General features: G+C 59.5%; 57 protein-coding genes, 1 pseudogene and 1 riboswitch (2 of these 59 running past the window's edge). Of the genes and pseudogenes, 27 read left to right on the forward strand and 31 right to left on the reverse strand.

Annotated features, from left to right (window positions below; translation table 11 throughout):
- Positions 1-509, reverse strand: the 5' portion of a protein-coding gene (gene rsmI, locus DJ564_RS27210) for a 16S rRNA (cytidine(1402)-2'-O)-methyltransferase (RefSeq protein WP_167362276.1). It extends 397 nt beyond the left edge of the window; only the first 509 of its 906 coding nucleotides appear in the window; it begins with the start codon at positions 507-509; its stop codon lies beyond the left edge, outside the window.
- A 175-nt stretch (positions 510-684) separates the two neighbouring features.
- Between rsmI and DJ564_RS27215 the strand changes: the two genes are divergently transcribed.
- The 4 genes from DJ564_RS27215 (at position 685) to DJ564_RS27230 (ending at position 4,131) form a co-directional block, all read left to right on the forward strand.
- Entirely contained in the window at positions 685-2,496 is a 1,812-nt protein-coding gene (locus DJ564_RS27215; protein WP_109634716.1) for a penicillin-binding protein activator, read from the forward strand.
- On the forward strand, positions 2,496-2,858 hold the full coding sequence (locus DJ564_RS27220; RefSeq protein WP_007904371.1) for a YraN family protein: 363 nt from the start codon (positions 2,496-2,498) through the stop codon (positions 2,856-2,858). Before DJ564_RS27215 ends, DJ564_RS27220 begins: the two co-directional genes overlap by 1 nt.
- 104 nt (positions 2,859-2,962) lie before the next feature.
- A complete protein-coding gene (locus DJ564_RS27225; protein ID WP_008025961.1) occupies positions 2,963-3,556 on the forward strand; it encodes a phosphoheptose isomerase in 594 nt (197 codons plus the stop codon).
- Positions 3,553-4,131 (forward strand): BON domain-containing protein, encoded by a 579-nt coding sequence (locus DJ564_RS27230; RefSeq protein WP_109634717.1) that lies wholly within the window; start codon positions 3,553-3,555, stop codon positions 4,129-4,131. The genes DJ564_RS27225 and DJ564_RS27230 overlap by 4 nt, the downstream gene beginning before the upstream one ends.
- Before the next feature lie 54 nt (positions 4,132-4,185).
- Here DJ564_RS27230 and DJ564_RS27235 read toward each other — a convergent pair whose 3' ends face one another.
- The 7 genes from DJ564_RS27235 to rplM all read right to left on the reverse strand — a co-directional run bounded on the left by DJ564_RS27235 (position 4,186) and on the right by rplM (position 9,073).
- Positions 4,186-4,599 (reverse strand): ClpXP protease specificity-enhancing factor, encoded by a 414-nt coding sequence (locus DJ564_RS27235; protein ID WP_008155980.1) that lies wholly within the window; start codon positions 4,597-4,599, stop codon positions 4,186-4,188.
- A gap of 16 nt (positions 4,600-4,615) precedes the next feature.
- Positions 4,616-5,233 (reverse strand): glutathione S-transferase N-terminal domain-containing protein, encoded by a 618-nt coding sequence (locus DJ564_RS27240; RefSeq protein WP_027922678.1) that lies wholly within the window; start codon positions 5,231-5,233, stop codon positions 4,616-4,618.
- A 150-nt stretch (positions 5,234-5,383) separates the two neighbouring features.
- A complete protein-coding gene (locus DJ564_RS27245) occupies positions 5,384-6,166 on the reverse strand; it encodes a cytochrome c1 (protein ID WP_109634719.1) in 783 nt (260 codons plus the stop codon).
- Entirely contained in the window at positions 6,166-7,377 is a 1,212-nt protein-coding gene (locus tag DJ564_RS27250; protein WP_109634721.1) for a cytochrome bc complex cytochrome b subunit, read from the reverse strand. The genes DJ564_RS27245 and DJ564_RS27250 overlap by 1 nt, the downstream gene beginning before the upstream one ends.
- The gene (gene petA, locus DJ564_RS27255; RefSeq protein WP_008060255.1) at positions 7,377-7,970 is read right to left on the reverse strand and encodes a ubiquinol-cytochrome c reductase iron-sulfur subunit; all 594 of its coding nucleotides are present in this window, start codon (positions 7,968-7,970) and stop codon (positions 7,377-7,379) included. Before petA ends, DJ564_RS27250 begins: the two co-directional genes overlap by 1 nt.
- Before the next feature lie 267 nt (positions 7,971-8,237).
- Positions 8,238-8,630 (reverse strand): 30S ribosomal protein S9, encoded by a 393-nt coding sequence (rpsI, locus tag DJ564_RS27260; protein WP_002555064.1) that lies wholly within the window; start codon positions 8,628-8,630, stop codon positions 8,238-8,240.
- A gap of 14 nt (positions 8,631-8,644) precedes the next feature.
- Positions 8,645-9,073, reverse strand: a complete 429-nt coding sequence (gene rplM, locus DJ564_RS27265) for a 50S ribosomal protein L13 (RefSeq protein ID WP_007905295.1) — start codon at positions 9,071-9,073, stop codon at positions 8,645-8,647.
- 245 nt (positions 9,074-9,318) lie between these two features.
- On the opposite strand from rplM, the gene DJ564_RS27270 reads away from it, so the two are divergent.
- Positions 9,319-10,359, forward strand: a complete 1,041-nt coding sequence (locus DJ564_RS27270) for an NADP(H)-dependent aldo-keto reductase (RefSeq protein ID WP_109634723.1) — start codon at positions 9,319-9,321, stop codon at positions 10,357-10,359.
- Positions 10,360-10,409: 50 nt separating this feature from the next.
- Here the strand turns inward: DJ564_RS27270 and DJ564_RS27275 are convergent, their stop codons facing one another.
- Positions 10,410-11,546: an acyl-CoA dehydrogenase family protein gene (locus DJ564_RS27275; protein ID WP_109634724.1), complete on the reverse strand. Its 1,137-nt coding sequence runs from the start codon at positions 11,544-11,546 to the stop codon at positions 10,410-10,412.
- A gap of 245 nt (positions 11,547-11,791) precedes the next feature.
- Here DJ564_RS27275 and DJ564_RS27280 point away from each other — a divergent pair, with 245 nt between their 5' ends.
- On the forward strand, positions 11,792-12,688 hold the full coding sequence (locus tag DJ564_RS27280) for a GlxA family transcriptional regulator (protein WP_178082360.1): 897 nt from the start codon (positions 11,792-11,794) through the stop codon (positions 12,686-12,688).
- 49 nt (positions 12,689-12,737) lie between these two features.
- Here the strand turns inward: DJ564_RS27280 and zapE are convergent, their stop codons facing one another.
- The 3 genes from zapE to DJ564_RS27295 all read right to left on the reverse strand — a co-directional run bounded on the left by zapE (position 12,738) and on the right by DJ564_RS27295 (position 15,933).
- Positions 12,738-13,832, reverse strand: a complete 1,095-nt coding sequence (zapE, locus tag DJ564_RS27285) for a cell division protein ZapE (protein WP_109634727.1) — start codon at positions 13,830-13,832, stop codon at positions 12,738-12,740.
- Positions 13,833-13,923: 91 nt separating this feature from the next.
- Positions 13,924-15,279, reverse strand: coding sequence for a tryptophan--tRNA ligase (locus DJ564_RS27290; protein ID WP_109634729.1), 1,356 nt, complete (start codon positions 15,277-15,279; stop codon positions 13,924-13,926).
- Positions 15,280-15,303: 24 nt separating this feature from the next.
- The gene (locus DJ564_RS27295; protein ID WP_109634731.1) at positions 15,304-15,933 is read right to left on the reverse strand and encodes an alpha/beta hydrolase; all 630 of its coding nucleotides are present in this window, start codon (positions 15,931-15,933) and stop codon (positions 15,304-15,306) included.
- 144 nt (positions 15,934-16,077) lie between these two features.
- Between DJ564_RS27295 and DJ564_RS27300 the strand changes: the two genes are divergently transcribed.
- Entirely contained in the window at positions 16,078-16,512 is a 435-nt protein-coding gene (locus DJ564_RS27300; protein ID WP_109634733.1) for a YhcB family protein, read from the forward strand.
- Positions 16,513-16,779: 267 nt separating this feature from the next.
- On the opposite strand, the gene DJ564_RS27305 is transcribed toward DJ564_RS27300, so the two are convergent.
- The 7 genes from DJ564_RS27305 to DJ564_RS27335 all read right to left on the reverse strand — a co-directional run bounded on the left by DJ564_RS27305 (position 16,780) and on the right by DJ564_RS27335 (position 27,550).
- A complete protein-coding gene (locus tag DJ564_RS27305) occupies positions 16,780-17,511 on the reverse strand; it encodes an OmpA family protein (protein ID WP_109634734.1) in 732 nt (243 codons plus the stop codon).
- Between the two features lie 101 nt (positions 17,512-17,612).
- Positions 17,613-18,254: an MBL fold metallo-hydrolase gene (locus DJ564_RS27310; RefSeq protein ID WP_109634736.1), complete on the reverse strand. Its 642-nt coding sequence runs from the start codon at positions 18,252-18,254 to the stop codon at positions 17,613-17,615.
- A gap of 88 nt (positions 18,255-18,342) precedes the next feature.
- A complete protein-coding gene (locus tag DJ564_RS27315) occupies positions 18,343-21,081 on the reverse strand; it encodes a LuxR C-terminal-related transcriptional regulator (protein WP_109634737.1) in 2,739 nt (912 codons plus the stop codon).
- Positions 21,082-21,458: 377 nt separating this feature from the next.
- Positions 21,459-22,823 (reverse strand): DUF1329 domain-containing protein, encoded by a 1,365-nt coding sequence (locus DJ564_RS27320; protein WP_109634739.1) that lies wholly within the window; start codon positions 22,821-22,823, stop codon positions 21,459-21,461.
- 28 nt (positions 22,824-22,851) lie between these two features.
- Positions 22,852-24,738, reverse strand: coding sequence for a DUF1302 domain-containing protein (locus DJ564_RS27325; protein WP_109634741.1), 1,887 nt, complete (start codon positions 24,736-24,738; stop codon positions 22,852-22,854).
- 336 nt (positions 24,739-25,074) lie between these two features.
- Positions 25,075-26,757, reverse strand: a complete 1,683-nt coding sequence (locus DJ564_RS27330) for a fatty acid--CoA ligase (RefSeq protein ID WP_109634743.1) — start codon at positions 26,755-26,757, stop codon at positions 25,075-25,077.
- Between the two features lie 163 nt (positions 26,758-26,920).
- Positions 26,921-27,550: a LysE family translocator gene (locus tag DJ564_RS27335; RefSeq protein WP_109634745.1), complete on the reverse strand. Its 630-nt coding sequence runs from the start codon at positions 27,548-27,550 to the stop codon at positions 26,921-26,923.
- A 286-nt stretch (positions 27,551-27,836) separates the two neighbouring features.
- Here DJ564_RS27335 and DJ564_RS27340 point away from each other — a divergent pair, with 286 nt between their 5' ends.
- The 3 genes from DJ564_RS27340 (at position 27,837) to DJ564_RS27350 (ending at position 30,673) form a co-directional block, all read left to right on the forward strand.
- Positions 27,837-28,802 (forward strand): 2-hydroxyacid dehydrogenase, encoded by a 966-nt coding sequence (locus tag DJ564_RS27340; RefSeq protein WP_109634746.1) that lies wholly within the window; start codon positions 27,837-27,839, stop codon positions 28,800-28,802.
- Positions 28,803-28,835: 33 nt separating this feature from the next.
- Positions 28,836-29,834 (forward strand): class I SAM-dependent methyltransferase, encoded by a 999-nt coding sequence (locus tag DJ564_RS27345; RefSeq protein WP_109634748.1) that lies wholly within the window; start codon positions 28,836-28,838, stop codon positions 29,832-29,834.
- Positions 29,835-29,875: 41 nt separating this feature from the next.
- Positions 29,876-29,998, forward strand: a riboswitch (yybP-ykoY riboswitch).
- Between the two features lie 90 nt (positions 29,999-30,088).
- Positions 30,089-30,673, forward strand: coding sequence for a TMEM165/GDT1 family protein (locus DJ564_RS27350; protein ID WP_109634750.1), 585 nt, complete (start codon positions 30,089-30,091; stop codon positions 30,671-30,673).
- 149 nt (positions 30,674-30,822) lie between these two features.
- Here DJ564_RS27350 and DJ564_RS27355 read toward each other — a convergent pair whose 3' ends face one another.
- A complete protein-coding gene (locus tag DJ564_RS27355; protein WP_109634751.1) occupies positions 30,823-31,641 on the reverse strand; it encodes a M48 family metallopeptidase in 819 nt (272 codons plus the stop codon).
- Between the two features lie 1,358 nt (positions 31,642-32,999).
- Here DJ564_RS27355 and DJ564_RS32975 point away from each other — a divergent pair.
- Positions 33,000-33,197, forward strand: a pseudogene (locus tag DJ564_RS32975) (HAMP domain-containing protein); the annotation flags it as partial.
- A 111-nt stretch (positions 33,198-33,308) separates the two neighbouring features.
- A complete protein-coding gene (locus tag DJ564_RS32980; protein ID WP_371916308.1) occupies positions 33,309-34,052 on the forward strand; it encodes a methyl-accepting chemotaxis protein in 744 nt (247 codons plus the stop codon).
- 126 nt (positions 34,053-34,178) lie between these two features.
- Here the strand turns inward: DJ564_RS32980 and DJ564_RS27365 are convergent, their stop codons facing one another.
- From DJ564_RS27365 to DJ564_RS27375, 3 genes are read right to left on the reverse strand one after another with little or no spacing between them, the layout of a single operon-like run.
- Positions 34,179-34,802: an SOS response-associated peptidase gene (locus DJ564_RS27365; protein WP_109634755.1), complete on the reverse strand. Its 624-nt coding sequence runs from the start codon at positions 34,800-34,802 to the stop codon at positions 34,179-34,181.
- Between the two features lie 35 nt (positions 34,803-34,837).
- A complete protein-coding gene (locus DJ564_RS27370; RefSeq protein ID WP_109634756.1) occupies positions 34,838-35,098 on the reverse strand; it encodes a putative signal transducing protein in 261 nt (86 codons plus the stop codon).
- 9 nt (positions 35,099-35,107) lie between these two features.
- Positions 35,108-35,290 (reverse strand): CPXCG motif-containing cysteine-rich protein, encoded by a 183-nt coding sequence (locus tag DJ564_RS27375; RefSeq protein ID WP_109634758.1) that lies wholly within the window; start codon positions 35,288-35,290, stop codon positions 35,108-35,110.
- A gap of 139 nt (positions 35,291-35,429) precedes the next feature.
- Between DJ564_RS27375 and DJ564_RS27380 the strand changes: the two genes are divergently transcribed.
- Complete coding sequence (locus DJ564_RS27380; RefSeq protein ID WP_109634759.1) at positions 35,430-36,596, forward strand: 1-acyl-sn-glycerol-3-phosphate acyltransferase; 1,167 nt, start codon at positions 35,430-35,432, stop codon at positions 36,594-36,596.
- Positions 36,597-36,820: 224 nt separating this feature from the next.
- Here the strand turns inward: DJ564_RS27380 and DJ564_RS27385 are convergent, their stop codons facing one another.
- Positions 36,821-37,099 carry a hypothetical protein gene (locus DJ564_RS27385; RefSeq protein WP_109634761.1) on the reverse strand — a complete coding sequence of 93 codons (279 nt, stop codon included), beginning with the start codon at positions 37,097-37,099 and terminating at the stop codon, positions 36,821-36,823.
- 192 nt (positions 37,100-37,291) lie between these two features.
- Between DJ564_RS27385 and DJ564_RS27390 the strand changes: the two genes are divergently transcribed.
- The gene (locus DJ564_RS27390) at positions 37,292-37,498 is read left to right on the forward strand and encodes a hypothetical protein (RefSeq protein WP_018929592.1); all 207 of its coding nucleotides are present in this window, start codon (positions 37,292-37,294) and stop codon (positions 37,496-37,498) included.
- 155 nt (positions 37,499-37,653) lie between these two features.
- Here the strand turns inward: DJ564_RS27390 and DJ564_RS27395 are convergent, their stop codons facing one another.
- A complete protein-coding gene (locus DJ564_RS27395; RefSeq protein WP_109634763.1) occupies positions 37,654-38,238 on the reverse strand; it encodes a YajG family lipoprotein in 585 nt (194 codons plus the stop codon).
- A gap of 205 nt (positions 38,239-38,443) precedes the next feature.
- Between DJ564_RS27395 and DJ564_RS27400 the strand changes: the two genes are divergently transcribed.
- Together DJ564_RS27400 and mqo are read left to right on the forward strand one after the other, a co-directional pair.
- Positions 38,444-38,677 (forward strand): hypothetical protein, encoded by a 234-nt coding sequence (locus DJ564_RS27400; protein ID WP_010458219.1) that lies wholly within the window; start codon positions 38,444-38,446, stop codon positions 38,675-38,677.
- Between the two features lie 739 nt (positions 38,678-39,416).
- Positions 39,417-40,925 (forward strand): malate dehydrogenase (quinone), encoded by a 1,509-nt coding sequence (gene mqo, locus DJ564_RS27405; RefSeq protein WP_109634764.1) that lies wholly within the window; start codon positions 39,417-39,419, stop codon positions 40,923-40,925.
- A gap of 202 nt (positions 40,926-41,127) precedes the next feature.
- On the opposite strand, the gene DJ564_RS27410 is transcribed toward mqo, so the two are convergent.
- Together DJ564_RS27410 and DJ564_RS27415 are read right to left on the reverse strand one after the other, a co-directional pair.
- Positions 41,128-41,415, reverse strand: coding sequence for a PA4642 family protein (locus tag DJ564_RS27410; protein WP_109634766.1), 288 nt, complete (start codon positions 41,413-41,415; stop codon positions 41,128-41,130).
- A 63-nt stretch (positions 41,416-41,478) separates the two neighbouring features.
- Positions 41,479-41,964 (reverse strand): hypothetical protein, encoded by a 486-nt coding sequence (locus DJ564_RS27415; protein WP_109634767.1) that lies wholly within the window; start codon positions 41,962-41,964, stop codon positions 41,479-41,481.
- 151 nt (positions 41,965-42,115) lie between these two features.
- Here DJ564_RS27415 and dauA point away from each other — a divergent pair, with 151 nt between their 5' ends.
- A complete protein-coding gene (dauA, locus tag DJ564_RS27420) occupies positions 42,116-43,837 on the forward strand; it encodes a C4-dicarboxylic acid transporter DauA (RefSeq protein ID WP_109634769.1) in 1,722 nt (573 codons plus the stop codon).
- Between the two features lie 9 nt (positions 43,838-43,846).
- Here dauA and DJ564_RS27425 read toward each other — a convergent pair whose 3' ends face one another.
- Positions 43,847-44,320 (reverse strand): WbuC family cupin fold metalloprotein, encoded by a 474-nt coding sequence (locus tag DJ564_RS27425; RefSeq protein WP_109634771.1) that lies wholly within the window; start codon positions 44,318-44,320, stop codon positions 43,847-43,849.
- Between the two features lie 4 nt (positions 44,321-44,324).
- Positions 44,325-44,882, reverse strand: coding sequence for a hypoxanthine-guanine phosphoribosyltransferase (locus DJ564_RS27430; RefSeq protein WP_109634772.1), 558 nt, complete (start codon positions 44,880-44,882; stop codon positions 44,325-44,327).
- A 165-nt stretch (positions 44,883-45,047) separates the two neighbouring features.
- Between DJ564_RS27430 and upp the strand changes: the two genes are divergently transcribed.
- A complete protein-coding gene (gene upp / locus DJ564_RS27435) occupies positions 45,048-45,686 on the forward strand; it encodes a uracil phosphoribosyltransferase (protein ID WP_010458234.1) in 639 nt (212 codons plus the stop codon).
- 2 nt (positions 45,687-45,688) lie between these two features.
- Positions 45,689-46,963, forward strand: coding sequence for a uracil-xanthine permease family protein (locus DJ564_RS27440; RefSeq protein WP_109634774.1), 1,275 nt, complete (start codon positions 45,689-45,691; stop codon positions 46,961-46,963).
- Positions 46,964-47,095: 132 nt separating this feature from the next.
- Here the strand turns inward: DJ564_RS27440 and hemH are convergent, their stop codons facing one another.
- Positions 47,096-48,121 (reverse strand): ferrochelatase, encoded by a 1,026-nt coding sequence (hemH, locus tag DJ564_RS27445; RefSeq protein WP_109634775.1) that lies wholly within the window; start codon positions 48,119-48,121, stop codon positions 47,096-47,098.
- A 13-nt stretch (positions 48,122-48,134) separates the two neighbouring features.
- On the reverse strand, positions 48,135-49,037 hold the full coding sequence (locus tag DJ564_RS27450) for a TIGR01777 family oxidoreductase (protein WP_109634777.1): 903 nt from the start codon (positions 49,035-49,037) through the stop codon (positions 48,135-48,137).
- A gap of 196 nt (positions 49,038-49,233) precedes the next feature.
- On the opposite strand from DJ564_RS27450, the gene DJ564_RS27455 reads away from it, so the two are divergent.
- From DJ564_RS27455 to DJ564_RS27490, 8 genes are all read left to right on the forward strand, one after another.
- The gene (locus DJ564_RS27455) at positions 49,234-50,220 is read left to right on the forward strand and encodes an NAD(P)/FAD-dependent oxidoreductase (RefSeq protein ID WP_109634779.1); all 987 of its coding nucleotides are present in this window, start codon (positions 49,234-49,236) and stop codon (positions 50,218-50,220) included.
- On the forward strand, positions 50,217-50,432 hold the full coding sequence (locus DJ564_RS27460) for a TIGR02450 family Trp-rich protein (protein WP_109634780.1): 216 nt from the start codon (positions 50,217-50,219) through the stop codon (positions 50,430-50,432). Before DJ564_RS27455 ends, DJ564_RS27460 begins: the two co-directional genes overlap by 4 nt.
- 220 nt (positions 50,433-50,652) lie before the next feature.
- Positions 50,653-51,615: a DUF523 and DUF1722 domain-containing protein gene (locus DJ564_RS27465; protein WP_109634782.1), complete on the forward strand. Its 963-nt coding sequence runs from the start codon at positions 50,653-50,655 to the stop codon at positions 51,613-51,615.
- Complete coding sequence (locus DJ564_RS27470; protein ID WP_109634784.1) at positions 51,615-52,556, forward strand: MerR family transcriptional regulator; 942 nt, start codon at positions 51,615-51,617, stop codon at positions 52,554-52,556. The genes DJ564_RS27465 and DJ564_RS27470 overlap by 1 nt, the downstream gene beginning before the upstream one ends.
- A gap of 11 nt (positions 52,557-52,567) precedes the next feature.
- Positions 52,568-54,013 (forward strand): deoxyribodipyrimidine photo-lyase, encoded by a 1,446-nt coding sequence (phrB, locus tag DJ564_RS27475; RefSeq protein WP_109636222.1) that lies wholly within the window; start codon positions 52,568-52,570, stop codon positions 54,011-54,013.
- Positions 54,006-54,428: a nuclear transport factor 2 family protein gene (locus DJ564_RS27480; RefSeq protein WP_109634785.1), complete on the forward strand. Its 423-nt coding sequence runs from the start codon at positions 54,006-54,008 to the stop codon at positions 54,426-54,428. The genes phrB and DJ564_RS27480 overlap by 8 nt, the downstream gene beginning before the upstream one ends.
- Positions 54,425-55,207 (forward strand): SDR family oxidoreductase, encoded by a 783-nt coding sequence (locus DJ564_RS27485; protein WP_109634787.1) that lies wholly within the window; start codon positions 54,425-54,427, stop codon positions 55,205-55,207. Before DJ564_RS27480 ends, DJ564_RS27485 begins: the two co-directional genes overlap by 4 nt.
- Positions 55,204-55,620: the beginning of an NAD(P)/FAD-dependent oxidoreductase gene (locus DJ564_RS27490; RefSeq protein ID WP_109634789.1), read on the forward strand. 831 nt of this gene lie beyond the right edge of the window; 417 of the gene's 1,248 nt are visible here — the first part of the coding sequence; the start codon lies at positions 55,204-55,206; the stop codon falls past the right edge of the window. The genes DJ564_RS27485 and DJ564_RS27490 overlap by 4 nt, the downstream gene beginning before the upstream one ends.

A 55,620-nucleotide genomic window follows, 5' to 3' on the forward strand; every position in this document is an offset into this window, starting at 1 on the left:
ACCAGCTCGAGGCGAGCACGGCGACCGACAGCCTTGGCCGGCAGGAAACCTTCGAAAATGAAGCGGTCCGACGGTAGGCCCGCCGCCGACAACGCTGCGATCAATGCACAGGCCCCCGGGACCGGCACCACATTGATCCCGGCAGCACGGGCCTGACGCACCAGGTGATAACCCGGATCGGAAATCAACGGCGTGCCAGCATCGGAGATCAGCGCCACATCGTCGCCCGCCAGCAATCGCGTGATAAAGCGGCTACCTTCATCTCGCTCGTTGTGCTCATGACAGGCTGCCAGCGGCGTCGGAATGCCGAAATGCTGCATCAAGCGCTGGGAGTGACGGGTGTCTTCGGCGGCGATCAACGCGACGTCGCGCAGGATTTTCAGCGCACGCGCACTGATGTCGTCCAGGTTGCCGATGGGCGTCGCCACCACATAAAGCGAGCCAGCAGCGGAATTCAAAGCACCTGGAGCAGTCAAAGCGCACACCTCATGATCGGTAAAAGGCGACATTGTAGCGCGTAGCGGCGCTTGCGATCGCCCCGCCCTCCTCGGGTTTTTCAGGCGTTTGTGCAGCGCTGCAACATTTGTACGAGCTAAATTGATCGATTCACGCCAGTAACATCGCGCCCCGGCCAGTGCTTGGGTACAATTCCACGCTAATTTGATCGAGTATCAGGAACACTACATGATCGCTTGCCTGCGGCTGTTCACTGCCCTCTGCCTCGCTGCCTTGCTGGCGGCTTGCGCCAGCTCGCCCTCCTCCAGCCTTGGCGAACTTCCACGGACCCCGGACGCCAGTATCGAGCAACTGCTCGAACAGGCTGCTCAAAGCAAGGACCCGGAAAAAGCCGCGCTGTTGCGCCTGAGCGCGGCCGACCTGGCTTATCGTCAGGGCAATGCCGGCCAGTCCGCGCAAATCCTGCAACAGGTTCCGGTGGAACAACTCAAGCCCGGCCAACAAGTCTTCGCCAGCACCCTGGCGGCTGAACTGGCCATGGCGCGCAACCAGCCGAAGGCGGCGCTGACTGCGCTGAGCCATCCGAGCCTGCAACGCCTGAGCGAATTGCCGGTCGAGCAACAGGTTCGCACCGGCACCGTTCATGCTCGCGCCCTTGAGGCCGATGGCCAGACACTGCCGGCTGCACGGGAGCGCATCTTCATTGCGCCAATGCTCGAAGGTGAAGCGGCCGCTAAAAACCACGAAGCGATCTGGACTCTGATCGCCTCGCTGCCAACCGATCAACTGCAACCCACCACCAATGATGATCTCGGTGGCTGGATGGGCCTGGCACTGGCGGTAAAAACCGCCGGCACCCTGGAACAGCAGCAAGCCGCGATCGACAACTGGCGCGCCCAGAACCCCAAGCACCCGGCCGCCATTCAGTTGCCGCTGCCACTGACCAAGCTCAAGGAACTGGCCAGCCAGCCGTTGAGCAAGATCGCCCTGCTGCTGCCGCAAGACGGCCCGCTGGCCTCGGTCGGCAAAGCACTGCGCGAGGGCTTCATGGCCGCTCACTACCAAGCTCAACAAGCCGGGCAGAAGCCGCCAGCCATCGAGTTCTATGACAGCTCGAAACTGACCTCGATGGACGAGTTCTACCGCAAGGCCCAGGCCGACGGCGTGCAACTGGTAGTCGGTCCGCTGGAAAAACCGCTGGTCAAACAGCTCAGCGCTCGCCCGCAACTGCCGATCACGACCCTGGCGCTGAACTACAGCGAAGGCGAACAAGGTCCGGCCCAGCTGTTCCAGTTTGGCCTGGCCGCTGAAGACGAAGCCCGTGAAGTGTCTCGTCGTGCCCGCGCCGACGGCCTGCATCGCGCCGCGATCATGGTGCCGAAAGGCGAATGGGGCGATCGCGTGTTGCGCGCCTTCAGCCAGGACTGGCAAGCCAACGGTGGCAGCATCGTTGCGACCGAACGCGTTGACCAACCAGTGCAACTGGCCCAGCAGATTGCCGACATGTTCCAGCTGCGTCAGAGCGAAGGTCGCGCCAAAAGCTTGCAAAGCACCGTTGGTTCGCAGGTAGCGGCCCAGCCTTCGCGCCGTCAGGACATCGAGTTCATCTTCCTGGCCGCGACCCCGCAACAGGCCCAGCAGATAAAACCGACCCTGAACTTCCAGTACGCGGGTGATGTGCCGGTTTACGCCACGTCACACGTATTCAGTGCCAGCGGCGATGTGAATCAGTACAACGACATGAACGGTATTCGCTTCTGCGAAACCCCATGGTTGCTGGACGCCAATGATCCGCTGCGCAAACAGGTCACCGCACAATGGCCACAAGCCGCCGGCAGCCTCGGCCGCCTGTACGCAATGGGCGTGGATGCGTATCGCCTGGCGCCGCGACTGGGCCAACTCAAGGCGCTGCCGGACAGCCGCATTGAAGGCCAGTCGGGCAGCCTGGGCATGACCCAGAACCAGCGCGTGGTGCGCCAGTTGCCGTGGGCACAGTTCGTCAGCGGCCAGGTTCAACGCCTGCCGGATACCCCGCGCTGATGCCTGACAGGTCACGCCAGCAAAGCGGTAAAGATGCCGAGCGCCACGCGCTCGAGCATCTTCAACAACAGGGTCTGCGCCTGCTGGCGCAGAACTGGTTGTGCAAACGCGGCGAGCTTGATCTGGTCATGCTTGATGGCGATACAGTAGTATTCGTTGAAGTCCGCTACAGAAAAAACACCCAGTGGGGTGGAGCGCTCGACAGCATCGATGGGCGCAAACGGCAGAAACTGATTTTCGCCGCGCAGTATTTTCTTCAGCGCGAGTCGCGTTGGGCCAATTCCCCCTGCCGCTTCGACGTGGTTGCCATCGACAGCAACCTCGATCAGTTGAACTGGTTGCAGAATGCCTTTGACAGCTGATCACGCTCGACCCGAAGCGGACACCTTTACCCAACACTTTTGCTCTTTGCTTTGCGGGCTGCACATTCATGTGCCAAGTAGCCGCGCTAATTAAGGTCACACAGATGGACATGCAATCCCGAATTCGCCAGCTTTTTCAGGCCAGTATCGACACCAAGCAAATGGCGATGGACGTACTTGCACCGCACATCGAGCAAGCCAGCCAGGTGATGGTCAACGCCCTGCTCAACGAGGGCAAAATGCTTTCGTGCGGCAACGGCGGCTCCGCCGGTGACGCCCAGCACTTCTCATCCGAGCTGCTCAACCGCTTCGAGCGCGAACGCCCGAGCCTGCCAGCCATTGCGCTGACCACCGACAGCTCGACGATCACCTCGATCGCCAACGATTACAGCTACAACGAAATCTTCTCCAAACAGATCCGCGCCCTCGGCCAGCCAGGTGACGTATTGCTGGCAATTTCCACCAGCGGCAACTCGGCGAACATAATTCAAGCGATCCAGGCCGCACATGATCGCGAAATGATTGTCGTAGCATTGACCGGTCGTGATGGCGGCGGCATGGCGTCGCTGCTATTGCCCGAGGACGTCGAGATTCGCGTACCGGCCAACGTCACCGCACGTATTCAGGAAGTCCACCTGCTGGCGATCCATTGCCTTTGCGATTTGATCGACAGCCAACTGTTCGGGAGTGAAGAATGACCCCTAATCGCCTAGGCCTTCTGGCCTTGACCCTGTGCCTCGGCATCAGCGGCTGCACTTCGGTGGTTAAAGCCAGCCGTGAAGCGCCAATTGAAGATGACCGCGGAACGCGCACCTTCGGCAGCAAGATCGACGACTCCCTGATCGACACAAAAGTCGGCGTGAACGTCGCCAAGGCCGATCCGGCCCTGGACAACGATTCGCACATCGTCGTCACCAGCTTCAACGGTGTCGTGCTGCTCGCCGGGCAAACACCGACCGCAGACCTCAAGGCCAAGGCCGAACAGGCTGCCGCTGCGGTTCAGCGGGTGAAGAAGGTGCATAACGAACTGCAAGTGCTGCCGCCATCAGGCTTCCTTGCCCGCCAGAACGACACCTGGCTGACCTCCAAGATCAAGACCCAGATGCTCACCGACCCGAACATCCCGGGTTCGCGCATCAAGGTCGTCACCGAGAACGGCATCGTTTATCTGCTGGGTCTGCTGACCAAGCAGGAAGCGGCGCAGGCCACCAACCTGGTGCAGAGCGTTTCCGGTGTGCAGAAGATTGTGAAGTTGTTTGAGTACATCGACTGACCCCTTGGGGGGAGCAGGCACAAAAAAGGCGATCCATCCGGATCGCCTTTTTTATTACTTCACCACTTTCAAACTGGGTCGACCGCTGGGACGCGGCGGCTCACTGTCGGGCGGCGGAATATCATCATCCGGCTCGATCTCTTCCTCGTCTTCCATAGGCGATTCCAGATCGAACACCATGCCCTGGCCATTCTCCCGGGCGTAAATACCCAGGATCGATGCGATAGGCACGTACAGGGTGTGCGGTACGCCACCGAAGCGCCCTTCGAAGCTGACCGCCTCGTTGTCCATGTGCAGATGACGCACGGCAGCCGGTGATACGTTCAGGACAATCTGTCCGTCACTGGCAAAACCCTGAGGCACCTGCACCGACGGATACTCGGAATTGACCAGCATGTGCGGGGTGCAATCGTTGTCCACAATCCACTCGTAGAGCGCGCGGACCAGATAAGGTCGACTGGAGTTCATAGCGGCTCCTTAAGCCTTAGCGCATATCGCGTTCGACACCAGACAGACTCGCCTGGAAAGCCTCACGCGCAAACGAGCGCTCCATGTAATCAAGCAACGGCTTGGCAGGCCGCGGCAGTTCAATACCCAAAATCGGCAAACGCCAGAGTATTGGCAATAGGCAGCAATCCACCAGACTTTGTTCCTCACTGAGGAAAAACGGCTTGTCGGCGAACAACGGCGACACGCCAGTCAGGCTTTCACGCAACTCTTTACGAGCCACGACGCGGGCGGCTTCCTTGGTCTTCGAATCCAGGATCAGATCCACCAGACCACACCAGTCACGCTGAATACGATGAATCAGCAGACGGCTATTGGCACGCGCCACAGGATAAACCGGCAGCAAGGGCGGGTGCGGGTAACGCTCATCCAGATATTCCATCACCACGGTCGACTCCCACAACGCCAGGTCACGATCGACCAGGGTGGGCAGACTTCCGTAAGGGTTCACTTCAATCAGTTTAGGCGGCTGGCGACCAGCTTCCACGTAAATGATCTCTGCGCTGACACCCTTCTCTGCAAGTACGATGCGCACTCGGTGGGAATAGTGGTCGGCGGGGTCGGAGTAACAGGCCAACCGATTGGTCACGCCCATGGCGGTCCTCCTCGCTTGTTGAAATTATCGGAAGCGGAAAAACGCACGCGCCCAGAAGACGCCTCCCGTAACGTCTGGCTTACCAGACTCGTTACACCTTCAGAGACGCCCCTGGGCGCGTGCGATTAACAGCAATTGCTTACAGCTTTATCAATGGACGTCTTTCCAGTATTCACGCTTGAGCAAGTAAGCGAATACGAAGAAGAACGCCAGGTACAGCAACACATAGGTACCGATGCGCTGATGCTGCAGCTTCACCGGGTTGGCCGAGTAGGCCAGGAAGGTCACCAGATTCTTGACCTTCTCGTCGAACTGCTCTGCGTTCAGCGTGCCGGTTTTCGGCAGCACGGTCAGCTGGTCACACGCCTCATGAGTCAGAGCCGTACCGGTCAGCGGATCGTATTGCTTCTTGCCGTCTTCGACGATTTGAACTTGTTTGCAGCCTACCACCTGACGACCCTGCAGGCCGACCAGAACGTTAGGCATCCCGACGTTCGGGAAAACTTTGTTGTTCACGCCCCAAGGACGCGACGGGTCTTCATAGAATGAACGCAGGTAATTGTAAAGCCAGTCAGTGCCACGAACGCGAGCGACCAGGGTCAGATCGGGCGGCGCCGCACCGAACCAGGTCTTGGCGTCTGCCGGCTGCATGCCGATGCTCATGTGGTCGCCAATCTTGGCGCCGGTGAACACCAGCTTCGAGAGCATCAGGTCGTGCGGAATGCCCAAGTCATCGGCAACACGCTCGTAGCGCTGGAACTTGGCGCTGTGGCAGCCCATACAATAGTTGGCGAACGTACGTGCGCCATCCTGCATGGCAGCCTGATCGGAAACGTCAATGTCGACCTTTTCCAATTCAGGAGCACCGGCTGTCGACGCGAACGAGAACACAGGCATGGCAGCAAGAATCAGTACAGCAAATAGCTTTTTCATCAGCCAGTCACCCTTTCCGGAACCGGTTTGGTCTTCTCGAGCCTGGTGTAGAACGGCATCAGAATGAAGTAGGCGAAGTACAGGAAGGTACAGACCTGCGACAGCAATGTACGGCCTGGAGTCGGAGCCAGAACACCCAGCACACCCAGAATCACGAACGAAACGCAGAACACCACCAGCCAGATCTTGCTCAGCCAGCCTTTGTAGCGCATCGACTTGACCGGACTGCGGTCCAGCCATGGCAGGACGAACAGCACCGCAATGGCCGCACCCATGGCAATAACGCCAAGGAGCTTGTCCGGCACCGCTCGCAAAATCGCGTAGAACGGTGTGAAGTACCAGACCGGAGCAATGTGCTCTGGGGTCTTGAAGGCGTTCGCCACTTCAAAGTTCGGCTTCTCGAGGAAGTAGCCGCCCATTTCCGGGAAGAAGAACACGATCGAGCAGAAGATGAACAGGAACACCACCACGCCGACGATATCTTTCACGGTGTAGTACGGATGAAAAGCAATACCATCCAGCGGTACGCCGTTTTCGTCCTTGTGTTTCTTGATGTCCACGCCGTCCGGGTTGTTCGACCCGACTTCGTGCAACGCCAGGACGTGCAGCACCACCAGGCCGAGAATCACTATCGGCAAAGCCACGACATGCAACGCGAAGAAGCGGTTCAGGGTAATACCGGAAATCAGGTAGTCACCACGGATCCACTGGGTCAGGTCGTTACCGATGACCGGGATCGCACCGAACAGCGAGATGATCACCTGGGCACCCCAGTAGGACATCTGGCCCCAGGGCAGCAGGTAACCCATGAAGGCTTCAGCCATCAGCGCCAGGTAGATCAGCATACCGAAGACCCATACCAGCTCACGCGGCTTCTGGTAAGAACCGTAAAGCAAGCCACGGAACATGTGCAGGTAGACCACGATGAAGAACATCGAAGCGCCGACCGCGTGCAGCAGACGCAGGATCGAGCCGTACTCAACGTCGCGCATGATGTATTCGACGGACGCAAACGCTTCTTCCGCCGACGGGGTGTAGCTCATGGTCAGCCAGACACCGGTTACGATCTGGTTGACCAGAACGAGCAGTGCCAGGGAGCCAAAGAAATAGAAGAAGTTGAAGTTCTTCGGGGCGTAGTACTTGCTGAGATGGTCTTCCCACATTTTGGTCGCGGGAAAGCGCGCATCAACCCAATCCATGAACTTGCTCATCACGCTTTCTCCGTATCGACGCCAACGACAATAATGTCATCAGTCTCATAGGAATGCGGGGGAACTGGCAGGTTCAAAGGCGCAGGTTGCGACTTGTAGACGCGGCCAGCCAGATCGTAGTGGGAACCATGGCAAGGGCAGAAATAACCACCTACCCAGTCCTTGCCCAGATCCGCAGGTGCCACTTCTGGACGGAAGGTCGGCGAGCAACCCAGGTGCGTGCAGATACCGATCAGCAGCAGAACTTCTGGCTTGATCGAACGCGTTTCCGGGTCGACATAGGTCGGTTGTGTCGAGTTCTTGGAGGTCGGGTCAGACAACTGGCCCTCGATCTTTTTCAGATTCCCCAGGATTTCCTCGGTACGGCGGACAATGAACACCGGCTGACCGCGCCACTCAGCAATCATCTGCTGGCCTGGCTCGATTTTGCTGACATTCACTTTCACCGGTGCACCTGCGGCTTTCGCCTTGGCACTGGGAAACCATGACCCCACGAACGGGACCGCAGCCCCCACCGCTCCTGCAGCACCCACCACGGATGTGGCTGCTACCAAGAAGCGACGCCGGCCTGCATTCACGCCGTCATTGCTCATTCAGTCCTCTCCCATCAGCTTTGTGGCCTGTTAAATCAGGCGTCTACTAAGTAAATCTGTGTACTTATAAAAATTTTGCCGAATGGTAATGAAAAGCCCCAATTCTGACAAGGTAATTACCGAGGGGCTCCACTGCCAAGCCTTGCAGTATAGGGCTTCTACGGCTGTGGCAAGTTGTCACAGCGCAATTCTTTGATAAATCGCGCCCATAAAAAAACGCCCAGCTTCGCGAGGAAACTGGGCGTTCTTTTTGAACGCGAAAGCGAATTAACGCTTCGAGTACTGCGGACGCTTACGCGCTTTACGCAGACCAACTTTCTTACGTTCAACTTCACGAGCATCGCGAGTAACGAAGCCAGCTTTGCGCAGAGCGCCACGCAGGGTTTCGTCGTACTGCATCAGTGCGCGAGTGATACCGTGGCGGATTGCGCCAGCTTGACCACTTACACCACCGCCGATCACGGTGACGTAGATGTCGAACTTCTCGACAGTCTCAGTCAATTCCAGCGGCTGACGAACTACCATGCGGGCAGTTTCGCGGCCGAAGAAATTATCCAGCGAACGGTTGTTGATGGAGATGTTACCAGTACCCGGACGCAGGAAAACGCGTGCGGTTGCGGTCTTGCGACGGCCAGTGCCGTAATTTTGAGTCGCCGACATAATGAACTATTCCGTTAAAACTTCAGTTCTTGGGGCTGCTGAGCAGTATGAGGGTGTACAGCGCCCGCATAGACTTTCAGCTTACGATACATGTCGCGACCCAGCGGGTTCTTAGGCAGCATGCCTTTGACCGCAGTCTCGATCACGCGCTCAGGGGCTTTAGCGATCAGCTTTTCGAAGTTGATCGACTTGATGCCGCCCGGGAAACCGGAGTGGGAGTAGTAGATTTTGTCGGTGGTTTTAGCACCGGTTACACGAATCTGCTCGGCATTGATAACGACGATGTAATCGCCGGTGTCAACGTGAGGAGTGTACTCAGCTTTATGCTTGCCACGCAGACGGCTCGCGATTTCGGTGGCCAGACGACCCAGGGTCTGACCTGCAGCGTCGACGACAAACCAGTCGCGCTGTACTGTTTCCGGTTTAGCAGTAAAAGTTTTCATTCTTTATAGCCTCAGGGGCCGCCCTGTAAATTAGACGGCGGATCTTACTGAATAGTGCGTACTTTGACAAGTCAAAGGCAGCCGGATACAGACGCTTTCGGGGGCTCGGGTCGGCGCGTCCGTTCAACGGCAAGATTCTTCGGCGGCGGCGCATCACTTCCACTGCAGAAAGAGGTGCGCAATTATGCAGATTGCGAAAAATATTTCAACCTGCTTTTATGATTGTTTTGCCCAAGGAGCACCCGATGGACTATCGCCAGCTAGGCCGAACCAATCTGAACGTGAGTGCCATCTGCCTCGGAACCATGACCTGGGGCGAGCAAAACACTGAAGCTGAAGCCTTCGCCCAGATCGAACGGGCCAAGGAAGCCGGGATCAATTTCATCGACACCGCCGAGATGTACCCGGTGCCGCCTAAGGCCGAAACCTACGCCACCACCGAGCGTTACATCGGCAATTACTTCAAAAGCCGCGGTGATCGCGCCGACTGGATCCTCGCCAGCAAGATCGCCGGCCCCGGCAACACCATCGATTACATCCGCGACAAAAACCTGCGACACAACCGCCAGCACATCACTGAAGCCGTGGACGCCAGCCTCAAGCGCCTGCAAACCGATTACATCGATCTCTATCAGTTGCACTGGCCGGAACGCAGCACCAACTTCTTCGGCCAGCTGGGTTACAAACACAAGATCGAAGCCAACCTGACGCCGCTCGAGGACACCCTCGAAGCGCTGGACGAGCAGGTCAAAGCCGGCAAGATCCGCCACATCGGCCTGTCCAACGAAACGCCGTGGGGCACCATGCGTTTCCTGGCGCTGGCCGAAGCCCGTGGCTGGCCGCGTGCGGTGTCGATCCAGAACCCGTACAACCTGCTCAACCGCAGCTTCGAGGTCGGTCTGGCGGAAATCGCCATCCGCGAACAATGCGGCCTGCTTGCCTATTCGCCGCTGGCGTTCGGTTTCCTGTCGGGCAAGTACGAAGGGGGCGCGCGTCCGCCGAAAGGTCGCCTGAGCCTCTACAGTCGCTTCAGCCGCTATTTCAACCCGCAATCGGAAGCTGCATGCAGCCGTTATGTGGCGCTGGCCCGTGAACACGGCCTGGACCCGGCGCAGATGGCGTTGGCATTTGTTACCCAGCAGCCGTTCGTGACCAGCAACATCATTGGCGCCACGACCATGGAGCAGCTTGAAAGCAATTTAGCGAGCTTCGAGCTGAAACTTTCCGATGAAGTGCTGGAGGGGATTGAGGCGATTCACAAGGATCACCCGAATCCTGCACCGTAACTTACGACGACGATCGTTCCCACCAGAGCGTGGGAACGATCAACGCTGCATTACAGCGACCGCGCAATAATCTCCTTCATGATTTCATTGGTCCCCGCATAAATCCGCTGCACCCGCGCATCCGCCCACGCCCGGGCGATCGGGTATTCCCACATGAACCCGTAGCCGCCATGCAGTTGCACGCATTCGTCGAGCACCTTGCATTGCAAGTCCGTGCCCCAGTACTTGGCCATCGCGGCCGTCGGCACATCCAGCTTGCCTTGCAGATGCAGCTCCAGACAGCGGTCAACAAAAACCCGGCCGATCTGAATTTCAGTGGCCATCTCCGCCAGCTTGAAGCGCGTGTTCTGGAAATCGGCAATCGCCTTGCCGAACGCCTTGCGCTCGCGGGTGTAATCCAGCGTCCATTTCAACGCGGCCTCGGCCGAAGCCAGTCCACCGATGGCCACAGTGAGACGCTCCTGAGGCAATTCCTGCATCAAGTAGGCGAAGCCCATGCCGGCCTGCCCTAACAGGTTTTCCTTGGGTACTCGCACGTCCTGGAAGAACAGCTCCGAGGTGTCCTGAGCCTTCATGCCGACTTTTTCCAGGCGCTTGCCCTTGTCGAAACCCGGGGTGTTGGCCTCGACCAGAAACAGACTGGTGCCCTTCGCGCCGGCCTTCGGATCGGTCTTGGCCACGACAATCACCAAGTCGGCCAGAAAGCCGTTGGTGATAAAGGTCTTCGAACCGTTGATCACGTATTCGTCGCCATCGAGCACGGCAGTGGTTTTCACCCCTTGCAGGTCGGAACCGGCACCCGGCTCGGTCATGGCAATCGCGGTGACCATCTCGCCAGACACCAGTTTTGGCAGGTATTTGTGCTTCAGCGCCTCACTGCCGTAATGCAGGATATAAGGCGCGACAATGTCCGAATGCAGCGAAAAACCGATGCCGGTCAGGCCGAGGCGACCGACCTCTTCGATCACCACTGCACTGTAGAGAAAGTCCGCCCCCAGCCCGCCGTATTCTTCCGGCAGATGCGAGCACAACATCCCCGCCTCTCCCGCCTTATTCCAGAGTTTACGGTCGATGTAGCCTTGTTTTTCCCATTGCCCATGGAACGGCACGGCCTCCTTTTCGAGGAACGTTCGCACGCTGTCGCGAAACAATTCGTGCTCGGAACTGAACAAGGTTCTGGGGATCATGCGGCACCTGTCGTTAATTGTTAGAAGGAATTGACCTTCAGAGACTAAGCCCCGCATCCGATACAGGACACTGGACACATCAGACAAAAAATAAGACGATCCAGCCGTCTGGTGACCACTTTCCCCTATAAGAATAAAGTTGAATTATGTCTAACCAAGTCTCCACGCCCTTGCGGCGCGTCAGCATCCTGGCTATCGACCGGGTTTTCGCTTCCACCCTCATGCAAGCCAAGGATTTCTTCCACCTGGCCAGCCTGCGCTATGGCAAACAACTGGGGCAGGGCCTGACTCCAGCGTTCGAAACGCGATTGGTCAGCCCCGACGGCAAACCGGTGAACAGCTTCAGTGATGTGATCATGCCGGTGGACGGCGGTCTGGAAAATGCCGACGTCATCATCCTTCCGGCCTTCTGGGACGATTTCGATACCCTTTGCCAACGTTATCCTCAGGTCCTGCCATGGCTGCGTCAGCAACACGCTCGCGGCGCCGTGCTGTGCGGTGAGGCGACCGGAGTGTTCTGGCTGGCCGAGGCCGGGCTGCTCAATGGCAAGGAAGCAACCACGTACTGGCGCTTTTTCAATGCCTTTGCCGAACGCTTTCCACAGGTTCAGCTCAATCAGGACAAACACCTGACCGACGCCGACAACCTGTATTGCGCAGGCGGCACTACTTCGGCGTGCGATCTCTACATCTACCTGATCGAACGCTTCTGCGGTGCCAACGTATCGCAAGCCGTGGCGCGGGACATTCTCTACGAAGTGCAACGCAGCTATTCCCCAGGACGCATCGGCTTCGGCGGGCAGAAGTTGCACCAGGACGTGATCATCCTGCAGATTCAGCACTGGCTTGAAGAACACTTTGCCGACAAATTCCGCTTCGAAGACGTCGCCCGCGAACACGGCATGAGCATCCGCAACTTCATGCGCCGCTTCCAGACCGCCACCGGTGACAAGCCACTGCATTACCTGCAACGGCTGCGTATCGAGACAGCCAAGGGCTTGTTGTCGGGAAGCCGCAAGAGCATCAAGACCATCAGTTATGAAGTCGGTTACGACGATGCGAGCTTCTTCGCGCGGTTGTTCCGCCAGCACACGGAATTGTCGCCGAACCAGTATCGACAGCAGTTTCAGCAAGCTGCATAAACAAAAAAAGGGCCTGCAATGCAGGCCCTTTTTCATTTCCCGAAATGTCCTACGGCTTGTGCGCCCGGGACAGGAATTCGTGCGACTGCATCTCCAGCAAGCGGCTAAGCGTGCGCTGGAACTCGAAGTTCAAGCGACCGCCGGTGTAGAGGTCTTTGAGCTCGACTTCAGCCGAGATGATCAGCTTGACGTTACGGTCGTAGAACTCGTCGACCATGTTGATAAAACGTCGGGCGATGTCGTCGGTGGTGACGCTCATTTGCTCGACACCGCTGAGCAGCACGGCGTGGAAGATCTTGCCCAGTTCGATGTAATCGTTCTGGCTACGCGGGCCGTCGCACAGTTCGCGGAAGTCGAACCAGGCCACATCATCACAGGTACGCACCGCACGAATCTCACGATTCTCGATCATCAGCACGTCATTCTCGATGGCGGCCGTGCATTCCGGTGTCAGGGCGCGGAAGCTTTTGCGCAAGCTTTCCTGGGCGGCTTCGTCCAGCGGGAAGTGGAACAGCTCGGCTTGCTCAAGGTGACGCAGACGATAATCGACGCCGCTGTCGACGTTGACGATGTCGGTGTTCTGCTTGATCAGCGCAATGGCCGGCAAGAAGCGCGCACGTTGCAGGCCATCCTTGTACAGACCGTCCGGCACGATGTTCGAGGTGGCGACCAGGGTCACGCCGTTTTTGAACAGCTCTTCCATCAGCGTGCCTAGGATCATCGCGTCGGTGATGTCGGACACGAAGAATTCATCGAAACAGATCACCCGGGCTTCGTCGGAGAAGCGCTTGGCGATGATGGTCAGCGGGTTTTTCTCGCCGCCAAGGGTCTTCATCTCTTCGTGCACACGCTTCATGAAGCGGTGAAAGTGAGTACGGACCTTTTCCTTGAACGGCAGCGCTTCGAAGAAGGTGTCGACCAGGTAAGTCTTGCCACGACCTACGCCACCCCAGAAATACAGACCTTTGACCGGTGCCTGGTCTTTCTTGCCAAACAGTTTGCCGAGCAGACCCGGCTTGTTGTTCGACGCAGCGACCAGATCGTCGTACAGGCGCTGCAAATGGCGCACGGCAGTTTCCTGCGCGGCGTCATGGAAGAATTCCGGGCGTTTCAGATCAGCTTGATATCGTTCTAGGGGCGTCATAATTCGTTAGCAAGGCAACAAAAACGGGCCGTCACTGTAGCGACGGCCCGTGGGAATGGCAATCGGCCCTTGGTCGGACCGAGCCGTTGATTTATTCCTGAACCGGCGTCAGCGCAACCCGCAGGGCGTCGATGGCGACGTCGCGAGCGGCGTTGTCAGCAAATGTCGGGCTGTCGCCAATGCATTCGCCTTCCAGCCAGACGCTGAAGCTGCGGTCTTCACTGCGCACATCCAACGGCAGGCCAGATTGCAGCTGCTTGGTCACCTGGCCTGCGGTTTTGCCGTCAGCGAAGTTGCGCGACAGCAGCAGTTGCTCGCCATCGGCCGCCAACAGACGGAAGCGGAAACTGCTGTCTTCTTCGCGAAAGCTGACAAAACGCGCGGCCTTCGCGGCTTTCTTCTTGGTCGTCGCAGCGACCTGGGTTTGGGCGACGAAAGAACGCAAGCCGACCGCTTCGCGCAGTTCGTGGAGGAACGGTGTCGCCACCGAACGGGCCTTTTTGGCGCCGACCTGCAAGATGTCTTCCAAGTCTGCCGGGCGCTCGATCAACTGGTGATAACGCTCGCGGGATTCGCCCAGCTCGCTGCCCAGCAACTGGAACAGACGATTCTTCGCTTCGCCCCAACCCAGGCCCTGCAACAGTTCGCTGCGGAATTCATCGGCCTGCGCCGGCGTGGCAAACGCCTGGAACAGAGTGAACAGATGCGAATTATCCGGATCCTTGGCTTCGCCCGGCGCGCGGGAGTCGGTGACGATCCGCGAGATCGCGTCCTTCATTTCCTTGGCGCTGCTGAACAACGGAATGGTGTTGTCGTAGCTCTTCGACATCTTGCGACCGTCGAGGCCTGGCAGCGTGGCGACGCTTTCTTCGATCAGCGCCTCGGGCATGGTGAAGAATTCTTTGCCCTGGCCGAACAGGTGGTTGAAGCGCTGGCCGATGTCACGGGCCATTTCCACGTGCTGAATCTGGTCACGACCGACCGGCACCTTGTGCGCGTTGAACATCAGGATGTCCGCGGCCATCAGCACCGGGTAGCTGTACAAGCCCATGGTGATGCCGGCATCCGGGTCTTCGCCGGTCTCGACGTTCTTGTCCACCGAAGCCTTGTAGGCGTGGGCGCGGTTGAGCAGGCCCTTGGCAGCGACGCAGGTCAGCAGCCAGGTCAGCTCGGGAATTTCCGGGATGTCGGACTGGCGATAGAACGTCACACGGTCTACATCCAGGCCACCGGCCAGCCAGGTCGCGGCGATTTCCAGACGCGAGCGCTGGATGCGCAGCGGGTCATCGCATTTGATCAGGGCGTGGTAGTCGGCCAGGAAGTAGAACGAATCGGCATTGCTGTCACGGCTGGCGAGGATCGCCGGGCGGATGGCACCGGCGTAGTTGCCCAGGTGCGGCGTGCCGGTGGTGGTGATGCCGGTGAGGATACGGGTACGAGTCGTCATGGGTAATCGCTTGTCAGACTGCAATCAATTCGAGAGACGCGGCAGGATCAGATCCTTGAGATCGGTCAGCTTGCCATGAAAAAAGTGTCCGCATTCTGCCACTTTCAGCAGCTCATGGGGACGTTCGAGCTTGTCGGACCACTCGTAGACGAGTTGTGGATCGATAACTTCGTCGGTTTCCGGCTGGATCAGGGTCAATTCGCCCTGATGCGGCAGTTGATCCTGATCGCCCAGGCGCATGACGGCTGGCGCCACCATGAACACATGCTTGAGCTGCTCGCCCTTGGCTTCCAGGCGTCCGCCGAGACTTGCTGCAACAAAACCACCGAAGGAGAAACCGAACAGGGTCAGCGGCAAGTCAGGATGTTTGGTCCGCAACCATTCGGCGGCGGCCTGAGCATCATCGACCTCACCGGTGCCCATGTCGTGAGTGCCTTCGCTGGCACCGACGCCACGGTAGTTGAAACGCAACGTGATCAAACCGGCGTCGCGCGCGGTGCGCTGCAAGGTCGAGACCACTTTATTGAGCATGGTCCCACCCTGCACCGGGTTCGGATGGCAGATCAGCGCCAGGCCGCGCGGCTGCTCATTATCAAGATAAAGGGCTTCCAGTTGGCCCGCCGGGCCATCAATCACTACAGGGGTTTCGCGCATAAGCAAGGAAGGAACTCCGTGACCTCGAATCGGGTCGACTCGTCTAGCAAATTGTCTGTGCCAATCTATTGCGAGTGAATCGCGGTATACAGCGCAGGTTCGAGCCGTTAACGTAAAGCAAAGCCGTTTATAGAGGAAGGACTCGTGGAACACTCGCTCTTAGTTTGGTTGTTGCCGACTCTTGCCCTGGTTGTGGGTGTCGCCATTGGTTTCCTGATCGCTCGCCTGGTGCCGAATGCCGCGCCGAGCAGCACACAACGTCAGCTGGATGACATTCAGGAACGTTTCGACAGTTATCAGAACGAGGTGGTCACTCACTTCAACAGCACTGCAAACCTGGTCAAGAAGCTGACTGCCAGCTATCAGGAAGTGCAGGATCACCTCGCCGAGGGTGCCAACCGCCTGGCCCTGGACGAGCAGACTCGTCAACGCTTGCTGGCCGCCCTGCACGCCGACGCGGCGCAGGCTCCACGGGAACGCCTGACGCCACCGCGCAATCAGGAGCCGCCTCGTGATTACGCACCGAAAGCCCCGAACGCGCCGGGCATGCTCGATGAACATTACGGCCTGAAGAAGTAATCAGGTTTTGCGCGACATGAAAAAGCCCCCGGATGAGTAATTGTCCGGGGGCTTTTTTAATTTTGAAGTTTTCATCGCCTGTTCTGTCCCCTTCGCGAGCAAGCCCGCTCCCACAGGGGATTTGTGCTTTGCCACATTGTTGTGATCGACACAGAACACTGTGGGAGCGGGCTTGCTCGCGAAGGGGCCGGAACTGGCGACAAAAAAAACCGCCCGATCTGCTGAGAATCGGGCGGGCTTTTTTACGCCTGGGGTTCAATCAGACAATTACGGATACTGCTGAACCGTACCCGGCTGCTGCTGACCACCATACTGCTGACCCGGAATCGCCTTCAGGTTGACCTCGACACGACGGTTCTGCGCCCGGCCATTTGTATCACCGTTGCTGGCAATCGGGTTATCCGGCCCGGCACCGCGAGCCGACAGGTTCGCACCGCTGACGCCTTGCGAGGTCAGGTAAGTCGCTACGCTCTGCGCTCGACGCTGGGACAGGTCCATGTTGTGCTGGCGACTGCCGGTGCTGTCGGTATAACCGACGATTTCGATCTGGTTCTGGCTGAACTCCTTGAGCGAGCCAGCCAGATTGTTCAGCGGCTGATAGAAGCTGGAAGCGATATTCGCCGAATCGGTAGCGAACGTGATGTTGCCCGGCATGATCAACTTGATCTGGTCACCCTGACGCTGCACCTCGACGCCAGTGTTGGCCATGCTGGCACGCAACTTTTTCTCTTGCTGGTCAGCGTAGTAGCCGTAACCGGCAGCGGAAGCACCCACGACGGCTGCGCCGATCAGCGCGCCCTTGCCACGGTTATCGTGACCGATGGCGGCACCAGCCAAGGCGCCAGCCAGAGCGCCGAGGCCACCGTATTTAGCGGTTTTGCTCATGCCCGTGGAGCCACTGTCAGCCTGGCCCTGATTGTCATAAGGGTTAGGCGAGGCGCAGCCAGACAGCAAGGCCACAGCCGTAGCGACAATAATCAAACGCTGCTTGGTGAACATGAAGAGCTCCTACTTTTGCATTCTGGGGTGCAACGGACAAAGGCATTGGACCTTTGCGGGTGTTGGATCATTTTGCCCGGCGAAAATTCCATCGGTTACATTCAAGCCCGCACAAACGGGTTCTCGCGCATTTCATCGCCCAGGCGCGTGTCCGGACCATGCCCGGTCACCACCGTCGCTTCTTCGTCGAGCGTATAAAGCCGCTGCTTGATCGACCGCACGATGGTCGCCTGATCGCCACCCCACAAATCCGTGCGCCCTACCCCGCGACGAAACAGCGTGTCGCCGGCAATCAGCAGCTTGGCCTCGGCAAACCAAAAACTCATCGAACCCGGCGTATGACCCGGCGTGTGCAACGCCACGCCGCACCCGCAAGCCAGTTCTTCATCGTCGGCCAACCAGCGATCCGGCGACGGCACCGGCGTGTAAGGCACACCGAACATCTGGCACTGCATCTCCAGATTGTCCCAGAGGAACTGATCTTCTTTATGCAGGTGCAGGGTTGCGCCGGTTTTCTCCTTGAGTTGTCCGGAGGCCAGAAAGTGATCCAGGTGCGCATGGGTGTGGATGATGCTCACCACCTTCAAGCCCAGGGCATCGAGGCGCGCCAGGATCAACTCATGATTGCCGCCCGGGTCGACCACGATGGCTTTTTTGGTGATCGGGTCACCGATGATGGTGCAGTTGCACTGCAAAGGGCCGACGGGGAAGGTTTCGCGAATCAGGGTGGGCTGCTGGGACATCTGGGCATGCTCGGAAAACAGGGATGGGCAATTTTGGCACAAAACCGTAGCAAGTCTTTTTGTGGACCCTGTAGATCTTGAAAATGCGCTACCCCAACACGCCCAACTCTTTAGCTCGCGCCACCGCCTGCGTGCGCCGCTCAACACCAAGCTTGCTGTTGATGTGGCTGGCGTGGGTCTTGACCGTGTGCAGCGAGATGAACAGTTGATCGCTGATTTCCTGGTTGGAGCAACCTTGGGCGATCAGGCGCAGGACGGCCAGCTCACGGGCGCTGAGCTGTTCCGCCCCGGGGGATGCCTCCAATACCGCGCGAGGGGCCATGACCGGAAGTTTTTCGGCCAGGTTCTGCGACACCACTGTCGGGGCACAGAGCTGCAGTTGCCCACGCAGCCAGTCCGGGTGTTCGGTCAGCAACGCGTCGAACGGTTGCAGGACGCCCCCGTCAGCCGCTTCCAGCGCCTGAACCAGCGCCTTGCGGGCTTCGGGTTCACGGCCGCACGCCAGCAACAGGGTGATTTTCTGAGTCAGCGCCATCACGCTGAGCATTTGCCGTCCCGATTTCTGTCCATGCTCAAGCAGCGCGTTCAAACGCCCCTCGGCCAGCATCGGTTGCCCCTGAATCACCTCCAGCAAGGCTTGCTGCAATTCGATGTGCAGCGGCAGCTGTGGATGAAATTCCGGCGGCGCGGCCGCATGGTCGCCGTTGTAGGTCTGGCCCAGTCGTGCCAGCCAGGCTTCGGCCAGATCGGTACGCCCCTGGGCCAGCCAGAGTTCGCATTTGACCAAAGTGATCATCGCCAAGTAATAGATCGGCGGCACGTCCCAGATGTGCATCAAGCGTTCGGCTTCGGCAAGTTCGGCGAAGGCTTTGGCGAACTCGCCGCTGCTGCCCTCAAGCCGGGCGATCACGCAGTGACCGATCAACACGCTGATATCGCGACAGGCTCGGGCTTCACTCAACCCGGCTTGCAGACGTGCCCGCGCGGCTTGTGGTTGCAAGCGAACGGCCAGCAAAAAGCCCTCGTACAAGGTCAGCCGTGCACGCACGGCGTAAAGCCGTTGCGGGGATAACCCTTGCAAGCGTTGCAGCCCCTGACGGACTTCTTGCAGTGAACGCAGGATTTCCCCACGCGCCTGCAACACACGTGCGCGGTCGTAATGGGCCAGCGCTTCGAACAGCGGGTTGCCGACCCGTTGCGCCAATTCCAGCGATTCGCGGTTCAAGCTGCGGGCACGCCACAGGTCGCCGTCGGCGATCGCCAGGTTGGACAAGGTCGAAAGGCACATCAGCCGTTGCCCGTAGCGCTTGGCCGGCAGGCTCTCCAGCGCTTCGGTGCAGTAAAGTTGCGTGAGCGCGCGATGGCCTCGCCCCCGGGCGATGATACCGCTCAGGGCCAGCCATTGCGCCAGCATGGACTTCTGCGCGGTGGCCGACGGGGCTGGCAGGAAGCGGCTCAAATGGGCCGCAAGCTCCTCGGCAGCGTCCAGCTGACAGGCCAGCCCCAACGCCCAGCTGTAGAGCACGATCAGCCGCGGTGTACTGATCAGCAGGCTGTCAGGCAAATCCATTTTCCAGCGCAGCAGCATGCCGACGTTCTGTTCGGCGAGCAGTTGTTCTTCAGAGAGGTTTTGCACCAGGTTCGCCGCAACGTCCAGGTGCCCGGCGCGTAACGCCTGCTCCACCGCCTCGTCGAGCAACCCTTGTGCATTGAACCAGCGACAGGCGCGCAGGTGCAGGCTGGCGGCCGGCACGATCGACTGGGTAGTGGGCCGGGTACGCAGCAGATCGGAAAACAGGTGGTGATAGCGATACCAGCGGCCGTGCTCGTCCAGCGGTACCAGGAACACTTGGTGCGCCTGGAGGAAACGCAGGATTTCGGCACTGTCATGGGCCTCGCGAACCGCGTCGCAGAGCTCGCTGCAAAAACGCTCCTGAGGCGCGGTGTCGTAAAGGAATGACTGCACTTCGGCGGGCAGACAATCAATGACTTCTTCAAGCAGGTAGTCGCGAATCAGCCCTTCCCCACCATGCAACGACTGCGACAACGCACCGTCGGTGCCTGCCTCGGAGGCCGCCAGCAACCAGAAACGCAAGCCGGCGACCCAGCCTTCACTGCGCTGGATCAGGTTTTCCAGCGCCTCGCCTCGCAATGAACTGCTGTGTCGATCGAGCAGTGTGAGGGCCTCATCGTGGGTCAGCCGGAGGTCCTGCTCATGCAATTCGAGCAGTTGCCGCGACAGGCGCAAACGCGCCAGGTGCCAGTCCGGACGCTGTCGACTGGTCACCATGACCAGCAGGCCATCGGGTAAATGATTGAGGAAAAACTGCAGGCAGCGATCGAGCACCGGCCCCTGGGCCAGATGATAGTCATCCAGCACCAGCAGCAAAGGCGTCATCGGCGAAAGGTGGATGGCCAACTCATCCAGCAATCCGTCGAGCCATTCTTCGAAGGCGAATGGTTGATGGCGCTGGCGCATTTTCAGCAGGCCCAGCGCCTGGCTGCCGAGCTTCGGAAAGTAGTCCTGAAGACCGTCGAGCAAACGTTCGAGGAAACGTCCCGGATCACTGTCCCGAGGACTCAGACCCAGCCATAGACTTTGCCAATGGGCCGGCAGCCCCTGGCAGAACTCCACCGCCAATGAACTCTTGCCGAACCCGGCGGGTGCGCTGACCAGCAACAGCCTGCCACCGAGGCCGGCACTCAAGCGCTCGCACAGACGAGGCCGCAGCACATGGCCGTCAGGCAACGGGGGCCGAAAAAAGCGCCCGTCCAGTGCCGCGACGGCAACGCTTGCAGGGCCCGGGAGTGGGGACAGATCAGTCATGGCCGGCTCTTGTTTGAATTGCGGGTGGCGGCGTTGCAGATGTCCGCAGACTATCGGTAAACGAAGAGGGAATGAAGGTTATTGCTACAAATGGCTACAAAAAGAATACAAGCAGAAGTGTCGAGCAAACCCGACAGTCACACCGCCCTCGTAGCAGCTGTCGAGCCTGCGAAGCTGCGTTCGGCTGCGAAGCAGTCGTAAAACCATGCAACGCGGTCTGCCAGACAAACCGCGTGCACCGAATTTACGAGGACTTCGTCCTCGAACGCAGCCTCGCAAGCTCGACAGCTGCTACAACGATCATTATGAAATTCAAAAAAAAACGCCCCGAACCAGTCGGGGCGTTTTTCGAGGATGCGGCCTCTGTTCAGTGCAGGTTAACGAACCCCGTCCTGACGCAATGCAGCGGGGGTGAAATCGCTGGTGGTCGCGGTGAAGCCGAAGTCATACGCCGACTTCTCTTCGTTTTTCATGCCCAGTGCCAGGTAACGGCCCGATTGCAGGTCGTACAAGGTTTCCAGGGTGTACCAAGGCACTTGAACGTTGTAGTAGTTCTGGGAGTGAGCTTCCGCCACACGCCACAGCTGATTACGACCGTCGTAGTGGTCGATCACCGCCGCTTGCCAGGTGTCTTCGTCGATGTAGAAGTCACGTTTGGCGTAGATGTGACGCTGACCTTCCTTCAAGGTAGCAACCACATGCCAGACCCGGCGCAGCTCGTAGCGAGCCAGGTCCTGGTTGATGTGACCGGCCTTGATGATGTCGTCGTACTTGAGTTGTGGCGAGTCGAGCTTGTAGCTGTCGGAGGCGATGTACATCTCTTTCTTGCCTTCGAGTTTCCAGTCGTAGCGATCCGGCGCACCGTTGTACATGTCCAGGTTGTCGGAGGTCCGCAGGCCGTCAGCCGCAGTACCCGGCCCGTCATAGGACACTTGCGGCGCACGACGCACACGACGTTGACCGGCGTTGTAGACCCACGCCGAACGTGGCTCTTTGACCTGGTCGAGGGTTTCGTGCACCAGCAGCACACCACCGGCCAGACGTGCCGGCGCGGTCACTTTCTGCTTGAAGTAGAACAGGATGTTGCCCGGGTTCGCCGGATCGTAATCCTTCATCTTGTCGCGGAACACGAACTGATCCTGGAAGTACACGAGGCTGTACGAGCCATTCGGCTGCGGCGTGGCCTGGGTCACCAGACGGGTCACGCTGCCACCGCGATAGCGGGTGATGTGGTTCCAGATGACTTCGACGCCGGTCTTCGGAATCGGGAACGGCACGGCCGTTTCGAAGTTCTCCAGACCGTTGCCGCCAGACACCAGATTGGTGCTGGTGGCGTTTTTCTTGATCGAGGCAAACACGGCATCCGGCACGGTCGCGCCGCGATGGGACGGGTAAACCGGCATCTTGAAGGTTTCCGGGTAGCGCTTGAACATCGCGTACTGGCCCGGAGCGAGTTTGTCCTTGTACTGGTCGACGTTCTGCGCCGTGATGGTGAACAGCGGTTTTTCACTGGCGAACGGGTCAGACAGGAAGCCTTTGCCGTCGACGGTGCCGGCGTTTTTCGCCATCGGTTTCCAGGCCGGGATCGAGCCGTCGGCGTTGCCCGCCATCTCGGCGCCCATCGGCGTCAGGCTCTTGCCCAGTTTGTCCGCTTCGGCGGCAGGCACGGCTGCCATGACGCTGGTCGCCAGCAGCGAAAGCCCCAGAACTCCGGCGTGGAACAGACTCTTTGTTATTTTCATATGTGTGTTCGTCCTGAAAAAACAGTGCTTAGAAGTTCACGCCGAAGCTGAGCGCAACGAAGTCGCGGTCATCGACGGTGGTGTACTTGCCATCAAAGAAGTTGGTGTAGGCCAGGCTCGCGGTGTAGGTGTTCTGGTACTCGGCGTCGACGCCCAGGCTCACCGCTTTGCGACCTTCCTCGAAGTTGCCGCCAGGGCCAGGCGAATAACCGTCTACGTCATGGGACCAGGCCACGTTCGGCTTGAGGTTCACACCGGCAAACACGTCGTTGTATTCCCAGATGGCGCGACCACGGTAGCCCCACGAAGTCGACGTGGTGAAGCCGTCGCTGTTGCAGTTGCGGCTGCGGTTGTTGGTTGGAGTGCCCGGGCCGGCGCCGTTGATGGTGCTGGTGTTGAGCGCCACGCAAGTGTTGACAGCGCCAGTGGCTGGCAAGGCACCCGGGCCGTAGACCGGATCGCGGCCATAACGGACGTCGGAGGTGCTTTCCAGGCCGCCGACGTGAGTCACGCCCACTTCGCCCACCAGGGTCAAACGGCTCGCGCCCATGACCTGGTCAAAGAAGTGCGTCAGGGTGGTCTGGAACTGGGTGATTTCCTTGCGACGATAGCCATGCAGGTCTTGACCCGGGCCGGCAGAGAGCAACGAAGCGTTACCCAGTGCGCCGCCCAGAGGACGTACACCGGCGAACAGAATGTCGGTGGAGTTGAGTTGCACCGGCGCGTTCGGACGGTAGCTCAGTTCACCGCTCCACGCCGTACCGGTAGGCAGGGTGGTGGAGAAGCTCAGGCCGTAGAGGCGAATGTCTTCCGGGTACTCGATGAAGTATTTCGAGTTACCTGCCACCAGCAGCGGCGCGAGTGCAGCGAACGGACCTGGCAGAGACGCCGCGGTGTTATAGACCGACTGCGGCGCACCCGTGGCGCTGAAGATCGGCGCACGGCTGTGGTAGTTCATGAAGTAGGCACCGAACTCGGTGTCCAGCGGCTCGAACATGTACTTGAGGGACGCGCCCCACTGGCCGCTGTCGCGAGCATCACGATCGCCGCCACGCTGGACCAGCACACCTTCCTCGTTGACATTGACGCCGTTGGCGGCCAATGGACCCAACGCAACGGCTGGAATCTGCGAGCGCTTGTTCAGCACACGCAGGTTGGTGTCGCAACCGTCAGCGACGATATCCGGCTGCGAGAAGAACGTGCCGCAGTTATCGACAACGGTCTGGTCCCATTCCAGCTGATAGAACGCTTCGGCCGACAGGTTTTCGGTCAGGCTCTGGGACACATAGAACATGTTGACCGGGATCAGGCCTTCCTTGATCTCGGCACCCGGACGACGGAACGCGGACACGTCGATCGGGTTGATCGAGTTGATGCCGCCGCCGATGAAGGTACTTTCACCCCAGCTCACCACCTGCTTGCCCAGACGCACGGAACCCGGCTGATCGGCAACGGAGTAGTTGTGGTAGACGAAGGCGTCGAGGATTTGCCCGCCAGAGGACTTGGCGCCTTCCTTGCGGTTGCTGTCGCTGATGTCCTTGAACGGACGGCTTTCGTCCTTCAGTTCAAAGTCGTACCAGTATTTGCCACGGACGAAAACGCCGGTATCGCCATATTTCAGTTCAAGGTCATGGATGCCCTTGAAGATCTTCGAGAAGGTTTTACCGCTCTCGAAGTTCAAGTGACCGTCATCGGAGGTCTGGGACAGGCCACTGCCACCGTTGTTCACGCCGATGAGGTTCTTGTTGGCACTCTCGGTAGACCAGCTCGCACCGATCGAGAGGGAGGAATCGAACTGACCTTCGATTTCACCAACGTTGAAACTGACGCCGAATGCAGGCCCGGCGAGCGAAGAGGCGAGACTGACCGCCAGGGGCAATTTCGCCCGGCGCCAGAACGTGTTTACTGATGTCATCGACGCTACTCCATGTGCATTATTGTTATGGCAGTTAGCACTTCTAAAAACGTTGTGGATGACAGGGAGCAAAGGTGTCCCGAAGTCATTCCAAATTGCATCGCCCCGTTTTGTGCGTGCGCTCCGTTCTTAAAAATCCTTGAGCGGACTATAGCCAGCAGGTAGTAGAGCTTGATCCCTCTAAAGTGTGATTTGCAGCTGCCGGCCACTCTGGAACAGTCCTTTCGCCAGTCCGACACATGTCGGCACGGCAAGGATGGCTGAAAATTTGGATTTCACAAGCCAAGCGCTTGCTTGGTGGGGCTGGCGTGCCTTTTCAGGCACGCCAGAAGGCGCTTAAAGCGTCGAGAGGAAGGTGCTGTTGTTGGCCTGCCATTCAGTGATGTCGAGGCGGATTCGCTTCTTGTCGAGCTTGCCGACACTGGTCTTGGGAATTTCAGTAACAAGGGCGATCTGGCTCGGGATTGCCCACTTGCTCAGGTGGCCCAATTCCACGAATGGCTTGAGGTGTTCCTTGAGCTCCTTAGCCCCTATCTCATGCCCTTCGCGGATCACCAGCAGCGCAAACGGGCGCTCGCCCCACTGTGGATCGGCGATGCCCACCACTGCTACTTCGCGTACCGCCACGTGGCGGCTGATCAGGTCTTCGAGGTCCAGGGACGAGATCCACTCACCGCCGGTCTTGATCACGTCTTTGATCCGGTCGCGGATGTCGATCACGCCCATGCTGTCCAGCGTCGCCACGTCGCCGGTGTGCAGCCAGCCCCCGGCCCAAAGCTCGGCGCCCTTCTGCGGCTCGTTGAAGTAACCCTCGGTGAGCCACGGCGCACGCAGCACCAGTTCGCCCTGAGTCTCGCCATCGGCAGGCAGGAAGTTGCCGTTGGTGTCGACGATCGCCGCCTCCACCAAAGGCCCCGGTACGCCGGCCTTGATGCGATACGTGGTGCGTTCGTCTTCGGTGCCGGCCATCAACTCATCGTTGAGGTGAGCACAGGACACCAATGGCCCGGTTTCCGACATGCCGTACGCGGCGGTCAATTGAATGCCCTTGGCCTTGGCCGCGTCATACAACGCACGGTTCAGCGCACTGCCGCCGATGACGATTTTCCAGCCGCCGAAATCGGTGGCTTGCGCCGCCTTGGAATTGAGGACCATCTGCAGGATGGTCGGCACGCAATGGGAAAAGGTGACCTTCTCCTTGCGCCACAGCTCCACCAGGTATTCCGGGTCGTAACGACCGGGGTAAACCTGCTTGAGCCCGAGCATGGTCGCCACATACGGCAAGCCCCAGGCATGCACGTGGAACATCGGCGTAATCGGCATGTACACGTCGTTGGTGCCCAGCAGGCGCACGCTGTCGATTGCGCCCATGATGGTCGACACACCCATGGTGTGCAGCACCAGTTGCCGATGGGTGAAGTACACGCCTTTAGGGTTGCCGGTGGTGCCCGTGGTGTAGAACGTGGTCGCGACCGAGTTCTCGTCGAAATCCTGGAAGTCGTACTGCGTGCTCGCAGCCGCCAGTAACTGCTCGTATTCGCCCACCAGATTCGGCAGATCGGCGGTTTTTTCCGGCAGATCGGTCAGCAGCAGGGTTTTCTCGACCGTGGTCAGGTGCCCGGCAATCGCCTGGTACAGCCCGACGAACTCGCTGTTGACCAGCACGAAGCGGTCCTCGGCGTGGTTCATGGTGTAGAGGATCTGTTCCGGTGACAGGCGCACGTTGATGGTGTGAATCACCGCGCCGATCATCGGGATGGCGAACATGCATTCCAGATACCGATGGCTATCCCAGTCCATCACCGCCACGGTATCGCCGGCCTTGACGCCAGCTTCCGTGAGCACGTTGGCCAGCCGCGCGACCCGCTCGATCAGGGTCGGGTAGCTGTAGCGCAACTGGTCGCGGTAAATGATCTCGCGGGTTTTCTCGTAACGAGCGCCGGACATCAGCAGCCGTTTGATCAGCAACGGATACTGGTAAGCGCCTTCGGCTGGGGGGATAACGCGAGTCTGCAACATAAGAATCCCTTTTCTGACTGCACGGTGTTGGCTTTTAGAGGCAACCACTCTAGAACCCTTATACGCCGGCCAAATCAGCCAAAGGAATGATTTGCAGAGCCGTACAAATGCTAGCTTTGCGCCAGCATTTGCAGGAAATCGCTATCCGTCGGGTATTGCGCGATCAATGCATCTCGGTGAAGGCGAGTTTCACGCCGATGGCGATCAGCACTACGCCCATGGTCCGGTCGAACCAATGGCCCATGCGAGCGAAACCGGCGCGCACGCGTTGCTGGCTGAACAGCCGCGCCACCAGGCAGAACCATACGGCCGTCGCCGCGGCGAGATAGAGCCCGTAGCCAGCCTGTACCGCCAGCGGCGTGTGCGGGTTGATCACCACGGTGAACAGCGACAGGAAGAACAGCGTGGCTTTCGGGTTCAGGCCATTAGTCACGAAACCCGAGGTGAAGGCACCGCGAGGCGTGCGCTCGCCGGCCTCTTTGTGCAGATCGTCGCCGACTACTTTGGCCGGCTGCGCGCGCAGGGCTTTGTAGCCGATGTACAGCAAATAGGCGGCAGCCGCCCATTTCAAGGCGTTGAACAGCACGATGGACTGCGACACGATCAGGCCGATACCGAGCAACGAATAACCGACGTGCAGGAAAATCGCTGTGCCGACCCCCAGCGCTGTCCAGGTCCCGGCGCGGCGACCGTGAGTCACGCTCTCACGCACCACCACGGCGAAATCCGGGCCGGGGCTGGCAACGGCGAGCAAGTGAATCAGGGCAACGGTCAAGAACTCTGTCCAGTACATGGGGGCTCCTTTAGGGCGGATCGGTTTGATTGATCAATTCTGAAGCGAACTCAATCTCTGTGGCGAGGGAGCTTGCTCCCGTTCGACTGCGAAGCAGTCGTTAAAAAGGATGATGCGGTACTCCTGACAAACCACGCCCACATGGGTTGGAGCTGCTACGCAGCCCAGCGGTAGCAAGCTCCCTCGCCACAGGTTGTGTGTCAATCCAGCTATTGGGTAACCATTTGTTTCATCTGGTAGGCTCGGCAGATTACGCCTTCAGTTCACCGCACAAAAGGTACAGTTGATGACGAACTCTCTCCGCGCCGTTTTCCTCGACCACCCGTCCCTGGACCTGGGCGATCTCGACCTCAGCCCGTTGCGCGCCTGCTTTGACGATTTGCAGCTGTTCGCACAGACCACGCCGGACCAGGTGATCGAACGCCTCAAGGGCGCCACCGTGGCCATCAGCAACAAGATCCTGATCGATGCCGCCGCCATTGCCGCCAGCCCCGAACTGAAGCTGATCCTGATCACCGCCACCGGCACCAACAATGTCGACCTCGCGGCCGCTCGCGCCCACGGCATCACGGTCTGCAACTGCCAGGGTTACGGCACGCCATCGGTGGCGCAGCACACGATCATGTTGCTGCTCAACCTGGCCACGCGCCTGGCCGATTATCAGAAGGCCGTCGGCGAAGGTCGCTGGCAACAGGCGAAACAGTTCTGCCTGCTGGATTACCCGATCGTCGAACTGGAAGGCAAAACCCTCGGCCTGCTCGGCCATGGCGAACTGGGTGGCGCGGTTGCGCGGCTGGCCGAAGCGTTCGGTATGCGCGTGTTGCTGGGGCAGATTCCGGGGCGCCCTGCCCGGCCGGATCGCTTGCCGCTGGAAGAACTGCTGCCGCAAATCGATGCCCTCACCCTGCATTGCCCGCTCAACGAACACACTCGCCACTTCATTGGCGCCCGCGAATTGGCCTCGATGAAACCCGGCGCTTTCGTGGTCAACACCGCGCGCGGTGGCTTGATCGATGAACAGGCACTGGCCGATGCCTTGCGCAACGGTCATCTGGGCGGCGCGGCGACTGATGTGCTGAGCGTCGAGCCACCGACTGCCGGCAATCCGCTGCTGGCCCATGACATCCCACGGTTGATCGTCACGCCGCACAACGCCTGGGGAAGTCGTGAGGCACGGCAGCGGATCGTCGGTCAGTTGACCGAAAACGCACAGGGATTTTTCAGCGGTAAAGCGCTGCGGGTCGTCAGTTGATAGACTGCGGCACTTTTTTTCACAGGAGCAGTTATGGATCCGCGCAGTGAAGTACTGCTTCGTCAGGCCGAGTTATTTCAGGGTTCGGTGCTGCTGGCCGGTTTGCCCGCCGACGATTTGCTGGGCCGTCTGCCCGACGCCCACGGCTGGTGCTGGCATGCCGGCGATCAAGCGGCGCTGGACGCGCGTTTTGCCGAGCGCAGCCATTTTGGCGTGAACGCACCCGAGCGCGAGTTCGAGACGGCGGTGGTGTTCTTGCCCAAGTCCAAGGACCTGACCGACTACATCCTCAACGCCCTCGCTTCGCGCCTGGCCGGTCGCGAGTTGTACCTGGTGGGTGAAAAACGCAGCGGCATCGAAGGCGCGGCCAAGCAATTGAACCCGTTCGGCAAGCCACGCAAGCTCGACAGCGCGCGGCATTGCCAGCTCTGGCTGGTCACCGTGGCCAACGCGCCAGCAGCCAAGTCGCTGGAAAGCCTGGCCCAGACTTATGAATTGCCGCTGGCCGAAGGTCCGTTGAAAGTCATCAGCCTGCCGGGTGTGTTCAGCCACGGTCGGCTGGATCGGGGCAGCGCGTTGCTGCTGGAGCATCTGGACAAGTTGCCAAGCGGCCACCTGCTCGACTTCGGTTGCGGCGCGGGTGTGTTGGGCGCTGCGGTGAAACGTCGTTATCCACACAATCAGGTCACCTTGCTCGACGTCGACGCGTTTGCTGCCGCCAGCAGTCGTTTGACGCTGGCGGCCAATGGCCTGGAAGCGGACGTGATTACCGGTGATGGCATTGATGCGGCACCGATGGGTTTGAGTGCCATTCTGAGCAATCCGCCGTTCCATGTCGGCGTTCATACCGATTACTTCGCCACCGAGAACTTGCTGCGAAAAGCAGCCAAACATCTGAAAAACGGCGGCGAACTGCGTTTGGTCGCCAACAGCTTCCTGAAGTATCAACCGCTGATCGAAGAGCACTTGGGCGTGTGTGCGATCAAGGCCGAAGGACAAGGTTTCAGAATTTATCGGGCCAAACGAGGCTGAAAAATAAGTGCTTGCCTAACGGGTTTCGCCTAGGCAGAATCCGCTCCGTCCTAGGGGAGTAGTCTCCCACGAGCGCCATGCTCGTCCGGCATACGTCAACATACTTGGTCAACAGACCATGGCGTATGCGACCCAAGCGTCCGCATCAGACGGATCGCAGGGTTTGACAAGACCTATGACACGAACACCTTACCCGGGGCGGGAAGGCTGTACGTGTCATAGCCGTGTCGACCCGCCCCTTAGGAAAATCCCTGATGCTGGACTCTTTGCTCGTTCCCACCGCAATCGTTGCCTTGGCCGAAATCGGCGACAAGACGCAACTGCTCGCGCTCATTCTCGCTGCCCGCTTTCGCAAACCCTGGCCGATCATCGCCGGCATCGTCGCCGCGACCCTGGCCAACCATGCGGCGGCCGGCGCGGTAGGCGCCTGGTTCGGGAGTTTCTTCTCGGACGCGGTGTTGCACTGGATCCTGGCCGCGAGCTTCGCCGCGACCGCGCTGTGGACCCTGGTGCCGGACAAAATGGATGACGATAAAGCCAGCACCGCCCGCAAGTTCGGGCCATTCCTGACTACGCTGATCGCGTTCTTTCTGGCCGAAATGGGCGACAAGACTCAAGTGGCTACCGTGATGCTCGCCGCGCAATACCCGGAACTGTGGCTGGTGATCATCGGTACCACCGCCGGGATGTTGATTGCCAACGTGCCGGTGGTGTTGGCGGGTAACTTTGCGGCAGACAAATTGCCGCTCACCCTGATCCGTCGCCTGGCGGCGGCGGCGTTCCTTATCCTGGCGATTGTGGCGGTGTATAAGGCGATGCAGAGTAGTGGGTGGGTTTGACGTGGTAGGTCGATAGACCGCGTTATCGTTCTTCGCGGGCAAGCCACGCTCCCACAGGTTTTTGGTCGATTACATAATTTGCGTACGACACAAAACCTGTGGGAGCGTGGCTTGCCCGCGAAAGCGTCAGTGGCATCAACGCCTGGCTATCAGGACTTCGGCGCTTTCTCGTACAACGGCATCACCTTGGGAATCGCTGCCTGCAACGAAGCAATACGACTGGTCGAAGCCGGGTGCGTGCTCAAGAACTCCGGTGGCGCGCCTTCCGAGGCTTTGCTCATTTTGTTCCACAACGTGATCGCGGCATTCGGGTTGTAACCGGCGCGGGCCGCCAGTTCGAGGCCGATCAGGTCCGCCTCGTTTTCATTGCCACGGCTGTTGGGCAAGGTCATACCGTATTTCGCCACGGTGTCCGCCAGGGCCAGGCTGTCCTGACCCAGGCCGAGCAACGCGCCAGCACCCTGCTTGGCCATCTCGACGCCGTAGGCCTTGGACATCGCTTCACGACCATGTTCGCGCAGGGCATGGGCGATTTCATGGCCCATGATCGCGGCGATTTCATCGTCGGTGAGTTGCAGTTTGTCGATCAGCCCCGTGTAGAAAATGATCTTGCCGCCAGGCCCGCAGTTGGCGTTGAGCTCGTCGCTCTTGATCAGGTTGACTTCCCATTTCCACTGGGCCGAATCCGGACGGAAAACCGGCGCCTGGGCAATCAGCCGGTCGGCGATCGCCTGCACGCGTTTGGCGTCGTTGCTGGTCTTGTCCAGCACACCTTTGGTGTTCGCCTCTCCGACCGTCTTTTGATAAGACTGAGCGTACATCTGGTTGACTTCGTCGGTGGATAACATGCTGAACATGTACTGCTTACGCTCAACGCCCACGGCACCGCCGCTGGTGGTGTTGACCGACTGACAACCAGCAAGCAACAAACCTGCGCTCAGCGCACACACAACCAATGTCTTGTTCATCAAAAACTCCCTGGAAACATGGCGCGTATCCTGGGCGGGAATGTATCGACGCCAGTTACGCAGATGAGTAGACGTCTATTTCAGTCAAAACTCTCATGACCGTAGGAAAAAATTCACATACCGACGCCGGCCACGGCCGACAACGGCCCGCAATGATTCATTTGCGACATCCAACACTCCAAAATAGCCATTTCGCCCGACCCCGCTCATGACCCTCCGGGCGCCTGCCGATACACCACCGCAGACGTCCTCTTGCGTGCGGAGCACCCATGAAATTCAAGTCGATCCAGTTTTCCGTGGCCGCCCTCGCTGGCGCCATCGTTCTTAGCGTAGTCGCCGCGCTGGTGCTGTACGCACTGTTTTCCGGCGCCCGGACGCAAGACATGGTCCAGGAGCGGACCCAGGCGCAATTCGAGCAAGTCATCGAGCAGCGCCTGACCTCCCTGGCGCAAACCCAGGTCAGCCAAATCCAGCGTGAGCTCGAAGCACCGCTGCTGATCGCAGGCGGCCTGGTGCGGGTCAACGCGCTGATCGGCACACCGGGCGCCGATGGTCAGCCGCAGCTGAGCCTGAGCCGTGAACAGTTGATCAGCCTGACCAAGGAAAACGTGGCCAGGAACCCGAAAATTCTCGGCACTTATATCGGCTGGGAAAAAGATGCCCTCGACCACAACGACGCGGCCTATGTCGACACCAAAGTGGTCGGCATCGATGCCAGCAACGGGCGCTTCCTGCCGTGGTGGTTCCGCAACGAGGACGGCACCCTGGGCCTGGACAAACTGGTGGACGTCGACGACCAGAAAACCCTGTCCACCGGGGTCCGCGCCAGCGAGTACTACCTGTGCTCGAAAGAAACCAAAAAGTCCTGCGTGATCGATCCGGCGCCTTACAAGGTCGGTGACAAAATCGTCATGCTCGCCTCCTTTATTGAACCGATCATGCTCAACGGCACCTTTCAGGGCATCGTCGGCGCCGACTTATCGGTGAACTTCATCCAGGAAATGTTGCTGGGCGCGAATCAGAAACTGTACAGCGGCGCAGGGGAAATGGCGCTGATCGGCGGTAATGGCCGGATCGTGGCCTACACCAAGGACCCGAGCAAATTCGGCGAGAAGGTCAGCGACATTCTCGACAGCAAGCAGATCGCCAACATGGCCAACCTCAAGCGCGGCGAAGTGACTTACACCGTCGACAAGGCCCAGGGTCGGATCGAGCTGTACTTGCCGTTCGGTATCGGCCAGACCGATGCACGCTGGACCTTGATGCTGCAGTTGCCGTTGAACGCAGTGATGGCCGACCTGCAAAAGCTGCAGGGTGATCTGGACGTTCAACGCAAATCCGACACCTTCGGCATGGCCATGGTCGGTTTGTTGATCGCCGGTATCGGCTTGCTGGTGATCTGGTTGGTGGGCCATGGCATTGCCCGCCCGCTCAAGCAAATGGTGGCGATGCTCGACGATATCGCCAAAGGCGAAGGCGACCTGACGCGCCGCCTGACCAGCGACCGCGCCGACGAACTGGGCTCGATTGCCAAAGGCTTCAACACGTTCCTGGCCAAGTTGCAGGCAATGATCACCCAGGTCGTGACCTCGGTGCAGAGTGTCAGCGATTCGTCGGAACACACTGCCGACATCGCCATCCGCACTAACATCGGTGTGCAGAAACAAATGGCCGAGATCGATCAAGTGGCCACGGCGGTGCATGAAATGACCGCCACCGCCCAGGACGTGGCGCGCAACGCGACCCAGGCGGCGCAAGCCGCCAGCCATGCCGATCAGGCCGCGGCCCAGGGCATGCAGATCGTGCGCGATACGTCGAACTCGATTGGCGTGTTGGCCGTGGAAATCGGCAAGGCTGTCGGCGTGGTGCAAACCCTGGCCAAGGACAGCGAAAACATCAACGCGATCCTGACCGCCATTCGCGGGATCGCCGAACAAACCAATCTGCTGGCCTTGAACGCGGCCATCGAAGCCGCCCGCGCGGGCGAACAGGGCCGTGGTTTTGCGGTGGTGGCCGATGAAGTGCGCAACCTGGCGCAGAAAACCCAGAAGGCCACGGAAGAAATCCAGACCATGATCCAGCAACTGCAACAAGGCACCCGCGATGTGGTGCGGGTCATGGAGGACAGCCAGAACCGCACCGACGAAAGCGTGCAGCATGCGGCAAAAGCGGCCGAGGCGCTGGAGACGATTACTCAGGCGGTGTCGGTCATCAACGACATGAACACGCAGATTGCCAGTGCGGCCGAGGAGCAGAGCGCGGTGGCCGATGACATCAACCGTAACGTGATCAACATCGGGCAAGTGGCCAATGAAGTGGCGGGCGGGGCGGATGAGTCGAGTGCTGCGAGTGCGGACCTGACCAAACTGGCTGAGCAGCAGCGGCGGTTGATCAATCAGTTCAAGGTTTGATCCAAAGGCCCCATCGCTAGCAGGCTAGCTCCCACAGTTGATCTTCAGTGAACACACAATTTGTGTACAGCACAGATCCAATGTGGGAGCTAGCCTGCTAGCGATGGGGCCAGCAGAGACACCCCATCAGCCGGGGGTAAGACACTCCGGCCCATTCAACTTCGGATCATTCACCAGATTCGCCAGCACCCGCTCGCGCAACGCTGCGGGCTCACTGGCGAGCAACGCCTGCAAGGCATGCAATGGCGTTTCGGGATCGAGCCAGGCCTCTTGCCCCGCCGCGTCGAGAATCAACGGCCGACGCTGACTCGCGGCTGGTTGGGTGATCACGGCCGTGCTCAGCCACACCTGCTCCTGCACCGGATACGCTTCCCAGATTGCCGCGAAAAATAAAGTAGAGCCCTCCCCCGGCGTTAGCCAATACGGCCGCTTGCGGGTGGTGCCGCGCCATTCGTAAAAACCGTTGGCCGGCAGGAGGCAACGGCGCTCGCGCAAAGCCTGGCGAAACATCGGTTGTTCGGCAACGGTTTCGGCCCGGGCATGGGCCGGGGTGCGGGAAAGGTCAGTCAGCCACGGCGGCGTCAAACCCCAACGCGCTCGGGCCAACTCACGCTGGCCGTCGACACCGGCACGCAGCATCAGCACCGAATCGTTGGGGGAAATATTCCACTGGGCCTGCTGATCGGCGGGGAAGCCAGGCAGGGCCGCGAAGGCGGGGTTCCAGCGAAACAGGGCATAACGTCCACACATGGGGCAACACGACTCTCAATAAAACGAACGCCAGCCTAACAGACCAGCGTGCCGGGAAAACTGTCCGGTTCATCACCGGGCAGTGGCAGCGCGGCATTGTACGCGGTGATCAGCTCCCGGGCGTATTCGGCCTGGTCGTTGTCCACCGACAAGCCCAGCAGGCCATAAATCGGCAATTCACCGGCCCCGCCGATCAAATCGCGGCCCGCCAGATGCGCCTCGATGCCCTCGCTGGCCAGCATGCCTTGCAGCAACTCCCCTTCCATCAGGTTTTCCGGCTCGTAGATTCGCTGCATAGACGCCCCTTACTCGTTTTCACTGAACACTTCGAGATGCCATTCCTCTCCTTCCACCTGCAACACAAACGTTATCGGCCGACAGCACACCTGACAGTCCTCGATATAGGTCTGATCGCCACCGGACAGGTCCACCGCCGTCTCAACCTCCTCACCACAATACGGACATTCATACAGCGCAGTTTCCAGCATCGCGGTCTCCCAGGTGACTTGTGCGTATAATCGCCGGTCTATTTGCAGGGCTATTTTTGTCTGGCTAACTTTTCAGACCGTGCCCCGTTGGTTTTCGATCAAAACCTTTACTTACCCTAGCCGTTTCTAACAAGAGAGCATGATGGGCGAATTCGATGCCATCCGACCTTACGACGACAGCGAAGTCCCAGCGGTGCTGGACCGACTGCTCGGCGACAAGGCGTTTCTAGATATCCTCATCCACTTCCGCTTCCCGCGCTTTGCCGGTGCTTTCGGCTGGGCGCTCAAACCTCTTATAGCTCATCGGCTGCGCCGTGAGTTCGCCGGCGTCACGTCGGTGGCCACGCTGCAGGATAAAGTCGAGATGTATGTCGACCACACCATCGAGCGAGCCACGGACGGTGTAACGTACACCGGCGTCGAGCAGTTCAAGTCCGGCAGCGCCTACCTGTTCATCGCCAACCACCGCGACATCGTGATGGACCCGGCCTTCGTCAACTACGCCGTGTACCACGCCGGCCTGCCGACCCCGCGCATCGCGATCGGTGACAACCTGCTGCAAAAGCCATTTGTCAGCGATCTGATGCGCCTGAACAAGAGCTTCATCGTGCACCGATCGATCACCGGGCGTCGCGAGAAGATGGCGGCGTATCAGCTGCTGTCGGCCTACATCAACCACTCGATCCGCAACGATTGCGCCTCCATCTGGATCGCCCAGGCCGAAGGCCGGGCCAAGGATGGCGACGACCGCACAGAGTCGGCGATCCTGAAAATGTTCCACATGAGCCGCAAGGACGAACCTTTCGGTGAAGTCATCCGCTCGCTGAACGTGAGCCCGGTGTCGATCAGCTACGAATACGACCCGTGCGACCAGGCCAAGGCCCGCGAGCTGTTCATCCGCGCCACCACCGGCAGCTACACCAAAGTGCCGGGTGAAGACGACGTCAGCATCGCCAAGGGCATCACCGGCTACAAGGGCCGGGTGCACGTGAACTTCGCCGCGCCGATCACTGAACTGTTCGACGACACCAAGCAATTGGCGATCGAAATGGACCGGCAGATTCTCGGCGGCTACCGGTTGTTCCCGGTGCACTACCTGGCCTACGCCCAGTGGAAAGATGCCGATCCGCAACTGCAAGTGCCGAAGGCTGCCGAGGTGTTTGCGGCGGACGAACTGGCCAAGGCACAGGAAGAATGGCAACGTCGCCTGGAAGCTTGTCCCGAGGAGCATCGTCCGTATCTGGTGCTGCAATATGCGACACCGGTGCGGAATCAGTACCGGGTCAAGGCTGGTTTACCGCTGTAATTGCCCGGATACAACAACGGCGCCCTGTGGCGAGGGGATTTATCCCCGTTGGGCTGCGCAGCAGCCCCAACACCTGCAATCACAGTTTTCAGACAGGCCGTGGGCGCCGATTTACGACTGCTGCGCAGCCGAACGGGGATAAATCCCCTCGCCACAGAGTCCCCTCAACACGGCAGTCTCTTCACCACAGCAGCTCCCTCACCACAGGGGTCTGCGCAAGAGATTCAGAACCGTGTGCTGATCCACGACACCAGCAGCGCCAGCCCCAGGCAGGCGAAACCGAAGCGGTAGAAGAACCGGTTCATGCGCAAGGTCGCCCAATCCAGGGTGGGCTCTTTGTTCGGGCGGCTCTGGCGTTGGGCGACAAGGCTCGCCATGGCGCGTTGTTCACGGCGGCGAGTGGCATGCAGCAGCCAACCGCCCGGGAACGCCAACAGCAGCGCAAGCAGGTTGATCAACTTGGCGGGATGGTGGGTGAACAGCGAAATCAAATGCAACGACATCACGGACCTCGGCAGAACAGGTGTGGCAAACGCCGAACCGACGATCGCGGCGCGGATTCTACCGAAAGCCCGCCCACCTGCCCCGCCTTTCCGACAAATAACGAAGCATCTGACCAAATGCTGCCCTGTGTCACGGCGCCGTCATCTGAATAGGCCAGTCTGGCGGCCCTCGAAACCGACACGGAAACCGTCATGCTGCACGCCGAAAACCAGGACCGCCTCTACCTCATCGCCCAGAGCGACGAACAACAAACCCTAGTAGGAAGCCTCGCCTTTAACGTTCAGGACCGGCACTGGCTGGTTTATTGCGCGTTGGGTGGGCATCAACATGCGGATTTGCCGGAGACGGATTTGCTGACGGGCGTGAGTGTGCTGGATTTTTATTCGCAAGCTGCCTGAACTGTATGACCAATGTCGATGCCACACCGCCGACCCAATGTGGGAGCGGGCTTGCTCGCTCCCACATTTGTTCGGGGGGAATTCACGAAAATCAGCAGCCATGAAAAAGCCCGGGGCCATTGCTGGCACCCGGGCTTTTTTGCATCTCGCGAACGTTATTCGCTGAGAATCTGACCAATCGTCGGGTCCTTGAACAGACGCGTCAACGCATCGCTCAATACATCACTGACCAGCTTGGTGTTGGTTTCCTGATTCGGCGCCATACCGAAACGCTGATCCAGGGACGCACCGTAACGACCGCTGTAGCGACGGTTGGCGTTCTGCACATCAGAGCGGAACGTCGCGCCAATAGTCGCCTCGGTCACGTACATGCCTTCTTTGGGCGACTGATACTTCAGTTCGGCCAGCGTCACCGTCAACTGCGGAGCATTCAGCGCATTCGACGTCGGGGTAAAGCCCAGCAACCGCACGGCCGCCTCGGCCTGAGCCTGCAACTTCGGCAGAATCTGCGCGCCCTGCACGGTGATCGCGCTGGTCTCAGGGTACAGGCCTCCACGAGTGCCCAGGGTCGGCGACGGACGACCGTCCACCACACGCACCACCACCGGCTGACCACGGCCGACCGGCGCCAGCTGAGTCGTCAGCTTGGGTTCAGGGTTCAGTTGTTGCGGGCTGTGGGCGCAGCCGACGAGGGTCAAACTGGTCACAGTGATCAAACCGAACAACAGGCGTTGCAACATGCTCTTCTCTCCAGAATCAGGCACAAACAGGCCCGCAGTATAGCGGTGGGCCACTGCGGGTAACTAGCACCTCACAGTGAATACTGAAATGTCTGACAAACCCGTGGGAAACCGGTTCCTGTCACAGATCTGTCATCGCCCATACACTTGCACGTCACGGCTTGCTGGCAACCTTCACTACAGGTCACCCACAAGGTACTTCGCCATGCGTTATCTCATCTCGCTGTTCGCACCACGCCCGCTGCACCGCAGCTTTGCCCTGCTCGACCGCAACGGTCACTGCCAGGCGTTCAAGCAGTGCAGCCTCCAGCCGATGGGCGATGGCTGGGTCGAAATCGAAGAAATCCGCCTCAACTGGCTGCACCATCCGCTGCCGCCTAGCGCCCGTGTCAGCCAGCGTCGGCCACGTGCACGGGTGCAACATCTGTTGACCACCTGACCAGACGCCTAATAAAAGTCATTAAACACGTCCATTTCCCTGCGTTTCTTAGATACAATCTCCCCCCGATTATAAGGACGTCTCCTGATCGGGCCTCGCAGCATCGTCAATGCTTCGGTATTGGCACCCCGCACCGCCCACAGAGAGCCGCCCACACAGATCGAGTGAAGCTGGCGCGCTTGCTGTTCCTTGAGCAAAAACCCCACTTTTCGCGAATCTGCAGAGCTGTCATTACGCTCGGTTACTGAGCTGTTTGCCCGTTTTGCCTGTCATGTACCCCATGACGGCAATCCATCCGGGCACGGTGCCAGGCTGGGACAGCCCTTTTTTGAGGTTCACGTCTTCAAAAGAGCGTGAAAAAAACGGGTTTTCACAACTTCACAAGAGTGTGGCGAGCAAATGAATAGTTTTGCGTCTGAACATGCACCATTAGCGTCTGAAACAGCCCAACGACACAGGACCGAGTACTCCTCGAACACCGGAGCCTGAAGCCTGTCCGCTACGGATTTGGTTGCACAAACGGATGTCTCGACCATAAGTCGAATTGCCAGCCGCGCGCCGAGATGAGTTCATGTAACTCTTTAGGCCCGGCCGCATGCATCCGTCGAAGTTGCGAAAAATTGCGAAGATTCGGACATGGCGACACTGGCCATGGTTACCTGGGGCATCACTGACACGCCCCTGAACACCTGGCCGCCATGCCGACAATTTGGTGCTGCAGATTTTGGAGACGCGTTAAATGGCGCATAACGAAGCAGTCGACGTAGTACTGGTTGGGGCCGGCATCATGAGTGCCACCCTTGCCGTACTGCTCAAAGAACTCGACCCCGCGATCAAGCTGGAAGTCGTCGAGCTGATGGATTCCGGTGCCGCGGAGAGTTCGAACCCGTGGAACAACGCCGGTACCGGTCACGCCGGGCTGTGTGAGCTTAATTACACGCCACAGGCCGCCGATGGTAGCGTCGACATCAAGAAAGCCGTGCACATCAACACTCAGTTTGAGGTGTCGAAGCAGTTCTGGTCCTACCTGACCAAGAAAGGCACGTTCGGCTCGTGCAAGACGTTCATCAGCCCGGTGCCGCACCTGAGCTTCGTGCAGGGCAATGACGGCGTTTCCTTCCTCAAGGAACGCTTCAAGACCCTGAGCAAGCACCACGCCTTCTCGGACATGGAATACACCGAAGACAAGACCACCATGTCCGAGTGGATGCCATTGATGATGCCGGGCCGGCCAGCCGATGAAGTCGTCGCGGCCACCCGCGTGATGAACGGCACCGACGTCAACTTCGGCGCCCTGACCAATCAACTGCTCAAGCACCTGACCAGCGCACCCGATGCCCAGGTCAAGTACTGCAAGCGCGTGACTGGCCTCAAGCGCAACGGCAGTGGCTGGACCGTCAGCATCAAGGACGTCAACAGCGGCAACACCCGTGAAGTCGACGCCAGGTTCGTCTTCCTCGGCGCGGGCGGCGCGGCACTGCCGTTGTTGCAGGCCTCGGGCATCGAAGAAAGCAAAGGCTTCGGCGGCTTCCCGATCAGTGGCCAGTGGCTGCGTTGCGATAATCCGGAAGTGGTCAAGCATCACCAGGCCAAGGTCTACAGCCAGGCTGCAGTGGGTTCGCCACCGATGTCGGTGCCGCACCTGGACACCCGCGTAGTCGATGGCAAGAAGTCCCTGCTGTTCGGACCTTACGCCGGTTTCACCACCAAGTTCCTCAAGCATGGCTCGTTCATGGACCTGCCGATGTCGGTTCGCGCCGGCAACATCGGCCCGATGCTGGCCGTGGCGAAAAACAACATGGACCTGACCAAGTACCTGGTCAGCGAAGTGATGCAGTCGATGGAGCAGCGCCTGGAATCCCTGCGTCGCTTCTACCCTGAAGCGAAAGCCGAAGACTGGCGCCTGGAAGTGGCCGGCCAACGGGTGCAAATCATCAAGAAAGACCCGAAAAAGGGCGGCGTTCTGCAGTTCGGTACCGAACTGGTCGCGGCCAAGGACGGTTCCCTTGCCGCCCTGCTTGGCGCCTCCCCAGGCGCTTCGGTGACAGTTTCGATCATGCTTGAGCTGATCGAAAAATGCTTCCCGAACAAGGCTTCCGGTGAATGGGCTGCCAAATTGGCGGAAATCTTCCCGGCCCGGGAAAAGGTTCTGGAAACCGACGCTGCGCTGTATCGCAAGATCAATACGCACAACAACGTCGCACTGGAACTGGTTGAAGCCAGTAACGAGACCGAAAGCTACGCTTGATTCGGCCGCATAAAAAACGCCCCGTTCTCAGTGAGAGCGGGGCGTTTTTTTTAGGGCGCTGAAATTATCTTTGTGGCGAGGGAGCTTGCTCCCGCTGGGCTGCGAAGCGGCCCCAAAGCTCTGCGAACGGCATATATTTTGTGAGCGCTGCGCACTCAAGCGGGAGCAAGCTCCCTCGCCACAGATTCCGGTGTATCCGGGATCAGCCGCGCGCCTTGGCGATCAACTCGATGTACTCGGCCGCATTGCGCTGGTCCTTGAGCAGGGCAACGAAGTCATTGCCCTGCTCATCCTTGCCATCCAGGTCCAGGCCAGCTTCGACGAAGAACGTCAGAAAACGCTCGAAGTCATCGATGCGCAGGCCACGGTAGGCCTTGATCAGTTTGTGCAGGGACGGCGAAGTGGCGTCGACCGGTTCGAAATCGAGAAACAACTTGATCTGCTCATCGCCGATCTCGTCACCAATCACTTGTTTCTTATCTTTACGCATTGCCGACTCCAGCTCGCAGACATTTCACGGGGCGGGCAGTTTACCCCTGCCCGGGCAAAAGGCTCAACGCGGACGAACAGCCCCGGTGTGCAGATCTGCCCAGACATGGCCGTTGGCGTAGCTGAGGAACTGGCAATACACCGTGTCATTACGCAACAAATCGATCACCACCCGGTACTGCGCCATCGGGTAAAACAGCGTCAGGGTTTTGCTTTTTTCGTCGTAGATCGGCTTTTTCAGGCTTTTACTTTCGCCGTCGAAATTGACCAGCACCTGATTGATGGTCGCTCCCTTGTTCAAGGACTTGCCCTTGAGGCGGATCAGCAAGGGGGAAGTAACAGGAATCGGCTGCTGATTGGACTGACGCTGGCTGCCGACCACCACCGAATACTCGGTGACCTGTAACAGTTGCTGCTGTTCAGGTTCAGCGTCACGCAGGGTCAGGTCATCCGGCGGCAGAAACTGCGCGTGCATCGGTGCCGGGGCAGCCGCCAGAGGCAGGCTTAGGGTCAGCAACAGGGCGGCGCAGCTGCGGATCAAAAGGCTCATGACGGGCTCCGAAGGCGAGGCCAAGCACTCTAGCATGAGGATCAACCGCGCGAATTGGCGATATAGGTCAATACTTCGCAGTACGAGGCTGGCGATGCTGGACGAGCTTTCAGCCGTCGTTCAACAGTGCATCGTCTTCTAGGGAGTGCTCATGACGTTCTCCGTCCCCCCGTTGTTCGCGGCCTGGCGTCAGACCTGGCGCGCCGGCTACACCCTCAGGCGCTTACGCGGCGACATCAGTGCCGGGGTAACGGTAGGGATTATCGCCATCCCGTTGGCCATGGCACTGGCGATTGCCGTAGGTGTACCGCCCCAGCAAGGGTTGTATACGGTACTGATCGCCGCGCCCCTGATCGCCCTGACAGGCGGTTCGCGTTTCAATGTCAGTGGGCCGACCGCCGCGTTCGTAGTCATTCTGCTGCCCATCACCCAACAATATGGCCTGGGCGGCCTGCTGCTTTGCACCATGCTTGCCGGCGTCATCCTCATTGCCCTGGGGCTGATTCGAGCCGGGCGGTTGATTCAGTACATTCCGTACCCGGTCACCCTGGGCTTTACCGCCGGGATCGGCATTGTCATAGCCACCCTGCAATTGAAGGATTTGCTGGGCCTGAACACCGCCGGCCAGGCAGAACACTACATCGAACAGCTGGGCGTTTTGATTCTGGCGTTGCCCAGCGCCCGGCTAGGGGACGGGATCATCGGCCTCACCTGCCTGGCCGTTCTGATTGTCTGGCCACGGTGGGTGCCGAGGATTCCGGGGCATCTGGTAGCGCTTACCATCGGCGCGTTCCTGGGGTTGGCGCTGGAGCACGGTGGGCTGGCGGTGGCGACATTGGGTGAGCGTTTCAGCTACATGGTCGAGGGCGTCAGCCATCCCGGTATTCCGCCGTTCCTGCCAAGCTTTGATTGGCCGTGGAATCTGCCCGGTCCCGACGGCCAACCTCTGCACCTGTCGTATGACTTGATCCGTCAATTAATGGCGCCGGCGTTCGCCATCGCCATGCTCGGCGCCATCGAATCCTTGTTGTGTGCGGTGGTGGCGGATGGCATGACCGGCAGCAAACACGATCCCAACGCAGAACTGCTGGGCCAGGGCCTGGGCAACCTGATCGCACCGTTGTTCGGCGGCATTACCGCCACGGCGGCCATTGCCCGAAGTGCCACCAACGTGCGCAGCGGAGCCTTTTCGCCACTGGCCGCCATTATTCATAGCGCAGTGGTGCTGATGGCAATACTCGTCCTCGCACCGCTTTTCAGCTACTTGCCGATGGCTGCACTGGCAGCATTGCTGATCATGGTGGCGTGGAACATGAGCGAGGCCCGGCACGTGCTGCATACCTTGCGCATCGCACCTCGCAGCGATGTGCTGGTCTTGCTGACCTGCCTGAGCCTGACGGTATTGTTCGACATGGTGATGGCCGTCGCCGTCGGCCTGCTGCTGGCCGCCGGGTTGTTTATCAAACGCATGAGCGATCTCACCGACACCGCTGAACTACCCCGCGCCTTCCATCAAGCCTTGCAGGACATGCCGGAACATGTTCGTTGCTATGCGATACGCGGGCCGCTGTTCTTCGGCGCAGCTGAAAAAGCCTTGGGAGTGCTACGCAAATTCAGTCCGGAGGTCAAAGTGGTGATCGTCGAGATGAGCGCCGTGCCGATGCTGGACATGACGGCGCTGGCGGCCTTCGACAATATCCTGAGGGATTACCGCACGGACGGCATCGGCCTGATTCTGGTGGCGACCGCTCCAAGGGTGCGCCTGAAGCTCAGGCGCGCGGGCATCCATCGGGAACAGCGTCAGTTGGCCTACGTGAACAACCTGGAACAGGCTCGTCGCAAAAGCGAACGCTGGCTGGCCGGGGAAAATTGAGCGCACGGCTCAATCAAACTGCGCGCGCATCCACGCCTGATACTCGGCCACACCCGGCTCGCCTTCACGTGGCGCCCACGGAGCAAGCTCACCCTCACCGACCGGGCGATAAGGCCCGGCTTTGCACTCGAACATCACGCTGTCGGCTTCCAGCACGACCAAGCCATGGAACACACCTGTTGGCAGGTCCACGCCGACACAATCACCACCGGCGACGAGGACTTGCTTCTTCACGACCACGCCAGACTCATCAAAGATCAGCAAACCGAGCTGCCCTTTGAGGACCAACAAGGTTTCGGCCTTGTTGTCGCCCAAGTGTCGGTGAGGCGGGATATACGTGTTCGGCTGCAAGCCCACCGCCATGCGATGGCAAGCCTCTTCCATCTGATGGAAGTTGTGATGCTGACGCCCGCGAGGATTCGCCGCCGCTTTCTCGGCCAATTCGGTGAACAGGGTTTGATCAAGAAAGCTGGGCACGGTCATGTTCTTACATTCCTTTAACAGCAAAAATCCCGTTGGCGTTACGCCAGTAGCCTTTGTAGTCCATGCCGTAACCGAAGATGTAACGGTCGATACATGGCAGGCCGACGAAATCGGCTTTCAGGTCCGGGCGAGCCTTGCGGTCGTGGTCCTTGTCGATCAGCACGGCGGTGTGCACTTTGCGCGCGCCGGCGTGTTTGCAGAAGTCGATGATCGCGCCCAGGGTGTGACCTTCGTCGAGGATGTCGTCGATGATCAGCACGTCACGGTCGATGAACGAGACTTCCGGCTTGGCTTTCCAGAACAGGTCGCCGCCGCTGGTTTCGTTGCGATAACGGGTGGCGTGCAGGTAGGACGCTTCCAGCGGGAATTGCAGATGGGTGAGCAGCTTGCCGGCGAAAATCAGACCGCCGTTCATCACGCAGAACACCACCGGGTTAGTGTCAGCCAGTTGTTCGTTGATGTGTGCACCGACGCGGGCGATGGCCGCCTCGACTTCAGCTTCGGTGTACAGGCAGTCAGCCTCTCGCATGATTTGACGGATATGCTCGAGATCAGCGGACATGGCGCTCTCCAGGGGGTGGCAGGATTCGGGAAAAGCGGGCAAAGGTACGCATCCCGCACGGCCAGATCAAGCGTTTGTGGACTAACGTACTCTATGTCTATAGGACAACACCCTCGGATAGATTAATCTAGGCCGGTTTTTTTGCCCGCCGCCGGAGCCTTTCCCATGCCCATCCTCGAGATCCGCCATCCGCTGATCCGTCACAAACTCGGCCTTATGCGCCGCGCCGACATCAGCACGAAGAATTTCCGTGAGCTCGCTCAGGAAGTCGGTGCGTTGCTGACCTATGAAGCCACCAAAGACCTGCCGCTGGAAACCTACGACATCGAAGGCTGGTGCGGCACCGTGTCGGTGGAGAAAATCGCCGGCAAGAAGATCACCGTGGTGCCGATCCTGCGCGCCGGTATCGGCATGCTCGAAGGCGTGCTGAGCCTGATCCCGGGCGCCAAAGTCAGCGCCGTCGGCGTGGCCCGCAACGAACAAACCCTGCAGGCTCACACCTACCTGGAAAAACTGGTTCCGGAAATCAACGAGCGCCTGGCAATGATCATCGACCCGATGCTCGCCACCGGCAGCTCCATGGTCGCGACCATCGACCTGCTGAAAAAGGCCGGTTGCCGCGATATCCGCGCCATGGTGCTGGTTGCCGCGCCGGAAGGCATTGCCGCTGTAGGCAAAGCGCACCCGGACGTGATGATCTACACCGCCTCCATTGACGAAAAACTCAACGAACACGGTTACATCATCCCAGGCCTGGGCGATGCCGGTGACAAGATCTTCGGTACCAAGCAGAAGGACGCTTGAGCATGCAGCAAGAGTTCAACGATCCGCTCTGGCGCACGGTACTGTCTGGCGCACAGATGCTGTTCGTGGCCTTCGGCGCCCTGGTGTTGATGCCGCTGATTACCGGCCTCGACCCGAACGTGGCGCTGTTTACCGCAGGTCTGGGAACGATCCTGTTCCAGATCGTCACCGGGCGTCAGGTGCCGGTGTTCCTCGCGTCGAGCTTTGCCTTCATCACCCCGATCATTCTCGCCAAGGGCCAGTTCGGCCTCGCGGCGACCATGGGCGGCGTGATGGCGGCGGGTTTCGTCTACACCTTCCTCGGCCTTGCCGTGAAGATCAAAGGTACTGGGTTCATCGACCGTCTACTGCCACCGGTGGTGATTGGTCCGGTGATCATCTCCATCGGCCTGGCCATGGCGCCGATTGCCGCCAACATGGCGATGGGCAAGGCTGGCGACGGCACCGAGCTGATTCATTACCAGACCGCCATGCTGATCTCGATGCCGGCGCTGCTCACCACCCTGATCGTCGCGGTGTTCGGTAAAGGCATCTTCCGCCTGGTGCCAATCATTTCCGGCGTGCTGGTCGGGTTTGCCATGGCGTTCTATTTCGGCGTCGTTGATACCGCGAAGATTGCCGCCGCACCGTGGTTTGCGATTCCGCAATTCACCGCGCCGGAGTTCAACTGGCAGGCGATTCTGTTCATCGTTCCGGTAGCGCTGGCGCCGGCCATCGAGCATATCGGCGGGGTGATTGCCGTCGGCAGCGTGACCGGTCGCGACTACCTGAAGAAGCCCGGCCTGCACCGCACCCTGCTCGGCGATGGCATTGCCACCACTGCGGCCGGTCTGTTCGGCGGCCCGCCCAACACCACCTACGCCGAAGTGACGGGCGCGGTGATGCTGACCAAGAACTACAACCCGAAAATCATGACCTGGGCGGCGATCTTTGCCATCAGCCTGGCGTTCGTCGGCAAGTTCGGCGCGTTGCTGCAAAGCATTCCGGTGCCGGTGATGGGCGGGATTCTGTGCCTGTTGTTTGGATCGATTGCCGCGGTAGGGATGAACACGCTGATTCGCCACAAGATCGACCTGGGTGAAGCGCGCAATCTGGTGATTGTGTCGGTGACGCTGGTGTTCGGGATTGGCGGTGTGCTGGTCGGCACTGGCACCGGCCCCGACGACTTCGGCCTCAAAGGCATCGCGTTGTGCGCGGTGGTGGCGATCGGGCTGAATCTGCTGCTGCCGGGCAATGACAGCTGGAAGCACAAGAAGGCGGATGAGCCGCTGCTGTAACAGACGACTCAATCCCTGTGGCGAGGGGGCTTGCCCCCGTTTGAGTGCGCAGCACTCACAAAATCTTCATCCACTGCGAGAATTTTGGGGCCGCTTCGCGACCCAACGGGGGCAAGCCCCCTCGCCACAGTTTTACAACGCCAGCGGCGCTCGTTCACACAAGGCACTCAACGCCCGCGCCCACTGCGGATCATCGTTGAGGCACGGCACCAACACCAATTCCTCTCCCCCCGCCTCGCGGAACAATTCCTTGCCGCGATCGCCGATTTCCTCAAGCGTCTCGATGCAATCGGCCACGAACGCCGGGCACATGACCAGGACTTTCTTCACGCCCATCCCCGCCAATTCATCCAGGCGCGCCTCAGTGTAGGGTTCGATCCATTTCGCCCGGCCCAGGCGCGACTGAAACGACACCGACCATGTGCCGTCCGGCAGGTCCAGCCGTTTAGCAAACTCGGAGGCAGTGCGCAGGCATTGGGCTCGGTAACAGGTCGCCAATACTTCTGGCGAAGCGTTCAGGCAGCAATTATCGCCTTTGAAGCAATGGTGACCGGTAGGGTCGATCTTGGTCAGATGCCGCTCCGGCAAACCGTGGAAACTCAGCAGCAGGTGATCGTAATCCTGCTGCAAATAAGGCTTGGCGCTGGCCACCAACGCATCAAGGTATTCCGGCTGATCGTAGAACGGCTGGAGAATCGAGAACTGCACATCGAGCTGCTTCTCGCGCACTACCCGCTTGGCTTCCTCGATCACGGTGGTCACGGTGCTGTCGGCGAACTGTGGATAAAGCGGCGCGAGGGTGATTCTTTTGTGGCCCTGGGCCGCCAGCTCAACCAGTTTCGACTCAATCGACGGCTCGCCGTAACGCATTGCCAACTCAACCGGCCCGTGGGTCCATTGGGCAGTCATTGCCTGTTGCAGACGACGGCTGAGCACCACCAGCGGTGAGCCCTCCTTCCACCAGATTGACGCGTAGGCGTGGGCCGATTGCTCTGGACGCTTGATCAGGATCAGCGACACCAGCAAGCGTCGCACCGGCCATGGCAGGTCGATCACGTACGGGTCCATCAGAAATTGATTGAGGTAGCTGCGCACATCCGCCACCGAGGTGGAGGCAGGTGAACCCAGGTTAACCAGAAGCAATGCGTGATCGGTCATTCAACGTCCTATTTCAAAGGCGGCTGGACAGGTCGTCCAGGGCCGCGCGCAAATCAGTGAACTGGAAAGTGAAACCCGCTTCCAGCAAGCGCGCCGGTACGGCCTTCTGACCACCCAGCAACAGCAGGGACAACTCGCCCAGGCACACTTTCAGGGCCAGGGCTGGCATCGGCATGAACGCCGGGCGGTGCAGCACGCTGCCCAACGTCTTGGCGAACTCGCTGTTGCGCACCGGTTTAGGCGCGCAGGCATTATAGGGACCGCTGGCGTCGTTGCGATGCAGAAGAAAATCAATCAAGGCGATTTGATCGTTGATATGAATCCACGGCATCCACTGCCGACCACTGCCCAGAGGCCCGCCCAGTCCCAGTTTGAACGGCAGCAACAGCCGCGACAAAAAGCCGCCCTCGGCGGACAACACCAAACCGGTTCGAATCAGCACCACTCGAATACCCAAGGCCTCGGCGCGCTGAGCGGTTTCTTCCCAGGCAATGCATAACTGACTGGCGAAATCATCGATGGACGGCGGAGAGGCTTCCGTCAACTCCCGCTCACCACTGTCGCCATACCAGCCAATGGCGGAACCCGAGATCAATACCTGCGGTTTCTGCTCGCGGGTCTCGAGCCAGGCCAGCAAGGTTTCGGTCAGGGTGATGCGACTGCTCCAGAGCAAGGCTTTGCGCCGGGACGTCCATGGCCGGTCGGCAATGGGTGCGCCCGCCAGGTTGATAATCGCGTCTACCGGTTCTTGCCCGAGGTCTTCGAACAACGCGACGCCGCGAACCTGGGCGCCGCAGATTTTTGCGACTTTTTCGGGCGTGCGGCTCAAGACGGTCAGGCGATGTCCCTGGCTCAACCAGTGTCGGCAGAGTTGACGTCCTATCAAACCAGTACCGCCGGTCAGCAATATGTGCATGACTTCTTCCTCGCGTGGCGTTTTACCCTGATCACTAGTCTATTTTTATAAGCAGGGATCTTTGATATCGGGCAGTGTCTGTGTTTAACAATAGGCCAAGCTGTCAGATCGAGAACGCTAAAAGTTATACCGAAAAACAATATTGTACAGGTTTAAACCACGGCGTAGTCTGTACAGAAAGGTAAACGAGGCCCCTATGACTGTACCTATCGCAATCATCGGCACCGGCATCGCCGGGCTCTCCGCCGCGCAAGCCCTGACAGATACAGGGCATGTCGTTCAACTTTTCGATAAAAGCCGCGGCAGTGGCGGACGCATGTCGAGCAAGCGCAGTGATGCGGGAGCTCTGGACATGGGCGCCCAGTATTTCACTGCCCGCGACCGGCGCTTCGTCACCGAGGTCCAGCGTTGGCAATCCAACGGATGGGTCGCCGAATGGGCGCCGCAGCTCTACACCTTTCACGGCGGCCAGCTCAATCTGTCGCCGGACGAACAGACGCGCTGGGTCGGCACGCCCCGCATGAGCGCCATCACGCGCGGCCTGCTCGGCGATCTGGAAGTGCATTTCGCCTGCCGGATCACCGAGGTGTATCGCGGTGAAGAACACTGGCATCTGCAAGACGCCGAAGGCTTCACCCATGGTCCGTTCAGTCATGTGGTGATCGCCACACCGGCGCCTCAAGCCACTGCACTGCTGGCCTCCGCGCCGAAACTCGCCGGGGCCGCCGCCGGGGTAAAAATGGAGCCGACCTGGGCCGTAGCGCTGGCGTTCGATACACCGCTGGATACGCCCATGGAAGGTTGCTTCGTGCAGGACAGCCCGCTCGACTGGCTCGCGCGCAACCGCAGCAAACCCGGACGCGACAACACCCTCGACACCTGGGTGCTGCATGCGACCAGCGCCTGGAGCCGGCAACATATCGACCTGCCCAAGGAAGCGGTGATCGAGCAACTGCATGGCGCATTTGCCGAGCTGCTGCACAGCGCCATGCCCGCTCCGACCTTCAGCCTGGCGCACCGCTGGCTCTACGCGCGTCCCGCCAGCAGTCACGAATGGGGCGCCCTGGCCGATGCCGATCTGGGCCTGTATGTGTGTGGCGACTGGTGCTTGTCCGGGCGTGTAGAAGGCGCTTGGCTCAGTGGTCAGGAAGCGGCGCGGCGGTTGCATGAGCACTTGCAGTGAATCGCATTAATCCGAGTAAATTGCTGCTGTCGAAATGGACAGCAGCCCACCCGCAAAACCGCGAAAAACATTTTCTGGTGACCGCGCTGTTCCGCGATGAGGAAGGTATGGTGCTGGACATTGAGTTGCAGGCGGTGCTGACCCAGCGCTGTGAGCGTCTCGCATGGCAGACTTTGAAAGATAGCGACGGCTGGATCCTGGGCTGGAAGTAGATCCAGTGTGGGAGCGGGCTTGCTCGCGAATGCGGTGTGCCAGCCTCCCATGTCTCTTCTGATACACCGCATTCGCGAGCAAGCCCGCTCCCACATGAGCATTGCACCCCTCTCTAAAATACTTATACAAATAATTTGACTTGTACACCTTTGAATCTATGATGAAGACAAAGTTGTACAGAGTTCCCACTCTGTACAAGTCTGGATTCGAGGTGCTCCGATGTCCGTACAGCCAGCGACCCAACCGAAAATCGCCATCAGCGCCTGCTTGATGGGGGCCGAGGTGCGTTTTAACGGCGGGCACAAGGAATCACGGTTGTGCAGCCGAACCCTCACTGACTATTTCGATTTCGTCCAGGTGTGTCCGGAAGTCGCCATTGGCCTGGGCATTCCTCGCGAACCGATCCGCCTGATCGGCGATCCCGAACGTCCCGAAGCCGTCGGCACCGTCCACCCCGAGATCAACGTCACCCGTCCGCTCGCCGAGTACGGTCAGAAAATGGCCGCGGAACTGGACGACATCTGCGGCTACATCTTCATGCAGAAATCGCCTTCCTGCGGTCTCGATCGGGTCAAGGTCTACCACGCCAACGGGTCGCCGGTGGACGGTGGTGGTCGCGGCATCTACGCCCAGGCCTTCTGTGCCCAGCACCCGGACTTGCCGGTGGAAGAAGATGGCCGTCTCAACGACCCGGTGCTGCGCGAAAACTTCCTTACCCGCGTGTTCGCCTACAGCGCCTGGCAGCAGTTGCTGCAAGAAGGCCTGACCCGGCGCGGCCTCACGGACTTCCACTCGCGCTACAAATACCTGCTGATGGCCCACAACCCGGTGCAATACAAAACCCTGGGTAACCTGCTGGGCAACATGGGTCAGACCGATCCTGCGGACATTGGCCCGCGCTATTTCAGCGAGTTGATGTCGGCATTGAAAAAATGCGCCACGCGCCGCACCCACACCAATGTGCTGCAACACATCAGTGGTTACCTCAAACAGGTCATCAGCCCTGAAGACAAGCAGGAAATGCAGCACGTCATCGCCCAATACCGGCTTGGCGTCGTGCCGCTGGTGGTGCCATTGACGCTGCTCAAACATTTCTTCCGCCAACACCCGGATCCGTATATTGCGCAACAGGTTTACCTTCAGCCGCACCCGGAAAACCTCAGCCTGCGAAACGCAATCTAATGAAGAGCCCACTCGACACCAGCGCCCGGGAAGACCTTGGCGATGACTTCAAGAAAGCCCTCGACGAAGGCTGGTTGCCGATTCGCGAAGTGGCGCGCCAGACCGGCGTGAACGCCGTGACCTTGCGCGCCTGGGAACGACGTTATGGGTTGATCGTGCCCCAGCGCACGCCCAAGGGGCATCGCCTGTTTTCTGCAGAACACGTGCAACGGATTTTGACGATCCTCACCTGGCTCAATCGCGGCGTGGCCGTCAGCCAGGTCAAGCAACTGCTCGACACGCCGCAAGCCTTTACCGAAGCCATCGAAAACGATTGGCAGGTGCTGGGCCAGACGTTGCTGCAAGCGGTAACCCAACTGAACGAACGCACGCTTGATGACACCGTCAATCAAGCCATGGCGCTGTATCCGCCACGCACTTTGTGCGAACAACTGCTGCTGCCGTTGCTGGCGGAACTGGAGCAACGCTGGCAAGGCCAGTTCGGCGCGCAGATGGAGCGGGTATTTTTCTTTTCCTGGCTGCGCAGCAAATTCGGCGCACGCATCTACCATAACAATCGTCAGTTACGCACCGCCCCGCTGCTGTTGATCAATCAGTCAGACCTGCCACTGGAACCTCATCTGTGGCTGACCGCGTGGCTGATCAGCAGCGCCGATTGCCCGGTGGAAGTCTTCGACTGGCCGCTGCCGGTGGGCGAGCTCGCACTGGCGGTCGATCACCTGCAAGCCCGCGGCGTACTGCTGTATTCCAGCAAAGCCATGAATCTTTCGCAGTTGCCGAAACTTTTGAGCGGCGCCAGTTGCCCAAAAATAATCGCCGGACCAACGGTATGCATTCACCACGCCGAGTTGTCCGCAAAAACGACTGAGATCGCTGATTTGTTCCTGGCCGAAGACCCGTTATCGGCTCACCAGGAACTGGTCAAGCGTGGGCTGATTTAATGGATACCGCCATGCAATTGATCTGGCTGCGCAGCGACTTGCGCCTACACGACAACACCGCCCTCTCGGCTGCCGCAGCGCGCGGCCCGACGGTGGCGGTGTACCTGTTGAGCCCGCAGCAATGGCTGGACCACGATGACGCACCGTGCAAAGTGGATTTCTGGCTGCGCAACCTGCGTGATCTGAGCCGCGCGCTGGGCGAATTGAACATTGCGCTGCTGGTCCGCCAGGCGCCTCGCTGGGATGAAGCGCCGAAGGTTCTGCTCGAACTGTGTCAGCAATTGAACGTTGAGGCGGTGCACGTCAACGAGGAATACGGGGTTCATGAAAGCCGTCGTGATGCGGCGGTAGCCGAAACGTTGAAGACCAACGGCATCGACTTCTTCAGTTACCTCGATCAGTTGCTGTTTAAACCCGGCACCGTGCTGACCAAGACTGGCACTTACTTCCAGGTCTTCAGCCAATTCCGCAAGGTCTGTTACGAACGCCTGCACCGATCACTGCCAGGTCAGGTAATCGCCCCCATGGCCCAGGCGCCCTTGGACATCAGCAGCGACACGATCCCGTCGAGCGTTGAAGGGTTCGAAACGCCCAGCGACAGCTTGCGCAAGCTCTGGCCAGCCGGTGAAGCCGAAGCCCGCCGCCGCCTCGACACCTTCGCCGACGCGCAAATCGACTACTACAAGAACGAGCGCGATTTCCCGGCCAAACCCGGCACCAGCCAGCTTTCGGCCTATCTCGCCGCCGGGGTGATTTCCCCTCGTCAGTGCTTGCACGCTGCCCTGCAAAGCAATCAAGGCGAGTTCGAAAGCGGCAAGGTGGGCGCGGTCACCTGGATCAACGAGCTGCTGTGGCGCGAGTTCTACAAACACATTCTGGTGGGTTACCCACGGGTCTCGCGTCACCGTGCCTTCCGCCCGGAAACCGAAGCCCTGGCCTGGCGCGACGCTCCGGAAGAACTGCTGGCCTGGCAGCAAGCCCGTACCGGCCTGCCAATCATCGACGCGGCCATGCGCCAATTGCTCGAGACCGGCTGGATGCACAACCGCTTGCGCATGGTGGTGGCGATGTTCCTGACCAAGAACCTGCTGATCGACTGGCGCGAAGGTGAGCGGTTCTTCATGCGCCACTTGATCGACGGTGACCTGGCGGCGAACAACGGTGGCTGGCAGTGGAGTGCGTCCACGGGCACTGACTCGGCACCTTACTTCCGTATTTTCAATCCGCTGAGCCAGTCGGAGAAATTCGACGCCGAAGGCGTGTTCATCAAGCACTGGTTGCCGGAACTGGCCGGGCTGAACAAGAAAGAAGTGCACAACCCGGCGAACCTCGAAGGCTTGTTCGGTGTTGCGGATTATCCATCGCCAATCGTCAATCTAAGTAAATCCCGCGAACGTGCACTGGCTGCATTCAAGAACCTGCCCTCGCGACAACATGCCGGAGGCGCTCATGAGTGATTTCCTGGAGCATTTTGCCCGGCAGTTCGCGCAGTTGGACAAAGACAATTTACAACGCCTCGGTGAGCTCTATGCCGATGACGTGCACTTCACCGATCCGCTGCACGACGTGCAAGGGCTCGGACAGTTGCGCAGCTACTTCGCCGAGCTCTACGCCAACGTCACCGAACTGCGTTTCGATTTTCGCGGCTTCGATCAGACCGGTGAAGGCGAAGGGTATCTGCGCTGGGTCATGAGTTACCGCCATCCACGCCTGAGCGGCGGCCAGTTGATTCACGTTGACGGCTGCTCGCACCTGCTCTGGCGCGACAAGGTTTATCGCCACCGGGATTACTTCGATGCCGGGGCACTGCTTTATGAGCACTTACCCGTATTGGGTCGGGCGATTTCGTGGCTGAAAAGGAGAATGGGATGAGCCTTACACCTCCACGGCGATACTGGCTGACGGGCGCCAGCAGTGGCATTGGCGCCTCGCTGGCCGAAGAAATTCTGAAAACCGGCGCTCACCTGGCCGTGAGTTCGCGCTCCATAGCGGTACTGAAAGTCTTGTCCCTGCGTTATCCCGGGCAAGTGCTGGTGGTGCCTGGCGATCTGACCGACAGTCAGACGGTGCGCGAAATCGGCGAACAAATCGCTCATGAATGGGGCTCTCTGGACACGGTCATCCTCAACGCCGGCACCTGCGAATACGTCGACGTTCAGCAGTTTGATGCGTCGATCGTCGAGCACGTGGTGCGCACCAATCTGCTCGCGAGCGCCTATTGCATCGAGGCCGCTTTGCCGCTGTTACGCAAGGGCACTGCGCCGCATCTGGTGGGCGTCGCCAGTTCAGTAACCTATTTGCCGTTGCCTCGGGCCGAAGCCTATGGCGCGTCGAAGGCCGGGCTGCGCTACCTGTTCGAATCCCTGCGCATTGACCTTGCGCCGGAAGGCATCGAAGTCACGGTGGTCAGCCCGGGGTTTGTAGAGACCCCGCTGACGGCGAAAAACGATTTCCCGATGCCGCTCAGTTGGCCAGTGGCCAAAGCCGCACGGCACATCTTCGCCAAGCTCAAGCACCGTCCACTGGAGATCGCCTTTCCGGGACTGTTCATGGCTGCGCTCTGGCCCCTGTCGAAAATGCCCGCATGCGTGAAACTGGCAATCGGCAAACGCATGGTGCGCAGCAGTCCACCGATCAAGGATGTGCCGTGAACATCGCCATTATCGGCAGCGGGATCTCGGGGCTGACCAGCGCCTACCTGCTCAATCGCAGGCATGAGATCACCCTGTTCGAGGCCAGCGACTGGATCGGCGGTCACACGCACACCGTGGACGTGACCGTCGATGATCAGCGCTACGCCGTGGACACCGGTTTCATTGTGTTCAACGACTGGACCTACCCGAATTTCATTCGCCTGCTGGGCCAGATCGGCGTCGCGTTCAAACCGACGCAAATGAGCTTTTCGGTGATGGACCCGGACACCGGGCTTGAGTACAACGGCAACACTCTCAACAGCCTGTTTGCTCAACGCCGCAACCTGTTGTCACCAGGGTTTTGGGGCATGTTGCGCGACATTCTGCGCTTCAACAAAGAAGCGCAGCGCGACCTCGCCGAGGGTCGGATT

It is taken from the genome of Pseudomonas sp. 31-12 (genome assembly GCF_003151075.1).
GTDB lineage: Bacteria > Pseudomonadota > Gammaproteobacteria > Pseudomonadales > Pseudomonadaceae > Aquipseudomonas.

Excerpts from the sequence above, each read along its gene's own strand:
- DJ564_RS27225 (WP_008025961.1), top strand. The coding sequence starts at position 2,963 with ATGGACATGCAATCCCGAATTCGCCAGCTTTTTCAGGCCAGTATCGAC.
- upp (WP_010458234.1), top strand. The coding sequence starts at position 45,048 with ATGCCCATCCTCGAGATCCGCCATCCGCTGATCCGTCACAAACTCGGC.
- rpsI (WP_002555064.1), bottom strand. The coding sequence starts at position 8,630 with ATGTCGGCGACTCAAAATTACGGCACTGGCCGTCGCAAGACCGCAACC.
- DJ564_RS27465 (WP_109634782.1), top strand. The coding sequence starts at position 50,653 with ATGTCCGTACAGCCAGCGACCCAACCGAAAATCGCCATCAGCGCCTGC.
- DJ564_RS27350 (WP_109634750.1), top strand. The coding sequence starts at position 30,089 with ATGCTGGACTCTTTGCTCGTTCCCACCGCAATCGTTGCCTTGGCCGAA.
- DJ564_RS27470 (WP_109634784.1), top strand. The coding sequence starts at position 51,615 with ATGAAGAGCCCACTCGACACCAGCGCCCGGGAAGACCTTGGCGATGAC.
- hemH (WP_109634775.1), bottom strand. The coding sequence starts at position 48,121 with ATGACCGATCACGCATTGCTTCTGGTTAACCTGGGTTCACCTGCCTCC.
- DJ564_RS27415 (WP_109634767.1), bottom strand. The coding sequence starts at position 41,964 with ATGAGCCTTTTGATCCGCAGCTGCGCCGCCCTGTTGCTGACCCTAAGC.
- DJ564_RS27315 (WP_109634737.1), bottom strand. The coding sequence starts at position 21,081 with ATGACTGATCTGTCCCCACTCCCGGGCCCTGCAAGCGTTGCCGTCGCG.
- DJ564_RS27380 (WP_109634759.1), top strand. The coding sequence starts at position 35,430 with ATGATGGGCGAATTCGATGCCATCCGACCTTACGACGACAGCGAAGTC.
- DJ564_RS27485 (WP_109634787.1), top strand. The coding sequence starts at position 54,425 with ATGAGCCTTACACCTCCACGGCGATACTGGCTGACGGGCGCCAGCAGT.
- DJ564_RS27220 (WP_007904371.1), top strand. The coding sequence starts at position 2,496 with ATGCCTGACAGGTCACGCCAGCAAAGCGGTAAAGATGCCGAGCGCCAC.
- DJ564_RS32980 (WP_371916308.1), top strand. The coding sequence starts at position 33,309 with ATGGCCGAGATCGATCAAGTGGCCACGGCGGTGCATGAAATGACCGCC.
- dauA (WP_109634769.1), top strand. The coding sequence starts at position 42,116 with ATGACGTTCTCCGTCCCCCCGTTGTTCGCGGCCTGGCGTCAGACCTGG.
- DJ564_RS27335 (WP_109634745.1), bottom strand. The coding sequence starts at position 27,550 with ATGTACTGGACAGAGTTCTTGACCGTTGCCCTGATTCACTTGCTCGCC.
- mqo (WP_109634764.1), top strand. The coding sequence starts at position 39,417 with ATGGCGCATAACGAAGCAGTCGACGTAGTACTGGTTGGGGCCGGCATC.
- DJ564_RS27235 (WP_008155980.1), bottom strand. The coding sequence starts at position 4,599 with ATGAACTCCAGTCGACCTTATCTGGTCCGCGCGCTCTACGAGTGGATT.
- DJ564_RS27430 (WP_109634772.1), bottom strand. The coding sequence starts at position 44,882 with ATGTCCGCTGATCTCGAGCATATCCGTCAAATCATGCGAGAGGCTGAC.
- DJ564_RS27230 (WP_109634717.1), top strand. The coding sequence starts at position 3,553 with ATGACCCCTAATCGCCTAGGCCTTCTGGCCTTGACCCTGTGCCTCGGC.
- DJ564_RS27330 (WP_109634743.1), bottom strand. The coding sequence starts at position 26,757 with ATGTTGCAGACTCGCGTTATCCCCCCAGCCGAAGGCGCTTACCAGTAT.
- DJ564_RS27440 (WP_109634774.1), top strand. The coding sequence starts at position 45,689 with ATGCAGCAAGAGTTCAACGATCCGCTCTGGCGCACGGTACTGTCTGGC.
- zapE (WP_109634727.1), bottom strand. The coding sequence starts at position 13,832 with ATGACGCCCCTAGAACGATATCAAGCTGATCTGAAACGCCCGGAATTC.
- DJ564_RS27425 (WP_109634771.1), bottom strand. The coding sequence starts at position 44,320 with ATGACCGTGCCCAGCTTTCTTGATCAAACCCTGTTCACCGAATTGGCC.
- DJ564_RS27295 (WP_109634731.1), bottom strand. The coding sequence starts at position 15,933 with ATGCGCGAAACCCCTGTAGTGATTGATGGCCCGGCGGGCCAACTGGAA.
- DJ564_RS27320 (WP_109634739.1), bottom strand. The coding sequence starts at position 22,823 with ATGAAAATAACAAAGAGTCTGTTCCACGCCGGAGTTCTGGGGCTTTCG.
- DJ564_RS27355 (WP_109634751.1), bottom strand. The coding sequence starts at position 31,641 with ATGAACAAGACATTGGTTGTGTGTGCGCTGAGCGCAGGTTTGTTGCTT.
- DJ564_RS27395 (WP_109634763.1), bottom strand. The coding sequence starts at position 38,238 with ATGTTGCAACGCCTGTTGTTCGGTTTGATCACTGTGACCAGTTTGACC.
- DJ564_RS27305 (WP_109634734.1), bottom strand. The coding sequence starts at position 17,511 with ATGTTCACCAAGCAGCGTTTGATTATTGTCGCTACGGCTGTGGCCTTG.
- DJ564_RS27480 (WP_109634785.1), top strand. The coding sequence starts at position 54,006 with ATGAGTGATTTCCTGGAGCATTTTGCCCGGCAGTTCGCGCAGTTGGAC.
- DJ564_RS27325 (WP_109634741.1), bottom strand. The coding sequence starts at position 24,738 with ATGACATCAGTAAACACGTTCTGGCGCCGGGCGAAATTGCCCCTGGCG.
- rplM (WP_007905295.1), bottom strand. The coding sequence starts at position 9,073 with ATGAAAACTTTTACTGCTAAACCGGAAACAGTACAGCGCGACTGGTTT.
- DJ564_RS27240 (WP_027922678.1), bottom strand. The coding sequence starts at position 5,233 with ATGGGCGTGACCAATCGGTTGGCCTGTTACTCCGACCCCGCCGACCAC.
- DJ564_RS27245 (WP_109634719.1), bottom strand. The coding sequence starts at position 6,166 with ATGAAAAAGCTATTTGCTGTACTGATTCTTGCTGCCATGCCTGTGTTC.
- DJ564_RS27390 (WP_018929592.1), top strand. The coding sequence starts at position 37,292 with ATGCTGCACGCCGAAAACCAGGACCGCCTCTACCTCATCGCCCAGAGC.
- DJ564_RS27250 (WP_109634721.1), bottom strand. The coding sequence starts at position 7,377 with ATGAGCAAGTTCATGGATTGGGTTGATGCGCGCTTTCCCGCGACCAAA.
- DJ564_RS27340 (WP_109634746.1), top strand. The coding sequence starts at position 27,837 with ATGACGAACTCTCTCCGCGCCGTTTTCCTCGACCACCCGTCCCTGGAC.
- DJ564_RS27375 (WP_109634758.1), bottom strand. The coding sequence starts at position 35,290 with ATGCTGGAAACTGCGCTGTATGAATGTCCGTATTGTGGTGAGGAGGTT.
- DJ564_RS27290 (WP_109634729.1), bottom strand. The coding sequence starts at position 15,279 with ATGACGACTCGTACCCGTATCCTCACCGGCATCACCACCACCGGCACG.
- DJ564_RS27410 (WP_109634766.1), bottom strand. The coding sequence starts at position 41,415 with ATGCGTAAAGATAAGAAACAAGTGATTGGTGACGAGATCGGCGATGAG.
- DJ564_RS27215 (WP_109634716.1), top strand. The coding sequence starts at position 685 with ATGATCGCTTGCCTGCGGCTGTTCACTGCCCTCTGCCTCGCTGCCTTG.
- DJ564_RS27400 (WP_010458219.1), top strand. The coding sequence starts at position 38,444 with ATGCGTTATCTCATCTCGCTGTTCGCACCACGCCCGCTGCACCGCAGC.
- DJ564_RS27275 (WP_109634724.1), bottom strand. The coding sequence starts at position 11,546 with ATGATCCCCAGAACCTTGTTCAGTTCCGAGCACGAATTGTTTCGCGAC.
- DJ564_RS27450 (WP_109634777.1), bottom strand. The coding sequence starts at position 49,037 with ATGCACATATTGCTGACCGGCGGTACTGGTTTGATAGGACGTCAACTC.
- DJ564_RS27310 (WP_109634736.1), bottom strand. The coding sequence starts at position 18,254 with ATGTCCCAGCAGCCCACCCTGATTCGCGAAACCTTCCCCGTCGGCCCT.
- DJ564_RS27385 (WP_109634761.1), bottom strand. The coding sequence starts at position 37,099 with ATGTCGTTGCATTTGATTTCGCTGTTCACCCACCATCCCGCCAAGTTG.
- DJ564_RS27370 (WP_109634756.1), bottom strand. The coding sequence starts at position 35,098 with ATGCAGCGAATCTACGAGCCGGAAAACCTGATGGAAGGGGAGTTGCTG.
- DJ564_RS27455 (WP_109634779.1), top strand. The coding sequence starts at position 49,234 with ATGACTGTACCTATCGCAATCATCGGCACCGGCATCGCCGGGCTCTCC.
- phrB (WP_109636222.1), top strand. The coding sequence starts at position 52,568 with ATGCAATTGATCTGGCTGCGCAGCGACTTGCGCCTACACGACAACACC.
- DJ564_RS27365 (WP_109634755.1), bottom strand. The coding sequence starts at position 34,802 with ATGTGTGGACGTTATGCCCTGTTTCGCTGGAACCCCGCCTTCGCGGCC.
- DJ564_RS27345 (WP_109634748.1), top strand. The coding sequence starts at position 28,836 with ATGGATCCGCGCAGTGAAGTACTGCTTCGTCAGGCCGAGTTATTTCAG.
- petA (WP_008060255.1), bottom strand. The coding sequence starts at position 7,970 with ATGAGCAATGACGGCGTGAATGCAGGCCGGCGTCGCTTCTTGGTAGCA.
- DJ564_RS27270 (WP_109634723.1), top strand. The coding sequence starts at position 9,319 with ATGGACTATCGCCAGCTAGGCCGAACCAATCTGAACGTGAGTGCCATC.